This is a genomic window from Pseudomonas sp. B3G-3 (assembly GCF_028640915.1).
Lineage (GTDB): Bacteria > Pseudomonadota > Gammaproteobacteria > Pseudomonadales > Pseudomonadaceae > Aquipseudomonas > Aquipseudomonas chlororaphis_I.
In genome coordinates this window covers 1-53,409 of record NZ_JAQZAB010000100.1, presented here as the reverse complement: position 1 = coordinate 53,409, position 53,409 = coordinate 1, and the positions used below count along the sequence as shown (strand labels likewise).

Genomic DNA, 53,409 nt, shown 5'->3' with positions numbered 1-53,409 from the left:
GCTGCTGACGTTGCCGCTGTCCTGGTTCGTGCAGCGCGGCCTGGACGCGGATGCCCGGCTGGCCTGAGCCGGCTCAGGCTTCGCGTCCGTGGGCTGTTGCGGCCAGTTGCTCGGTATCGACCCGCACAAAGATCGAGTCGCCAACCGCCGTCAGCACATCGCCAGCGTAGACCTCGCAGATCACCCGGCTCTTGCGGCCGAGTTCGCCTTCGACCTTGGCGCGCAAGGTCAGGGGTACACCCATCGGCGTCGGCTTGATGAATTTGATGCCGAGGTTGCCGGTCACGCAGTTGATCCGCGGCAGGCTGTCCAGGGCGCGTTTTTCGGCGCGGTAGTGGTAGGCCATGGCGGTCCAGTTCGAGTGGCAGTCCACCAGCATGGCGATCAGGCCGCCGTACACCAGCTCGGGCCAGCCGCAGTATTGGCTGTCCGGCAGGTGCTCGGCCATCACATGCACCCCATCCTCATGCCAGTGGCTCTTGATGTGCAGGCCATGGGGGTTGCTGCTGCCGCAACCAAAACAAACGCCGTCCGGCGCGGTGCTGTCTTGCAGGGAGAGTGGGTGCATGTGTCTTTACCTTTTTTATTGTTGGAGAGGGCCCTGGCGAAGCTCTCAGGCCGCCGCTTGTGCCTGTATCTGCAGGTCGCCGTCGACCTCCTTGACCAGCCCGCTGGCCAGCAGCAGCGGCAGCAGGCGCTTGTGCAGTTGCGGCTCGACGAACTCCTTGACGGTGTCCAGCGCCAGGTTGCCGCTGGCTTCCAGCTCGGCTTTGGTGTAGGACAGCCAGGCCTTCTTCAGCACCAGCAGCACGTCGCTGCCGGCGGTGGTGGCGAAGCGGCGGTGGGTCACCCGGCCGTCGAAGTCGAAGCTGTGCTGGTAGGCATAACCGCTCTCGTCACCCGCGCTGGCGACACAACGACCGCAGGTGCATGCGCCGTCGCCGAAGGCTGTGCGCAGATAGGTGTTGAAGTCCACCACGGGCTTGAGCCCCAGGCGCTTGTCGACTTCGAACAGATCCCCGGTCATTTTTGCTTCACTGCTCAAGGTCATTTTCCTCATGTTCAGGCGGTGTATTACGTCAGGGGCGCACCTTAACAGCCAGATCGGCGGACGGGTACTTTTCTGCCGCCATCGGGGCCGGATTGCCATCTGCTAGGATTCTCAGCGCGCTGCCCCGGGCGCGCTGCCTGCACCTTGTCCACCGCTGATTCCTGCGAGGAGAAAGTATGTCGATCTATGCCATGACCGTCCCCTGTTTCGCCCAGATGCTGCGGGCGTTGAACAGCTTCTTGAACAAGGGCGAGGAACATGCTCGCGAACGGTGCTTCGACCCGCAGGTCCTGCTGCAGGCGCGCCTGGCGCCGGACATGTATGACCTGGCGGCGCAGGTACGCTTTACCTGCACCCAGGCCCGGGAAGCGGTCCAGCGTCTCAGCGGCCTGCCGGTGACCGGGTTGCCGGCGCCGGCCAGCATGGCCGAGGCCAAGGCACTGATCGAGCAGACCCTGGCGTTCCTCGCCGAGGCGGATCGAGCACTGATCGAGAGCAGCGGCCAGCGCGCCGTGGCCATCGAGCTGCCCAACGCCATCGCCTTCGACATGACCGGCGAAGAATACGCCCGCAACTGGGCGACGCCGCAGTTCTATTTCCACCTGGTCACGGCCTACGACATCCTGCGGCATAACGGTGTGCCGCTGGGCAAGGCCGAGTATGCGCAGCATATGTTTGCCTATCTGCGCCAGCCGCAGGGCTAGCGTCGGCTATCGGCCTAGATATCCCTGCCGAGAAAACTGTCGACCGAATATCGCGGCGCTGCGCCAGTGGTTGCTGCCCGAGGCCGGCCGCGGCGTGAGCCGTGAACAAGTGGCCATTAAAAGAGCGGCACATTGCCTTCTCCGACACGGCGTCGTGCTGGCCCCGCAAGCGCCGAATCACCGCCAAAATCACTTTAATTTCAGGTGGTTAGGTAGATCGAAAAATGCGCAATGTGTGGATGACGCTGACCTCGTTCGCCTTGGTCAGCATGGCTGTCGCGGCCGAGGGCAAGGAGTTGCCGGCCAATGACCGGTATGTGTGCAGTTGGGGCGCGGGGACGGCGGCGCGGGCGCAGGAGCTGAAACTGTCGGGGGTTTCGCTGTATGCCGCGCGGCAGAAGCTGCAGACCTACAAGTTCAGCAAGGGCTGGATGCGCATGCTGGCCCTGGGCATTACCGAACAGACCTACGACAGCCCCTCGCGGGCCAAGCCGGCGACGGTGCGGCAGAGCTTTTACGACGACTGCGTGCGCTACAAGCTGGCGCGCAAATAACCCGAGGGGAAGGCGTGCGGGGTGGCCGGTTGCCCGGGCTGCCATGCTGGTACGGGCGCCGGCGATCCTGGGGCGAGGCACGTCGGCCTTGTCTCATGCCCCCGGAGCTTTGGCCCATGGGCCGACAGAACCCGTCGCCATCTGATCCGTATTTTTCTTCGTCACCTGCATCTGTATCGGGATCAGATCTGGCCTGACAATAACGCACCCCTCAGGCGCACCGGCCTGCCGGCTGGAGCCTGAGGCGGCGTTCTGCTTTTCGCATTGGCGAAAACCTATTGTTCAGGAGGCCTTTATGGCGAAGATGGCGATTTTCTTGTTTGGATTCTTGGCGCTGACCATCGCGATTGGTCTGCTGGCGACCATCTCTCCGGTCTGAGGGGACACCTCAGGCCAGCCCAGTCTCGCCGAGGCGGGCCGAACCGCTATTTCGAAAACTTCCTCGCCCCGGCCACACACAAAATCACTGCCACGGTCACTCCCAGCATGCCCAGGCTGACCTGTTCATGCAGCAGGGTGGCGGCCAGGGCCAGGCCAAAGAACGGTTGCAGCAATTGCAACTGGCCGACGGCGGCGATCCCTCCCTGGGCCAGCCCGCGGTACCAGAAGACAAAGCCGATCAGCATGCTGAACAGCGCGACGTACGCCAGGCTCATCCAGGCGGGCAGGGTGATGCCGCTAAACGAAGATGGGGCACGCAACAGCGTCAGCACCGCCATCACCGGCAGCGCCAGCACCAAAGCCCAGGAGATCACCTGCCAGCCGCCCAGGGTGCGGGAGAGCTTGGCGCCTTCCGCGTAACCCAGGCCGCAGACCAGAATCGCCAGCAGCATGAGGATGTCTCCGGCCGGCGCGGCGCTCAGCCCCTGGGACAGGGCAAACCCCACCACCAGCAGGCTGCCCAGCCCCGAGAACAGCCAGAACACCGGCCGCGGCCGCTCGCCGCCGCGCAGCACGCCGAACACCGCGGTGGCCAGGGGCAGCAGGCCGAGGAAGACGATGGAGTGGGCCGAGGTCACGTACTGCAAGGCCAGCGCGGTCAGCAGCGGAAAGCCCAGCACCACGCCGAGGGCGACTATTGCCAGGGGCCACAGCTGGTTTCTGCTCGGGCGTTGTTCCTTGAACAGCAGCAACAGGCACAAGGCCAGGACGCCGGCGATGCTGGCGCGAGCCACGGTCAGGAACAGCGGGTCGAACTCCAGCACGGCCACCCGGGTGGCCGGCAGCGAGCCGCTGAAAATCAGCACGCCGATAAAGCCGTTGAGCCAGCCGCTCGCGGCTTTTTGTGTGCTGGGGTGTGGCAGGGGCGATGTCCGTTCCATTCAGGGGCTCAGCTCTGTTCAAGGGTAGGCGCCGCGCTTCAGGGCGAGATTGCGCCTGGGCTGTTCAGGCCCCATCCTAGGAGTGCCAAGCAATACAATCAAAATATTGTCATGGATACATTGCCCTATGGCCCGTGCCCGCTACAAACAACTGGTCGATGGTTTTGCCGCCGATATTCGTGGCGGTGCATTGCCGCCGGGCACCCGCCTGCCGACCCACCGCGAACTGGCCGCCAGGGAAGGGCTGGCCCTGGTGACCGCCTCACGGGTGTATGCCGAGCTGGAGGCCATGGGCCTGATCAGTGGCGAAACCGGGCGCGGCACTTTTGTCCGCGAGACCGCGTTGCCGCCGGGGCAGGGCGTCGACCAGCAGGCGACCGCGGCGGGCACCCTGGATCTCAATTTCAACTATCCGGCGTTGCCCGGGCAGGCCGAAGTGCTGCGCGGTGGCCTGCGCCAGTTGGCGGCTGCCGGTGACCTGGAGGCGCTGCTGCGCTACCAGCCCCACAGTGGCCGCAGCCACGAGCGGGCCACCGTGGCCCGGCATCTGGCGTGTCGCGGGTTGCAGGTGGAAGCGGACCGGATGTCGATCGTCAGCGGCGCCCAGCACGGCCTGGCGACCACGGTGATGGCGCTGCTCAAGCCCGGCGATGTGGTGGCCACCGATGCCTTGACCTACCCGGGGTTCAAGGTGGTGGCCGACGCTCACGGCGTGGAACTGGTGTCGATTGCCCTGACCGAGCACGGCCCCGACCTGCAGGCTTTCGAGCGGTTGTGCCGCAGCCGGCGGGTGCGGGCGGTGTATGCCATGCCGACCCTGCACAACCCCATGGGTTGGGTGCTGGACCTGGCGTGGCGCGAGCGCTTGGTGCGGATCGCCCGGCAGCACCGGTTGCTGATTATCGAGGACGCCGCCTATGCCTTCCTCGCCGAGGATCCGCCCGCGCCCCTGGCGGCCCTGGCGCCGGAACTGACGGTGTATGTGTCGGGGTTTTCCAAGAATGTCGCCACCGGGCTGCGGGTCGGTTTTGTGGTCGCGCCGCCGGTCTGGGTGCCGCTGATCGAGCGGGTGATCCGCGCGACTACCTGGAACACTCCCGGGGTGATGACGGCGCTGGTCTGCAACTGGATCGACGACGGCACGGTGCAGCGCCTGGAAGCCGAGAAACGCCAGGACGCGACCGCCCGCCAGGCCCTGGCCAGGGAGGTGCTGGCCGGCCTGGCGTACATCGGACATCCGGCGTCCTATTTCCTCTGGTTGCCGCTGCCCGAGGAAGTGCGCGCCGATCAGGTGGCGATGGCCTTGCTGCGGGAAAACGTCTCGGTGTCCACCGCCGAGCCTTTTGTCAGCGCCGCGCCGGTGCCCCACGCCATCCGCCTGGCCCTGGGCTCGGTCGAGCTGGATCAGTTGCGGGTGGCATTGGAAAGGGTGCGGCAGGTGATTGGCCAATACGCCTATTGAAGGCTCCCGCGCGGCAAGGCGCGGGAGCCTGCGGCCGTCAGACCTTGAACTGAGTCACCAGGCCGTTGAGTTCCACCGCCAGGCGTGACAGGTCCTGGCTGGCGGCGTTGCTCTGGTTGGCCCCGGCCGAGGTCTGGGTCGCCAGGTCGCGGATGTTCACCAGGTTGCGGTCGACCTCGCGGGCGACCTGGGCCTGCTCTTCGCTGGCGCTGGCGATCACCAGGTTGCGTTCGTTGATCGAGGTGATGGCCTGGGTGATCTGGTCCAGGGCCAGGCCCGAGGCGCGGGCGGCTTCCAGGGTCAGGTGGGCGCGTTCGTTGCTGTGGCGCATGGCGCTCACCGCACCTTCGGTGCCTTCTTCGATGGTGTTGATCATGCTTTCGATTTCCTGGGTCGACTGCTGGGTGCGATGGGCCAGGGCCCGCACCTCGTCGGCGACCACGGCGAAACCGCGTCCGGCATCGCCGGCCCGGGCCGCCTCGATGGCCGCGTTGAGGGCCAGCAGGTTGGTCTGCTCGGCGATCGAGCGGATCACCTCCAGGACCTGGCCGATATTGCGCACATCCACCGCCAGGTGTTCGACCTGCTCGCAGGTGCGGGTCACCTCGTCGGCCAGGTCGCCGATGGAGTCGACGGTGTGCTGCACCTGCTGCCGACCGTGGTGGGCGGTGGCGTCGGTTTCCCGGGACGCCTCGGAGGTGCTGACGGCGTTGCGCGCCACTTCTTCCACGGCCGCGGTCATCTCGTTGACCGCGGTGGCGGCCTGTTCCAGTTCGTTGCTCTGCTGGTGCAGGGTCTTGCTGGAGTCTTCGGTCACCGCATGCAGCTCCTCGGCGGCCGAAGCCAGCTGGCTGGAGGAATCGGCGATCTTCTGCAGGGTGCCGCGCAGGCTGTTCTGCATGCGTTGCAGGGCGTGCAGCAGGCGCGCCGGCTCGTCGTTGCCGGTCACGCTGATGGCATGGCACAGGTCGCCGCTGGCGATGGTCTCGGCGACTTCCACGGCCTGGCCCAGCGGCCGCACGATGCTGCGGGTCAGTACGATGGCCAGGCCGACAGTCAGCACCAGCACGATGGCCAGGATCGCCAGCACCAGGCCGACGGCGCTGTGGAACACCTCGTTGCTGCGCGCGGCCGCCGCTTCACCGCCGTGGGTATTCACCTCGACCACGGTCAGCAATTCCTTGAGCATGGCGTCGGCATTGGCCAGGAAAGGGCCGCCGTCGACGATCGCGATCGCTTCGTCCTTGCGGCCCTGGCGCGCCAGGTCGAGGACGCGCTGCTGGTCCTTGAGGTACAGCGCCTTGACGCCCAGGTAGCGCGCGTACGCGGCCTTTTCCTCGGGGGCGATACTGAGTTTTTCGTAGACCAGCTGCTGGGCCGACAACTGCTCCTCGAGCTGATTGATCCGGTCCAGCAGGGCCTCGACGTCGCTTCTGTCGCGTACCACCAGCTGGCGCAGGGTCAGGGTACGGATCTGGGTGCTGGTCAGGGCCATGGCGTTGGCTGCGACGATCGAGGGCAGCCAGTTCCTGTCGACCTCGAGCGACTGCTCGTTCATGCGGCGCATTTCCAGCAGGGAGAAGGTTCCGAGCGCAACCGCCAGCAGCGCGATCAGGGCAAAACTGAGGCCTGCACGGCGGGAAATGTTCATCGATCGTAAAAGCATGACTGTGTTCCTTGTGGCGGCAAAAGGCACAACCTGCGCGGCATCCGGCAGGTTCGCAGCAAAGCGGCGCGCGCTCGGAAAGGCTCCGGGGCGTCGTCGGTTCTTGCAGGCAAGGCAGGCGGGAGGCGCATCGTGGCGCCTTCTTTATGGGGGCTTCCGGTATGGACGGGGTTGCACGGGCCCTGGCCGGAAAGGTGGCGATGATATCACAATGATGTCGCTGTTTTGACCGGAGCCCCCCGTGCTCGGCCGATGAAAAAAGGCGAGCTGCGGCTCGCCTTCTGTTTTTCAGGTATTTGCGGGGGCCGTCGGCTGTCGTCAGTCGTCCTCGGCTTCATCCAGGAGCGAGACGTAGCTCTTGATGTCGAAGCGGCTGTCTCTGTTGAAGGAAAGCCAATTGGAGAGGCTGCACAGAAACGCGAAAACCGCGCTGTCCCCGGATGCCTCGAAGTTTCCAGAGGGTTCAAAGCTGAAAAAGTAAGCGGGTTCCAGGCAGAGGATTCCTGTGGGGTAATGCTGATTTTTCTCTCTGCATTCTTCAAACAGCCACTTGGCAATGGTGTCTTTGTCCGGTCCTTTGAAAGCAATGATGTAGGACGGGACCAGGTATTCATTTCTGAAAATGAACTTCTCTTTCGACTTTTTCCGTTGTAGCTGTTGGACCGCATGGCTTTGTGCGAATGCCTCGACCTTCTGCTTCCGCAGGTCGGACTTCACTTCGATGGCGGCCGCCACGGTATCGGCAAAGTACAGCCGTTGCTTGCCGGAGGTGATGGGCAGGCTGAAGCTTTGCTCGCACTCGAGGACGATATCGATCTGGCCCGTGGTTTTTCCGTAGCCGTCCATGATGACGCCGGAGCCATAGCGGATGTTGTGCGGCAGAACCCGAGCCAGCAGGCTTTCGATGATGAGTTCCCTTTCGTTGCCGATGACTGTCGAAGGGTACTTTTGCGATTGCTTGTGCCCAAGCATCAAGTTTTCTTTCAGTGTCTCGATGCTGTTGAGCAACAGGTCTTTCCCTGACATGACTCACTCCGTCTATGCAATGTATGGGGCAAACAGCCCCGCTTGAGGCCGAGGCTGCCCGACAGTAAGGAAACGGGGCGGGGGTGTAAAGGCGTTTGTGGAGCGCCGCAAGGCCCCTGCAGGCGGCTCCGTAGGCCCGATTTCAGCCGTGCTGGATGCCCGCGCGTTTGAGCAACTGCTTGCAGCGCTCGGACAGGTGCGTCACCCGCAGGTGCTTGCCGGCCTTGCCGTAGCGTTCGCGCAGGGTTTTCAGGGCGGCGATGGCCGAGTAGTCGACGAAGCTCAGGTGGCGGCAGTCGAGGGTCGCCTGGGCCGGGTCGCCCGCCGGGTCGAAGTGGCTGAGAAAGGAGGTGGTCGAGGCGAAGAACAGGGTGCCGTGGACCCGGTACAGCTTGCTGCCGTCGGCTTCCTCGTGGCTGTCGGCGTAGAGCTCGCGCGAGTGCTGCCAGGCGAAGTTGAGGGCGGCGATGACGATGCCGCACAGCACCGCGATGGCGAGGTCGGTGAACACGGTGATGATGGTCACCGCAACTATCACCAGCATGTCGTTCAGCGGCACTTTGTGCAGCACCCGCAGCGAGCCCCAGGCGAAGGTCTGCTGGGCCACCACGAACATCACCCCGACCAGCGCCGCCAGCGGAATGCGCTCGATCAAGGGCGAGAGGAACAGCACGAACAGCAGGATCATCGTCCCGGCGACCACCCCGGACAGCCGGCCACGGCCGCCGGAGCTGAGGTTGATCACGGTCTGGCCGATCATCGCGCAACCGCCCATGCCGCCGAACAGGCCGGAGGCGATGTTGGCCGCGCCCAGGGCCACGCATTCGCGGTCCGGGAAGCTGCGGCTCTCGGTGATTTCGTCGGTGAGATTGAGGGTCAGCAGGGTTTCCAGCAGGCCGACCATGGCCATCAGGAAGGCGTAGGGGGCAATGATGCCCAAGGTCTCCAGGTTCCACTGGATATCCGGCAACGCCAGGCGCGGCAGGCCGCCGGCGATATGGGCCATGTCGCCCAGGGTGCGGGTCGGCAGGCCCAGCAGGTAGACCAGCAGGCCGACCCCGAGGATCGCCACCAGCGCCGGCGGCACCGCGCGGCTCAGGCGCGGCAGCCAGTGGACGATCGCCATGGTCAGCGCCACCAGCCCGAGCATCAGCCACAGGGGCGTACCGCTGAGCCAGCGCTCGTCGGCCTTGAAGTGTTCCAGCTGGGCCAGGGCGATGATGATCGCCAGGCCGTTGACGAAGCCGAGCATCACCGGATACGGCACGATCCGCACCAGCTTGCCCAGGCGCAGCAGGCCGAAGGCGATCATGACCAGGCCGCCCAGCAGCACCGTGGCCAGCAGGTACTGCACGCCGTGTTGCACCACCAGCGCGACGATCACCACCGCCATCGACCCGGCGGCGCCGGAAATCATCCCTGGGCGGCCGCCGAACAGCGCGGTCAGGGTGCAGATGATAAAGGCGCCATACAGGCCCATCAGCGGATTGAGGTGGGCGACCAGGGCGAAGGCGATGCACTCGGGCACCAGCGCGAAAGAGGTGGTGAGTCCGGCCAGGACGTCGGCGCGAAGGCGAGCGGGTTTCATGGTTTACCTGAGAGGGCGGCCAGGAGAGCGGCCGGGGTTGCGAGGGAATGTCGAAAGGCGGCGAATGTTACGGAATAACCGCTGCGCCGGCCACCCGGGGCTTGTATTGCCGGGCGCTGGCGGCAAGACTGCGCAGCCGCACAGCCCCGGCGATCGATGCCGGGCCGCCAAGGAGCCTCCATGCCATCAAGCAAACGCGAGCAGGCGCGTCTCGAACGCCGCCTGGTCGCCAGCCTCACCGACGCCTGCGAAACCGCCAAGGCGGAAATCGCCGGGTTTTCCTGGCTGACCCATGTGGCCGATCACGCGGCGTTTCCCGCCAGCCTGAGGGTGGTCTGGGTCTTCGACACCCAGGCCAGCAAGACCCGGGCCCTGGCCTGCGGGCAGGGCGAACGCATGCTCGAACTGACAGCCATGGCCCTGCATGACGCCGGCCTGGAGTTGCAGGCGCTGGCGGCCCACGTGCGGTACGACAGCGAAGAACAATGCCAGCGCATCAACGGCGGCAACTGGCAAAAGCGCCTGGCACGGCTCGGCTGAGAGCCGCTGGAAAGCGCGGCTAAACGCCGCACCCGACCATGGTCGCACACAACCTGTCATCCATTTGGCAGGAAGCGGGGCGTCGCGTTTTGCTACCATGCGTGGCTTTTACGGATGAGCCGCCCGGCGGGTCGTCTGGATTTTCGGCTCCTCAAAGGGCGGTAACGAATGAGTGTTTTGTTGAGTCGCCGCGAGGTGATTGCAGGTATGGGGCTGCTCGGCCTCGGTATGTTGGCCGGCTGCGATACCCGGGGCCAGCTGTCGTACAAATATGGCAAGGATCTGAGCGACAAGATCATGGGCCGTACCTTCAAGCTCAAGGACACCGAGGGCAACGTCAGGACGCTCTCAAGCTATAGCGGCCTGATGCCGATGGTGTTCTTCGGTTTCACCCAGTGCCCGGCCATCTGCCCCACGACGCTGGCGCGCGCGGCCCAGGCCAAGAAACTGATGGGCCGCGACGGCGACCGCCTGCAGGTGATCTTCATCACCCTGGACCCCGAGCGGGATACCCCGGAAGTCCTCGACGCCTACGTCAAGGCCTTCGACCCGTCGTTCGTCGCTCTGTACGGCACGCTGGAGCAGACCGCGGCCACGGCCAAGGAATTCGACGTGTTCTACGAGAAGATCCCCAGCGGTTCGACCTACACCCTGTCCCACACCGCCACCAGTTTTGTCTACGACTCCCGGGGCACGTTGCGCCTTGGCTTGTCCCAATCGCTTACCGCGCAAGAGTGCGCGGAAGATCTACTGACCGTCATGGAGGTCTGCTGATGTACCCGGCCCTGAATAAAACCGCTATCGCCCAACGCGCCAAGCGCATGCTGATCGGCCTGTCCCTGCTGGGCCTGGCTGGCCAGGCCGCGGCCCAGACCCAGGTCGACGACGCCTGGGTACGCGCCACCGTCGCCGGGCAGCAGGCGACCGGGGCCTTCATGACCCTGACCGCCAGCGACGACAGCAAGCTGCTCAGCGTCGAGTCGCCGGTGGCCAAGATCGTGCAGATCCACCAGTCGAGCATGCACAACGATGTGATGAGCATGCGCCCGGCGGACTTCGTCGCCTTGCCGGCCGGCAAGGCCGTGGCCCTGGATCCCCATGGTTATCACGTGATGCTGATCGACCTGGTGGCCCAGGTGAAGGAAGGCGACAAGGTGCCGCTGACCCTGGTGGTGGAAAACGCCAAGGGCGAGAAACAGTCGATCAAGGTCGAGGCCCAGGCCCGCGCGCTGAACATGGCCGACCACAGCAAGATGCAGCATTGATGGTTCGCGGCACCTGCGACGACCGGCAGCCAGGCTGAAGCATGGCCAAGGAAATCGACAACCCCTGCATCGCCGTTTGCCAGTTGAGCGGCGACCTGTGCCTGAGTTGCGGGCGCAGCAAGGACGACATCCGCCAATGGAAGCGCATGAAGCGCCCGGAAAAGATGGCGGCGGTGCAGCGGGCGAGCCAGCGCTTGAAGGCGCTGCGCAAGAAAGGCGGCGGTGCCAGCCGCTGATTTTCCCCAGCCGGCCATTGCGTGCCGGCGTTCAGATTCCCGGCGTTTGCGCCGCACACTCCTGCAACCAGGCGATACAGGCCGAGCCCCGTCGCGGCAGGGACTCCAGGGTCGGATGGACGATGTAGTAGTCGTATTCGCCGCTGCGGGTAAACCCGGTGAACGGCAGCACCAGCCGGCCTTGCCCGATGGCCTCGCTGACCAGATGCTCGCGCCCGATCGCCACGCCGGCATGGTGGATGGCGGCGGTGACACACAGGTCCGAGCGATCGAAGGTTACCCCGCGTTTCGGCATGGACACACCACCGCCGTGCTGGCGAATCCACAGCGCCCATTCGGAGTCGAAGGTGGCGTGGTCCCAGGCCAGCGAATCATGCAGCAGGGTGCACTGCTGCAATTGTTCGACTGCCCCGGTCAATCCATGGCGTTCGGCGTATTGCGGGCTGCACACCGGCGCGACCCGTTCCTGCATCAGCTTGTGCGCCACCAGCCCATGGAACTCGCCATTGCCGTAATACAGCGCCAGGTCGATCTGCCGGGTGCGGAAGTCGATGCGGTCGTTGCCTACGCGCAGGTCAAGCCGGACCCCGGGAAAGCGCAGGCCGAACTCGGCCAGGCGCGGCACCAGCCAGGAATGGGCGATGGACGGATGGGCGTAGAGGGTCAGCGGCCCGGCCAGGTCGGCGTCGACCGGCTGGGCCAGGACTTCGGACAGGTCGCCCAGGGTCTGCTGGAGAATCGCAAAAATACGCTCGCCAGCCTCGGTCAGTTCAACCCGCCGGGTCAGCCGGCGGAACAGCTGGATCGACAGCTCCGCCTCCAGCCGGGCGATGCGATGGCTGACCGCGCTGGCGGTCAGGCACAACTCATCGGCGGCCTTGCTGAAGCTCAGGTGGCGGGCCGCGACCTGGAAGGTGAACAGGTTCGAGAACTGGCTGCTGTTGAGCTTGGCGTCCAGTCGGGGCGGTAGGTTGTACAAGCCGGCGCTTCTCCTGTCGGTCTGTTATGAGCCTTGCAGCACCCGGGCACCTTGCGCCAGATAAGCCTGCATCTCGGTGTCCGGGACCATGCTGCCGCCCGTGGCCCAGACCAGGTGAGTGGCCCGGGTGTACGCCTCGGCGCTCATGCCGCTGCGCCGCAGGTACTGCTCGCGCTGCGCCTGCACGCGGGCGATGCCCGGGACACCGGCCACCGCCGAGGGCTCCAGGTGCAGCTGTTGGTGCTTGGCCATCAGCCAGACCAGGGCATGCAGTTCGTCGTCGCTGACCGTGTAGTAACCCTCGATCAGCCGCTGCATGGCGCGGCCGACAAACCCCGAGGCGCGGCCGACGGCCAGGCCGTCGGCGGCGGTGAGGTTGTCGATGCCGAAGTCCTGCACCGACACCTCGTCATGCAGCCCGGTGTGCACCCCGAGCAGCATGCACGGCGAATGGGTGGGCTCGGCAAATATACAGTGAACGGCGTCGCCGAACGCCAGCTTCAAGCCGAACGCCACGCCGCCAGGGCCACCACCGACACCGCAGGGCAGGTAGACGAACAGCGGATGCTGGGCATCGACCCGGACCCCGGCCTGTTGCAGTTGCCGGCTCAGGCGCTCGGCGGCCACGGCGTAGCCGAGGAACAGGTCGGTGGAGTTCTCGTCATCGACGAAATGGCAGGCCGGATCGGCGCTGGCCTGCTGGCGCCCCTGGGCCACGGCGATGCTGTAGTCGCTTTCGTACTCCATGACATTCACCCCGTGGGCGCGCAGCTTGTCCTTCTTCCATTGGCGGGCGTCGGCGGACATGTGCACCGTGACCTGGAACCCCAGCCGGGCGCCCATCAGGCCGATGGACAAGCCCAGGTTGCCGGTGGAACCCACGGCGATCCGGTAGCGGCTGAAGAGCGCCCGGGCCTCGGGCGAGTCGAGCACGCTGTAGTCCTGGTCCAGGCGCAGCAGGCCGGCCTCCAGGGCCAGGTGTTCGGCGTGCTTGAGTACTTCATAGATACCGCCGCGCGCCTTGATCGACCCGGAGATCGGCAGGTGGCTGTCCTGCTTGATCCACAGCGCGCCGGGCAGGGCTTGGCCGTAACGAGCAGCCAGTACCGTCTGCAAGGCCGGCAGCGGCTGGATCGGCGATTCGAGAATGCCGTTGTTGGCCAGGGTCTCGGGAAAGGCCACGCGAAAATACGCGGCGAAACGCTCGAGGCGCTCGCTGGCATCGGCCACGTCGGCGGTGCTCAGCGCCAGGTCGCTCAGGCCATCGGCCAGGGGCGCGCGGGTGGGGGTGAACCAGGTGGTTTCGCGCAACGCCATCAGCTCTTCGAGCAGCGGGTAGCGGCGGGTCCAGGTAGCGAGTGGCTGGCCTGCGATCATGGGGATGACTCCTGTGACAAAGGTTTTAAATGAAATGAGCGAGGCTCAGGGTCAGCAGCAGGGCCACCACTGAGGCCAGGACCGTGGCGCTGGTGAAGGTCTTGAGCGCGTCGGCCAGCGACACTCCGAGGTACTCCTTGACCACCCAGAAGGCCGAGTCGGTGACGTGGGTCCAGCCGATGGCCCCGGCGCCGATGGCGACCACGATGATCTCCTTGCTGTAGCCGGAGTCGACGCCCAGGGTCGGCAGCACGATGGCGGCGGCGCTCATCATGGCCACGGTCGCCGAACCCACCGCGAAGTGCATCAGCCCCGCCACCAGCCAGGCCAGCACCACCGGGTTGATCTCCAGCCGGGTCAGAGAATCGGCCAGCACCTTGCCCACGCCGCTGTCGATCAGGATGCCGTTGAAGGCGCCGCCGGCACCGATGATCAGCAGGATGCTGGCCAGCGGCGGCAGGCTTTTCTGGGTGTGCCCCAGCAGGTCCAACATCGACAGGCCACGACGCAGGCCCAGGGACCAGTAGGCGAAGACCACGGCGATCACCAGCGCCACCAGCGGGTTGCCGAAGAACGACAGCAGCACGGACAGGGTCGAGCCGGCGGGCAGGGCGCTGGCGAAGGTCTTGCCGATCATCAGCAGCAGCGGTAGCAAAATGGTCAGCAGGGTCAGCCAGAAGCCCGGCAGCACGCGTTCGCCACGGGCCTCGCAACGCTCCTCGAGGAAGGCTGCTTGCCAGGGTTCGGCCTGGCGGCGCGCCACCAGGCGGATCCACAGCGGCCCGGCGATCATGGCGGTGGGCAGGCCGACGATCAGGCCGTAGAGGATCACCTTGCCGACGTCGGCCCCCAGCAAGTGGGTAATGGCCATGGCCGCGGGGTGGGGCGGCAGCATGCAGTGCACGCACATCAGCGACACCGCCAGCGGCACGCCGAGGTACAGCAGGTTGAGCCGGGTTTCCTTGGCCACCACGTACACCAGCGGAATCAGCAGGATATAGCCGACCTCGAAGAACACCGGGATACCGGCGATGAACCCCACCAGCATCATCACCCAGGGCGCGCGCTGCTCGCCCAGGGTGTTGAGCAGGGTCTGGGCGATGCGTTCGGCACCCCCCGATTCCTCGAGCATCTTGCCCAGGATGCTGCCCAGCCCGATGATCGCGGCGAGAAACCCCAGGGTATCGCCCAGGCCCTTCTGGAAGGATTCGAGCATGGCATTCAAGGGCATCCCCGAGCCCACTCCGACCAGGCCGCAGGCGGCGATCAGCGCCAGAAAGGCATGCACCCTGAACCTGACAATCAACACCACGATCATCACGATCGCGGCCAACAACACCCACAGCAACGCGCCACTGCTTTGCATCGGCCAACCCTCTTATTGATTTTGTGACGGGGTCCGTCAAAGGACTTCGCGGGGCGAGAGTTAACTATCGGGCGCGCGGGGCTGACAAAAGATCATTGGTCAGCAGATGGGTGATGCTGGGTCAGGCGTGGGCACGGGTGTGGGAATGGGAGGGGCATGGCCGATCTGTCCGGCCGTGGAAGCCCGGGTCACGGACGCGACCCGGTCGAGGGTTGTGAATCAGCCGGCGGTGCTTTCCGGCAATTTGGCGATGACCTTGATCTCGAAGTCGAAGCCATACAGCCAGGTCACGCCCACGGCGGTCAGCGTCGGGTGCGGTGCTTTCCCCCAGAACTCCGGCACCACCTTCCAGATGGTTTCGAAGCGGGTTTCGGGATCGACGATAAACACGGTGACGTCGACCACATCGTCGAAGGAGCTGCCGGCGGCCGCCAGGATCGCGTTGAGGTTGGTGAACGCGAGGCGCACCTGGGCCTCGAGGTCCGGTTCGGGCGAGCCATCGGCGGTGCTGCCGACCTGGCCCGAAACGAACAGGAAGCCATTGGCGCGGATCGCCGGCGAGTAGCGGTTGCGCTGGTAAAGCGCCTGGCGTCCGGGCGGAAAAACCACGTCGCGCTGAGTCATGTGTTGCCTCCATCGATAAGGGTCGAAGCCGACCTGGAATGAACGATGAAGCTGACTCTAGGCACTTGCGCCTGGCCGATAAACGAGCAACCGTAGCCATCACTGTTTGTGGAATCCAAACAATCCAATGGTTAGCCGGGGTGGAAATGGACCGTTTTGATGCGATGCAGGCCTTTGCCCGGGTGGTGGAGGCGGGCAGCTTCACCAAGGCCGCCGACACGCTGCACATGAGCAAGACCAGCGTGACGCAACTGGTGCAGCAGTTGGAGGCACGCTTGCGGGTCAAGTTGCTCAACCGCACCACGCGCCGGGTCCACCTGACGGCCGACGGCGCGGTGTATTACGAGCGCGTGGTGCGCCTGCTGGCCGACCTCGACGATGCCGAAACCAGCCTGTCCAGCGCCTCGGCGCTGCCCAGGGGGCGTTTGCGGGTGGATGTGCCCAGCCGAGCATGATCCTGGTGCCGGCGCTGCCCGGGTTCCACGCCCGCTACCCGGACATCCAGATTGACCTGGGTGTCAGCGACCGCATCGTCGATGTGCTTGGCGAGAATGTGGATTGCGTGGTGCGCGGCGGCGAGTTGACGGACCAGTCGCTGATGGCGCGGCGGATCGGCGATCTCCAGTTGGGCGTGTATGCGGCGCCCAGCTACCTGGAGCGTCTCGGCATACCCGCGCATCCGCGCGAGCTGGAGGATTCCTTGCATCGCATCGTCGGTTTTCTCTGGGCGCGCACCGGCAAGGCCTTGCCCTATGCCATGCGCAACCACAACGAAAGTCTGCAGATCAAGGGCCGCTACGTGCTGGCGGTCGACGATGGCAATGCCTACCTCGCCGCCGGCCTGGCGGGCCTGGGCGTGCTATGGCTGCCGGACTACATGGCCAGGGCGCACCAGGAACGAGGCGAACTGGTGCGTCTGTTCGAGGACTGGCAGCTCGATCCGATGCCGATCTACGTGGCGTTCCCGCCCAACCGGCATATCAGCATCAAGCTGCGGGTGTTTATCGACTGGGTCGCCGAGCTGATGGCCCGGCACGCGCCGGTCGCCAGCCGAGTGGGGGTGTGAGGCGGTCGGCTCTATAAATTTCTGCCGGCCCCCCGAAACCCGCCGGAGCAGCTTTACTTGTCCAGGCAAGTCGCGCCTGTAGATGGCCGTTCGGCCGCCGCATTCTGCCCGGGACCGGCATTGCGAGAAGGACACGGAGTGTCGTTCAACCCCGTACACAACCCTTGTCGCCCCCCTGACATGAACGCCTGCTGGAGCAGTCGTTTGCTGGCCAGTACCTCACCGCAGTCTGGTCGCGCCCGCGCCATCGCCGCCCGGGCGCCGCCTCTTTAAAGGAGTAAAGAAATGACTCAGTACGACAAACAGCTCAACAACCCCAAACAGCCTTCGCGGCAGGCGCGCCTGGAAAGCACCGGCGCCGAGCGCCTCACGCTGGCCAACGCCGGACCGATCCAGATGGGCTTCTGGGTGCCCAACCGGGTATGGGCCACGGCCAGGTTCCTGGTGCCGCTGCGCAACCTGATCGCCGAGAAGAAAAAGGCCGGCACCCTGACCCCGATGCGCAAGGAAATCATCGAGTTCAAGACCTGGGTTACCCACAACAGCGTGTACCGCATGTGGATCAACTCGATGATCGAACAGTCGAACGACTACGTGGCGACCCTGGACGAGGCGACCAAGGAGCAGATCAAGGACTCGGACGGCGATGCGCTGTGGATCGCCGGCTATGACAGCTTCTTCGAGATCCTCAACGAGATCATCAGCACCTCATCGTCGTTCAACGCCACGGCCCAGGTCGGCACGCCGATGAACGCCTTCCTGGCGGTGTCGATGGGCACCGAGGCGGGCGTCGCGCTGTTCCATGACACGACCTTCAACCAGCAGTTCAAGAAGGTGCTCAACGCCTGGAACAGCTTCCTCAAGAGCAGCGCGTCCCTCGACAAGCTGGATATCAACGACCCGGAAAAAGAAGGCTCGTGGATCTCCAAGGCGGCCCACGAGGCCGGGGTCTGGACGCAGATGGAGCATGATCCGAACCTGCCCGGCTACGGCTTCGATTCCTGGAATGCGTTCTTCATCCGCAAGTTCGTGCCCGGTGCGCGGCCGTTTCAGGGCAACGCGCTCACCCAGGTCAATATCGGCTGCGAGACCACGCCCTGGCAGTACGAAAACAACGTGGCGTTCGAGACCGAATTCTGGATCAAGGACGTCAATTATTCGCTGCTCGACCTGTTCGGCGGCCAGGAGCAGTGGGCCGCTCCGTTCCAGGGTGGGCAGGCGTACCAGGGCTTCCTCTCGGCGACCCACTATCACCGCTGGAACGCGCCGCTCGACGGCAAGCTGGTGCGCTCCTGGGTACAGCCGGGCACCTATTTCGCCCAGCGTCCGGCCCAGGGCGAAGGCGAGGGCACCTGGGAGGGCACCGAGTCGCAGCCGTACCTGGGGCATGTCGCCGCCCGGGCGATCTTTGTCTTTGAGCACCCGACCTGCGGGTATGTCGCGCTGATCTGCATCGGCATGGTCGAGGTCTCGACCTGCGTGATCGAACCCCAGTTCATCGTCGACCAAGGCGCCGCCCCGGTGAACATCACCCGCGGCACTGAGATCGGGCATTTCGAGTTCGGCGGTTCGACCCACATGATGATCTTCCAGAAGGACCGGGTGCAGCTGGAAGCCTGGGCGCTGAATGCGGTGCAGCACCAGAACGATCCGCAACCGACGCCCCTGGGCACGGTGATCGCCACGGCGTTGCTGAAGGAGTGAGCCGCTGAGTACCAACGACGGCGCGCTCGCGCCGTCGTCTTTAAATGCTGTCAGCCGTTGGCCTAAACCAGGTATTTGCGAAACCACGCCAGCGTCCGGTCCCAGGCCAGGGTGGCGGCTGCCTCGTCGTAGCGCGGGGTCGAGTCGTTGTGAAAACCGTGGTTCACCCCGGGATAGATATAAGCCTCGTAAGTCTTGCCCGCGGCTTTCAGCGCCTGCTCGTAGGCCGGCCAGCCTTCGTTGATGCGCGTGTCCAGTTCGGCGTAGTGCAGCAGCAGTGGCGCCTGGATTCGTTTGACGTCCGCGCTGTCCGGCTGGCGCCCATAGAAGGGCACGGCCGCCGCCAGTTCGGGATAGGCCACGGCCGCGGCATTGGCCACCCCGCCGCCATAGCAGAAGCCGGTGATGCCGACCTTGCCGGTGCTGGCGTCGTGCTCGAGCAGCCATTCGATGGCGGCGAAAAAGTCGTTCATCAGCTTTTCCGGATTGACCTTCTGTTGCAGTTCGCGGCCCTTGTCGTCGTTGCCCGGGTAGCCGCCGACCGACGTCAGGCCGTCGGGGGCCAGGGCGATGAAACCGGCCTTGGCCAGGCGCCGCGCGACGTCCTCGATATAGGGGTTGAGCCCGCGGTTTTCATGGGCCACCACCACCGCCGGCAACTTGCCTTCGGCATTTGCCGGGCGCACCAGGTAACCCCGGACCTGTTCGTGGCCCTTGGGCGAGGGGTAGGTGATGTATTCGGCGACGATCTGCGGGTCGGTGAACGACACCTGTTCGGCCAGGGCGTAGTTCGGCGTCAGGGCGGCGAGGGTGGCGCTGGCGGTCAGCCCGACCAGGGTGAAGGCCGCCGCCCGGTCGAGGAACTCGCGGCGGCTGATCTTGCCGTGGGCGTAGTAGTCGTAGAGTTCGAGCAACTCGGGGGCGAAGTCTTTGGCACTGAGACGTTCCATCGCGCGCTACCTCTTCAATCATGGGGGACGTCCTGGTGCCGCACGGCCTGTGGGGCGGGACAGGTTCGACCTGGGATTGAATCAGTAAAGCAAGCCTGGGCCCCGGCAGCCAATGCGCAGGGTGAGCGTTGTGTTTGGGCAGGGTCTTGGCTAATCTCGCATAAACACGCAAAAACAGGCATAACCATGCAAAACCAGCATTCAGTCGCCGAGCTGCCCCATGTGCGCCGGCAGAAGATCCTGTTGCTGCTCGAGCGCGACGGCAAGGTCATGGCCTCCGAGCTTGGCCAGCATTTCGCGGTCTCGGAGGACACCATCCGCCGCGACCTGGCGGAACTGGCCGATGCCGGGCTGCTGCAGCGGGTGCATGGCGGCGCGCTGCCACGACCCAAGGACACCGGCAAGGATGTGTTCACCCGCCTGGGCGAAAGCAGCGAGGTCAAGCGCCACCTGGCCAGGCTCGGCGCGCAGCGGGTGCAGGAAGGGCAGATCGTGATGTTCGACTCGGGCTCGACCACGCTGCTGATCGCCCAGTCCCTGCCTGCCGATATCGGCATCACCGCGGTCACCGCTTCGCCGCTGATCGCCATCGCCCTGGCCGAATACCCGCGCAGCCAGGTGATCCTCGCCGGCGGCCGGCTCAACCCGGCGACCCTGTCCGCCGGCGGCCATGAGGCGGTACGCCTGATCCAGGGCATCCGCGCCGATCTGCTGTTCACCGGAGTGTGCGCGATTCATCCGGAAGTCGGCATCACCTCGCTGCACTTCGACGAGGTGCCGGTGAAACAGGCCCTGCTCGACAGCGCATCCCAGGTGGTCGCGGTGACCACCGCCGACAAGCTCGGCGCGGTGGAACCCTTTGCCGTGGCGCCGTGCAATCGCCTGCATACGCTGATCACCGAGCAGCACCTGGCCTCGGGCAGCATCGAGGACTACCGGCGCCTGGGCATCGAGGTGGTGCAGGCGCCGGTGTGACGGCGGCGTGAGGTGCCGGGCTTTACGGCCTGGCATCCGCGCATTCATCACGACGCGGCCCAGGCCTGGGGCGGTGGATTGCGAGTGCGGACTTACGGCAAGTCAGACCTGAGATGCTGCGCGCTTATTCGGCCCGGCGGAACACCAGGGCCTTCAGGCCGCTTTCGATATCGGTATCGGGAAACTCCGGCGGGTTGTCCAGCCGTTGCTCGAAGCGCAGTCCCGGGGCTTCGCGGGTAACGCCGTCGATCAGGAAGTCCGAGGCGACGGCCGGGTCGTTCATACAGGCCAGCACGCAGCCGTCGGCGGTGAGCAATTCCGGCAGGCGCCGCAGTACCCGGGCGTAGTCCTTGGTCAGCAGGAAACTGCCTTTCTGGAACGAAGGCGGGTCGATGATCACCAGGTCGTAGGGGCCGGCGTTCTTCACCTTGCTCCAGGACTTGAACAGGTCGTGGCCGAGAAAGGTCACCTGGCTCAGGTCGTGGCTATTGAGCCGGTGATTGTCGCGGCCGCGGCTCAGGGCCGGGCGCGACATGTCGAGGTTGACCACATGGGTCGCGCCGCCTTCGATGGCCGCCACCGAGAAGCCGCAGGTGTAGGCGAACAGGTTCAGCACGCGCTTGCCCCGGGCATTGGCGCGCACCCAGTTGCGACCGTAGCGCATGTCGAGAAACAGGCCGTTGTTCTGCTTCTTGCCCAGGTCCACCCGATACCGCAGGCCTTCCTCGACCAGGGTCCATTCCTCGATAGGTTCGCCCACCAGCCAGTCCACCGGGCTTTGCAGCTGATAGCGGTGTTGCAGCAGCAGGGTATGGGCGCCACAGGCCTGCCACTGCGGCGAGGTGCTGATCGCCAGCAGCGACTGCTTGAGCGCCTCCAGCTGTTCCGGCTCCGGCTCCTTGAACAGCGCCACCAGCACCACGCCCTGCAGCCAGTCGACGGTCAATTGCTCCAGCCCCGGCCAGCAACGACCGCGGCCATGGAACAGGCGCCGGGTTTCCGCGGGAGCGGACGCCAGGGCTGTCAGCAGGTGATGGTGCAGGATGGAGAGGGCTTCGGAGTTCATCGAAGGAGGGCCGACAATAAAAGGGTGGGCATTTTAAACACAACTGACCGTGATGACTTACAAAACCAATGTCTACCCGATTTTAAAGAGATGTTTAACGACGAATCTTCAGAATTGTCCTAACTACCAACTGCCGCCCTTCAGGGTAACGTCCAGCCGCCAACTGCAACTATTCGCCTCCTCCCGGAGGCTTTTTTATGGGTAATGCGGAAGCGGACACGGATGAGCGGCTATGTACCCAACGCCCCGAAGGGCTATCGCGATAGAGGCGTGGAGCCTGTCGATCTCGGTGAACAACGCTGGGCCGAATACAAGGACCTGCCAGCCAAGCCAGAGGCAAAGCCTGGTCCTGTTGGCTGTGTCTTCGCCAAGTCCTGCACCTTGCCCAATGGGGTGATAAACCATAGCAACCCCAGTGGTTTTGTGCCCGTCGAGTTGCTGAAGCAATACGGTACTTATGCGGTGCTGGGCACCGGCCCAGTGATATCCGCAGGCGGTACTCCACTGCAATGGGTGGGTGGTTCGGGGAGTGCTTGGGGGCTGGTAGCTCGTCTTGGTGGCACCTTGGCCTTGGCGGGTTCCGCCGCTGTGGGTTTCGCGGCATTACTGCTGCCTGACGATACGTCGGCTGACAGTGCGTTCTATACCTCCGAGCAATACGCGCAGTTGAACCAAGGGAACACCCGTGTACGGGTCAACGTAAAACACCTGCCGGATGGTTCTGTGAGTGTTTACGGGTTCTATACCGGGACCAAGTCAGAGTGGCAGAAGGTGCCTGTCATCGAAGCGAAGAGCCTTGGCGATCAACTGGTAGCGGATTTGGGGAACGGAACTGAGCTCATATGGACTCCGGCAGCCGATCCAAACGCCGTGCTAGGCATCCCCACGCTGGAAGGCGCCTCGTTGAAGCCCGGGGCCTGGGTTTTTCCACCCACTGAGCAGGCCGATAAGATATTGGTCAATCCAGTGCATCCGCCCGACTACCAAGATGCAATCATCTGGTTTCCGAACACCGGTATCCAGCCGATTTACATCTCGCTAATCCTGCCAGGAGATCACAGCTACTACCCCAAACCTAAAAGCTTCCCTGCATTCCCTGGCCTCAAGCTGGCGAGACCTAAGACTCGGAAAAAGGGTGGCGGCTTACGTGACCGCTGGAAAGATAAAGACGGCACACTCTATGAGTGGGACTCTCAGCATGGGGCATTGGAGAAATACAACAAGCGCGGGAAACATCTAGGTGAGTTCGACCCGATAACGGGGCGGCAAACCAAGCCGGCAGACAGATCCAGGGAAATTGAACCATGAAGTACGAACTGAAATTCGAGATATACGGCATACCTCCAGATGGCGATGAAGCGGTATTCGAGATGGAGTTACCAACGCTCACCACAGAATGCCTGATGCCTGTGATGGGCTGGCAGAGCGAGGCGGAGGCCGTGAGCAGCTATTTTCTAACCCCCGAACAAACTGATGCAATAGAGCATCTCGCGGCGATCACTCTGCCAAAAGACCTGGACTTGTTCCTTAGCTGTCATGGCTGAGCCACGAAGAAGCTTGGCGGCACCCTGCAGCATTTAACTTTGGGAGTTCCCGAGGGTGAGGACAGGTTCTTGATGTTCAACAAATGCCACGTGGGGAACGCGGCAAGTCAGTGGCCTGCACCCGTGCCGATGGCCGGGTGCCATGTCGAGCGGGGCTACCGATCAGGTGTGGAACAGGGCGATGGCAAAGGAAACCACGATCATGCAGGCGACTGCAAAATTGATATTCATGACGTACTTGTCCGACGGTATTGAAGGTGGCGCCATTCTGAAGGCATCGGCGGAAAATAAAAAATCCGCTTTCATGATTTGAATGATCGACGGCAGTGATGATTGGCGGCGTCGTGCCCGACAGGCCGTAAAACGGGGAGCGAGTGGATATCTGCGCGAAGCTGATTATTCAGGCTTCGCGCAATCCAATGAGATCGTCGAGGGCCTGCCTCCAGTTCGCCATGCCATGGCTGTTCAGTTCTGCTGGACGATCTGGATAAGGTTGCCGCAGGTGTCGTCGAAGACCGCCAGGGTCACCGGGCCGGCGACCGTCGGTGGCCGGGTGAACTGCACACCCAGGGCACTCAACCGGGCATATTCGGCATGCACATCCTCGACCCCGAAGAAGGTGAAGGGAATGCCATCGCGTTTCAGCGCCGAGGTGAACGGCTTGGCGGCCGGGTGGGCGTCGGGCTCCAGCAGCAACTCGACGCCGTCGGGGTCGCCGGGTGAGGTCAGCGTCAGCCAGCGATGCTCGCCCATGGCGATGTCGTGCTTGAGCTGAAAACCCAGCACATCCCGGTAGAAGGCCAGGGCCTTGGCCTGGTCGTCGACGACCACGCTGGTGATCACGATCTTCATGGGTTGGTTCTTCGTATTGATGCGCGAATGGCCAGCAGGATATCGAGGGCCTGTCGGCGATAAATGCCTGGCAGGGATAATAGTCGGGCGGCAGCGTCGCCCGCGCCCTGGAGTGTTACAGGCTGCCACCGGGCGAGGAGGGAAGGCCGGGTTTTCCAGCCGATTCCCGCACGACCCGGCGCCGGGGCTGTAAACTGGCGCGCCAAAGCCGTTGCCCAGCAAGGCGCCGGCCATCCTTTATGACCCCCGAACAAGAGAGCCCCATGGCCAACCACGATATCGACTTCATTCCCGATCCCGACGCGGACTCCATCTCCTCCGACGTTGCCGGTTTCGCTGGCATCCTGGTTTCCACCCAGATTCCCACCCGCGCCGACGGCAGCCTGGAACTGGGCGGCATCACCGCGCAGAGCGAGTGCACCCTGCAGGCACTCAAGGTGGCGCTGGAAAAGGCCGGCAGTTCCATGGACCGGGTTATGCACCTGACCATCTACCTCACCGACATGGCCGACCGCGCCGCGTTCAACGAGGTCTACCAGCGCTTCTTCGCCAAGCCCTGGCCGGTGCGCGCCGCCGTTGGCGTGGCGTCCCTGGCGGTCGAAGGCATGCGCGTGGAAGTCACCGCGATGGCGGCCAAGGCCTGAGTTCCAGCCTTTGGCCGGTGGCGCCGCTCGGCGAGTGCGCGCCATCGGGCAGTACACGGGTGCCGGTCAGGCGTTTCACCGCTACAATGCGCGCCTCGACCGTGACAAGCCTGACTAAAAAAATATGTCCTTGCCCAAGCATCACCTGGAATTGCTCAGCCCTGCCCGCGATGTAGCCATCGCCCGCGAGGCCATCCTGCATGGCGCCGACGCCGTGTACATCGGCGGCCCGAGCTTCGGCGCGCGCCACAACGCCTGCAACGAGGTGAGTGAAATCGCCGAGCTGGTGGAGTTCGCCCGGCGCTACCATGCGCGGATTTTCACCACCCTCAACACCATCCTCCACGACAACGAGCTGGAGCCGGCGCGCAAGCTGATCCACCAGCTGTACGACGCCGGCGTCGATGCGTTGATCGTCCAGGACCTGGGCGTGATGGAGCTGGACATTCCGCCGATCGAGCTGCACGCCAGCACCCAGACCGACATCCGCACCCTGGCGCGGGCCAAGTTCCTCGACCAGGCCGGTTTCTCGCAACTGGTCCTGGCCCGCGAGCTGAACTTGCAGGAAATCCGCGCCATCGCCGACGAAACCGACGCGGCGATCGAGTTCTTCATCCACGGCGCGCTGTGCGTGGCCTTCTCTGGCCAGTGCAACATTTCCCACGCGCAGACCGGCCGCAGCGCCAACCGTGGCGACTGCTCCCAGGCCTGCCGCCTGCCGTACACCCTCAAGGATGAAAAGGGCGGCGTGATCGCCTACGAGAAGCACCTGCTGTCGATGAAGGACAACAACCAGAGCGCCAACATCCGCGCCCTGGTGGAAGCCGGCGTGCGCTCGTTCAAGATCGAAGGGCGCTACAAGGACATGGGCTATGTGAAGAACATCACCGCCTACTACCGCCAGCGCCTGGACGACGTGCTCGAAGACCGTATCGACCTGGCCCGCGCCTCCAGCGGCCGCACCGCGCATTTCTTCCTGCCCGATCCGGAAAAGACCTTCCACCGCGGCAGCACCGATTATTTCGTCACCGATCGCAAGATCGACATCGGCGCCTTCGACTCGCCGACCTTCACCGGCCTGCCGGTGGGCGTGGTGGAGAAAGTCGCCAAGCGCGACCTGCAAGTGGTGACCCATGAGCCGCTGTCCAACGGTGACGGCCTCAACGTGCTGGTCAAGCGCGAAGTGGTGGGGTTCCGCGCCAACATCGCCGAACCCAAGGGCGAATTCGAAGAGGACGGCGAGAAACGCTATCGCTATCGCGTCGAGCCCAACGAGATGCCGGAAGGCCTTTACAAGCTGCGGCCGAACCACCCGCTGAACCGCAACCTCGATCACAACTGGCAACAGGCCCTGCAGAAGACTTCCGCCGAACGTCGCGTGGCCCTGAGCTGGGTCGCGCGCCTGTGTGAAGAACAGCTGGAAGTGACCGCGACCAGTGAAGAGGGGATCAGCGCCAGCGTGACCCTGAACGGCCCGTTCGGCGTCGCCAACAAGCCGGAACAGGCGCTGGAGCAACTGCAGGACCTGCTCGGCCAGCTCGGTACCACGCAGTACCACGCCATCGACATCAAGCTCGATGCGCCGCAGGCTTACTTCATCCCCAACTCGCAGCTCAAGGCGCTGCGCCGGGAAGTGATCGAAGCCTTGACCGCCGCGCGGATCGCCGCCCACCCGCGTGGCAGCCGCAAGGCCGAGACCACGCCGCCACCGGTGTACCCGGAATCGCACCTGTCGTTCCTGGCCAACGTCTACAACCAGAAGGCCCGCGACTTCTATCACCGCCATGGCGTGAAGCTGATCGATGCGGCCTACGAGGCCCACGAAGAGGCCGGCGAAGTGCCGGTGATGATCACCAAGCACTGCCTGCGTTTCTCCTTCAACCTGTGCCCGAAACAGGCCAAGGGTGTGACCGGCGTGCGTACCAAGGTGGCGCCGATGCAGCTGATTCACGGTGACGAAGTGCTGACCCTGAAGTTCGACTGCAAGCCGTGCGAGATGCACATCATCGGCAAGATGAAAGGCCACATCCTCAACATGCCGCAACCGGGCAGCGTGGTCGGCCATATCAGCCCCGAAGACCTGCTCAAGACCATCCCCCGCGCTCCGCACTGAGTGAGTGGGCGGGCGCGTCGCTCGCTCACTCGGTCAAACGCTGGCTGTCGCGCATCAACGCCATTGTCGACCTGGGTCGGCAATGGCGTTGTTGTCTCAGCGACCTGCCTCAACGCGCCGGGTTTTCTTCTGCGCGCAGTTGCACGCTCATGTCATCGCAGCTTTGCGACCAGTCTTTCAGCCACTGTGGCAACTCGGGCGACAGCTCCAGGCCCAGTTCATGGACGAACTCACCGGGGGCGATCGTGCCTTTGGCCGAGCGGAACAGCCCGCGCATCACCACCACGCCGGTGACCCGGCCCTTGCTGACGAAGCGGTGTTCCATAAAGCTCCATTTCTCGTCCCAGCCGAGGATCCGGCTGTGGACCTCGAAGGCTTCGAACAGCTTCAGTTCACGGCGGAACTTGCCCCACACATCACCGACGATCGGCACCGCCCTGTGGCGCAGGGCCACGCGGTAGGCACCGCTGCGCAGGACGAAATCCATGCGCCCGAGGTCGGCCAGGGTGAAGTAGCGGCCGTTGGTGACGTGCAGGTTGAGGTCGAGGTCGAGCGGCCAGACGCGCATGCGCACGACCGTGGTGGCCAGGCCTTCGACCGGCTTGCGCCACGGACGACGAAACAGCATGAGCAGCATGCGGAACCAGAGATTCATGAATACACCGATGATTGAAAGGATGGCCGCACTTTAGGCAAGGGGGATCGGCTAAGCTAGGTGCGCAAATGACTTTTTTCATGCGAAAAGCGCAACGGAATCCACAATGCACGTCACCTTGCTCCTGGCCGATCACTGTTCCGCCGCCAGCGCCACCCTGGCCCTGGAAGTGCTGAGCGCCGCCAACCTGTTCGCCGACACCGCCAACGCGCCGTTCGAGGTGGTGGTCGCCTCGCTGGATGGCGCCGATATCAGCGCCTGGGGCGGGCAAGCGCTGCGGGTGCAGCAGTCCGTGGCCGAGATCGCCCACACCGACCTGGTGCTGATCCCCGGTTTTCTCTTCACCTTGAAGGAGGCCTTGCCGGCATTTGCCGGCTATGGGCCCTGGCTGCGACAACAGCACGCCCGGGGCGCGGTGCTGGCCTCGATGTGCACGGCCACCTTCCTGCTGGCCGAAGCCGGCCTGCTGAAGGGCGCCCGCGTCACCACCCACTGGGCTTTCGCCGAGCTGTTCCGGCGGCGTTATGCCGGGGTCGAGCTGGACGAGGGGCAGCTTCTCTGCGAGGACCGGGGCCTGATCACCAGCGGCGGCGCGAGCGCCGCCATGGACTTGCTGCTGCACCTGGTGCGGCGCTTCGCTTCCCTGGAGCTGGCGCAGAAATGCGGCAAGTACCTGCTGATCGACAAGGTGCGCAGCGAGCAGTCGGTGTATGTCATGTGGTCATTGCCCAAGAGCCATGGGGATGGCGAGATCCTGCGGGTGCAGGACTGGCTGGAGGAACACTTCGACCAGCCGCTGCTGATCGACGACACGGCCCGGCGCTTCGGCTTCGGCGTGAGGAACTTCAAGCGGCGCTTCAAGGAGGCCACCGGCTACACGCCGCTGGCCTATCTGCAGACCCTGCGCCTGGAAAAGGCCAAGGAGCTGCTGGAGTCCACGCGCATGACCCTGGACAGCATCACCTACAAGGTGGGCTACGAAGACAGCAACTCGTTTCGCCGGCTGTTCCAGCAACGGGTCGGCCTGCTGCCGGCGGCTTACCGCAAGAAGTTCCAGGCCGCCGGCTGAGTGCCGGCGCTGCTTGGCGAAATGCCCCGCGGCCAGCACAATTCCCTGCGTCAGCGATTCGCGCCGGTCAGTGGCTCGAGTCTCATCCTCCACGGGTTTCGCCATGCCGGTACTGCACGACCAATATCAACCCCAGGACCCGGACCGGATCGACCGGCCGCTGTATGCGCTGCGGATCTCCATGCAGGCCACGCGCTGGGAGCGGCCCTGGCACAGCCATCGCAAGGCGCAGCTGCTGTTCCCGCTGGCCGGGGTGATTACCTGCGAGACCGATGAAGGCCTGTGGATGGCACCGCCGCACTGCGCGGTGTGGATTCCCGGGGATATGCGGCACAACGTGCGGGGCCTGGAGCGGACCGAGAGTTACTGCCTGTTCGTCGAACCGGAACAGGTCCGCGGCCTGCCCGGGGCCTGTTGCACCCTGGCGGTTTCGCCGTTGTTGCAGGCGTTGCTCAAGCGGTGCGTGGAGGTGCCCGAGCTCTATGACCTCGACGGCCCGCAGGGGCGCTTGATGGCGGTGGCCCTGGATGAACTGGCCGCCGCGCCCCAGGAACAGATCCACCTGCCCATGCCCCGACACCCACAGCTGCGCGCCATGGCCGCGTCGATCATCGAGCAGCCGGCCGAGCGTCGCAGCCTGGGTGGCTGGGGCGAGCAGATCGGCATGAGCGAACGCAACCTGAGCCGGCTGATCCTGGCCGAGACCGGCCGGAGTTTCGGCCAGTGGCAACGCCAGTTGCACATCCTGCTGGGGATCAAGCGCTTGGCCCGGGGCGAGTCGGTGGAGAGCGTGGCGCTGGGCCTGGGGTATGAAAGCGCCAGTGCCTTTATCCGCATGTTCAAGAAGGCCGTGGGCCAGCCGCCGGCGCGTTTCCTCGCCGAGCGCAGAATGCTGCTGGGCGACCATTCGGCGGTCCGGGACGTGGAATCTTCATTTGGCTGAATCGGTCAATCGCTTGTCCAGATTGACTGATGCAGACAAGGTTTCCTTTGCAGATGATAGGTATTCTTGTTTGTCTCTTGTCGAGGAAGCCTTATGAACATCGACCATCGTCAGTTTCCCCTGGTCTGGATGCACTACCGCGGCGCGGCCGGCCAGACCGATCCTTTCAGCCAGCTCGACCAGTTGCTGCAACGCCAGAAGCCCTTTGTGCTGGTGACCGCCGACGCGCCTGGGGAACAACCGCAGCCGGGCGAAGACGCACAGGCCAGCCTCAAGCAGGCCTCCTTGTGGATGAAGCGCAACAAGGAGGCGATCCGCCGCTGGATCCGGGCCAGTATCGTCATCGCCCCCGACGGCGCGACCCAGGCCCGGGTGGAAGCCTTCGCCGACACCTACCGCAAGTTCTGGGGTTACCCCCTGCTGCACTGCGCTTCGAAGGAGGCTGCCGTGACCATGGTCGACCAGTTGCTGGGGCAAAAGCGGATCAATGGCCATAACTGGTGAGCCAACCCCTTCCTCTGTAGGAGCGAGCTTGCTCGCGATGAACGATAACGCAGTGGATCAGGTACTCCGCGGCACGGCCATCGCGAGCAAGCTCGCTCCTACAAGGCCTTGCTCATAAAGACCCGGCTGCTGCCTTCGGGGTCGCAGGGGATTTCGCCGAAGCGTTGCCAGCCGTGTTTTTCGTAGAAGGACGGCGCCTGGAAGCTCAGGGTGTAGAGCACGGCCGAGCGGCAGCCGCGGCGCCGGCCTTCGTCTTCGCACGCCTGCAGCAGTCGGGCGCCGAGGCCCGCGCCGCGCAGGCTGTCGGGCAGGTAGAACAGGTCGATGAACAACAGGCCCAGGGAGGTGCGGCCGCTGATGCCGCCCAGGACCTGGCCGGTCTCCGGATCCTTGAGTTCCACGGCCAGGGGCTGCCGGTCGTGGTAGCCGGTCATCTGCTCATTGAAGGTGGCGAGGCCGTTGCCGAGCAGGGTTTCGAAGCTGCTGTCGAGGGTGTCGCTGATGACGATCGAGGGGCTGGCCGTGACGGCGGGTTTCATAGGGGGCATTCCAGTTCAGGCGTCGCGCAACAGGTCGTGGGCGTCGAGCAGGCGGTAGGCGATTTCCGGGTTCTTCTCCAGGCCACGGCGGATGGCGGCGGGGATCGATTGGCGGGTCTTGCGGCACAGGCCCGGCAGCTCGTCGAGCTGGATGGCGATGCCGCGCATGCTGCGCACTTCGTTGAAGCTGGGGGCAATCTGCACGCGGATGCCCAGCAATTCGTACATCCGCCGCTGCATGTGTTCGAGGTCGCTCAGGCTTTGCAGGTTCTCCAGCCGGTCGAGCAGGCGCTTTTCCTCCTGGCGGGTCAGGCCGAGGATGCGCAGGTCGGTGCCAGGGGTTTGCAGCAGGCGTTCGCGGTCGCAGTCACAGGCGCCGGGTGGGCAAGGCTGGCGGATCTGGAAATCGGGCATCTATGGACTCCACTCGAAGCGATCGCGGATCGCCGTTGCCCACGGGGTTGCCTGGAAATATACACAGACGGGGCAGGCTGTGGCGCGGGAATCGCCAGCCATGCCGTCGGTTTTTTCAAGGTTGCCGGCGCCGCCACCACAGCCGGCCGTAGACCAGGGCGTTGATCAGCAGCACCAGCGCGCCCAGGACCAGCTGGATCTGTGGCGTCAGCCCGGCCGGGTAGATCAGCGGGATCAGGTAGTGCTCGATGAAACCGTCGCCATAACCCTGCTGGCCGGCGCCGTGGCGCAGGCGGTTTTCCCAGTCGGTCAGCGGGCAGGGCAGGTGGAAGACTTCGACCGCCACGCCCCAGGTCGCGGCGGGCAGGTGCAGCCAGGCCAGGCGCGGCCACTTGAGCACCAGCAGGCCACCGAAGAGCACGAACAGGATGAAGGTCAGGTGCAGCGAAACCAGGGTGTCGGCGGCGAAGCGGTAGAGCATGTCGAGTCTCGTTGCGGTCAGGGGTACAGCAGGGGTTCAGGTTCGCGCGCGGTCGAACCAGCCCAGCGCGGTGCGCCAGATGCAGATGCCGAGGAAGTACGCCGACATCGCCAGCCACAAGCCCATCACCCAGGGACCATTGTAGGGATGGTTGATCACCAATGACAGGCTGCACAGCAGCCAGATGGCGGTCACCGCGATGTTCACCGGCATGAAGCGGCGCACGCGGAAGGGGTGGAGGAATTTCATCCGGGTCAGGGTCAGCAGCGCCAGGACCACGATGCTCGAAAGGCTCAGCCAGGGTGTCGGGGCAAGGATGTACAGCGCCAGCGCCACCACGTTCCAGGCCGCGGGAAAACCGACGAAATAGTTGTCCTTGCTCTTCATGTTGACGTTGCAGAAACAGAACAGCGACGACACCAGGATCACCGAGGTCGCCAGCAGCGCGCTGTAGTCCGGCAGCGGGATGTAGCGATAGATGAACAGCGCCGGGATGAACACATAGGTCAGGTAGTCGATCACCAGGTCCAGCACCGAGCCGTCGAAGTGCGGCAACACCGACTGCACATTGACCTTGCGCGCCAGCGAGCCGTCGACCCCATCGACGATCAGCGCCACGCCCAGCCACAGCAGGCAGGCCTTGGGCTGGTTGTCGAACAGCGCCAGGGTGGCGAGGAAGGCCGTGACCACGCCGGTCGCGGTGAAACCATGGGCGCCCCAGGCTTTGAGACTGGCGATGTGTCGGGTCGTTATCACGGGTGTTCTCCAGGAAATGAAACCAGCCGTACGACGCCCCATTGGAAGAAACGGGGGCTTATCGCCAAACCTGGCCAGACTGCATCTATCGACCGGGCAGGCGGCGATAAGGTTCACCGCTGCCCGCGTCTTTGTCAGGCCACTCATGGACTTGTCGGCGTGCAGCATGGCGCCCAAGCCCGTGGCGGCTCCTAAGACTGTAGCCACAGTTTGGCGGGGACGGGCCCTGGCGAACGCGAATTTCTTCACGGCGCTGGGGGAGGCAGGGCGCCCACCGTGGCATTCACTTCCGGTGTCGCGGTGCTACATCCCGTTGGCGAAGGGCACGGCCCGGATATCGATGCGCGAGCGCAGGTGCTTCATCGCACCGGCGTACTCGGCCAGGACCTCCAGGGTCCAGTCGGCACGAGCGCGCAGGTGGCGTTCTTCGGGCGTGGGCTCGGCATGCGCATTGAATGCGCCTTCCACCTGGCGAACGATCAGCTGCTCCGGCAAGTAGCAGATCCGGCAGTTCTTGTAGCTGGAGACGCGCAGCTCGGCGAGCGGATAGGCACCACCGAGGCCGGCCGAGACCCCGACCAGCAACGCCGGCTTGTGCCCCAGCTCGGTGTGGCCGGCATACACGAAGAAGTTCTTGATGGCCGGGCAGGCCATGCCGTTCCACTCCGGTGTCACCACCACCAGCGCGTCGGCCTGGCGCAAGGTGGCCGAGTATTGGCTCCAGGCATCGTTCGAGTCCGGGCTTGGCCAGAGCGGCAAGGGCGAGCGCCCGAGGTCGAGCAGCGTGACCTGCTCGCAGAGTTTCAGCTGTTGCAGGCGTTGGCCCAGGTAATGGGCGACCTTGGCCGACTGGCTGTCGGGCTGGCTGGAGCCGGCGAGCAGCGCGATATGCAGGCTCATTGCACCACCTCCTGCTTGGCTTCGGGACGCGCCGCCGGTTTGGGTGAACGCACCAGCGGCCAGAACAGTTCCTGCTGCCAACTGATGGGGCGCAGATCCTCGATGCCATAGGCGCTGGGCCGGCGGCGGGTGATTTTCGCGGTGCCGAACAGCACGTCCCAGAAGAACAGCAGATTGCCGAAATTGCCCTTGTAGTGGGTCACCCCGTCATGGGCGTTCAGGCCGTGGTGGGCGGAATGGGTGGAAGGGGTCGAGATGGTCCGCTCCAACAGCCACATCAGCGGGCGCAGGGCCGGGATGCGATAGAGCCTGTCGTCCCAGGCGACGCTGCTGTGGGCGGCGAAGATCACCGTCATCTTGACGATCAGGTAGCCGTAGTAGACCGGCGCCAGGCCCATGTAGATCAGCAGGCCAGAGAGCCAGATGCCCGGCATCAGCAGGTAATAGAAACTGTTGTTGCGGTAGACGATGCGGATGCTCATGTACGGCGCCGAATGGTGCGCGCGGTGCAGCGCGTAGAGGAACGGCAGGCGGTGGGTCAGGCGATGCCACCAGTACTGGGTCATGTCATCGAGCAGCAGGAACAGCGCCGCGCCCGCCACCCAGTGCAGGTCGCCCAGGCTGTTCTTCAAGGACGGCGCGAAGGTGTCCAGCAGCAGGGTGCTGAGGAACATCACCAGGGGGAAGGTGAGGCCCAGCAACAGCGAGGAACCGATGATCTCGATCAGCACATCGCGGCGCTGACCCTTGGGCTGGCGAAAGCAGGTACAGGCGATTTCCAGGAGGATGAAACCGAGGAAAATCCCGGCCACGACCAGGATTGGATTGTTGGCGAGCATTGTTGTATTCATGGCAATCTCGAGTCAGGCCCGACATGGGCATTGCCCGAACAATAAGAAACCAAGAGCCGCCCGGACCCTATGCGCGAACTGGACAAAAACACTGGCGAAGAGGCCAATCAGCCGCTCCGCCGTTTTCACCGGGGCCAGCTCGGCCGGGTGCTGGAACGGGTGCTGCAACGCCAGACCCGCGGCGACCGCCAGGATTACAACCTGCTCGAGCTCGAACAACTGTGGCGCCTGGCGGCAGAGCGCGACCCGGCCATCGGCCTGCACTTGTTCGGCGAATTCACCCCCCAGGACCTGCACGTACTGGCCTACATCTGCCTGTACTGCCCGGACGTGCGCGGCGCTATGCAATGCTGGGCCGACTACGCCGCGCTGGCCTCGGACATGGACAGCCTGAGGCTGGTCAGCGACGGCGATCTGCTCGGCGTCGAACTGTGCATCGACGCGCCCGCCAGGCTGACCCGCTACGTGGTGGAGCATTACGGCGTCATGGCCCTGACCCAGATCCGCCACGGCACCGGGCAAGCTGTGCGCCCGGTGCGCGCCTGCTTCAGCCATTCGCGACCGGCTTACCACGAGGAATATCGCCAGTGGTTCGGCGATAACCTCCAATTCGATTGCCCGCGCAACTGCCTGTACTACGACCAGGCCACCCTGCGCCTGCCGCTGTTGACGCGCCACGCCGGCATGCAGGCGTTGCTGCGCAGCGAACTGGACCGGCGCCTGGCCCAGCGCCTGCAACTGGCTGGCTGGACCGGCAAGGTCGCGACCAGCATGCGCGACAGCCTGGCCCGTGGCGTGGTGCCGAGCCTGGAGAACCAGGCCGAGGCGCTGTACCAGAGCCCGCGGACCCTGCGCCGGCGCCTGGAAGAGCAGGGCATGACCTTTCGCCAGTTGCTCGATCAGGTCCGCGCCGAGCTGGAGCAGCAGCTGGAGTTTCTCGGCGAGAGCCGCGCCCAGATGGCGGCCCAGCTGGGTTACAGCGACCTCGCGGCGTACCTGCATGCCCGCAAACGCTGGAAGCGTGACTGAATCCAGCACGCGCGCGACATCACAGCAGGCGTTGTGCGGATTCCTGAAAGGAATCCACTCTATAAAAAACATGAATTTTATTTATCGAATTCGAGCCTGTAGCGTGGCCCCGTCCCTGACCGATGGAGCGCCCTCATGTCCACCCCGCAGCCGCCGTCTCCCGCCGAACGCTACTGGCAGCGCAACCTCGCGGTATGCGCCCTGGGGGCGTTCACCACCATTGTCGCGATGACCCTGCTGTTGCCGTTCCTGCCGTTGTACGTCGAGCAACTGGGCGTCAGCGATCCGGCGGCCATCGTCCAGTGGTCCGGCGTGGCCTTTGGCGCGACCTTCCTGTCGGCGGCGATCACCGCGCCCTTGTGGGGCCGTCTGGGCGATCGCTACGGGCGCAAGCTGATGCTGATCCGCGCCAGCCTCGGCATGGCGCTGGCCATGTCGCTGATCGGCCTGGCGGAGAACGTCTGGCAACTGGTGTTGCTGCGCCTGCTGGCGGGCTTGCTCGGCGGTTATGCCTCGGGGGCGACCATCCTGGTCGCCACGCAGACCCCCAAGGCGCGCTCCGGCTGGGCGTTGGGCGTGCTGTCTTCGGGGATCATGGCCGGCAGCCTGGCCGGGCCCCTGATAGGTGGCCTGCTGCCGCCGCTGATCGGCATCCGCAACACCTTCTTCATCGCCGGCGCGGTGATCTTCGTGACCTTCCTGGCCACCACTTTTTTGTTGAAAGAGGCGCCGCGCGAGCCGCGCACGGCCACGCAAAAGGGCCAGGCGCCGGAGCATTCCTGGGTGTCGGTGACGGACAAGAAACCGCTGCTGAGCATGTTCGCGGTGGCCTGCCTGCTGATGTTCGCGACCATGTCCATCGAACCGATCATCACCGTGTATCTGCAGGAGCTGCGGGCGGAAAACGTCACCCTGATGGCGGGGCTGGTGATGTCCGCGGCGGCCCTGGGCAGCATCATTTCCGCGTCGCAGCTGGGCAAGCTGGCCGACCGTATCGGCCATTGGCGGGTGCTCACTGTGTGCCTGGCCGCGGCGGCGCTGTTGTTGATTCCCCAGGCGCTGGTCAGCGCGCCCTGGCAACTGGTGCTGCTGCGTTTTCTCATGGGCCTGGCCCTGGGCGGGCTGTTGCCTTGCATCTCCAGCATCATTCGCCATTCGGTACCGGAAAACATCGCCGGGCGGATGCTCGGCTACTCGACCTCCAGCCAGTACGTCGGACAGGTGCTCGGCCCCCTGGCCGGGGGCTTTCTCGGCGGGCACTTCGGCATGCGCACGGTGTTTGTCGGCACCTGCGGCGTCATGGCCTTGTGCGCTCTTGTCACCTGGTGGTTCGGCTCGATGAAACCTGCCGTGCCGGTGGCAGGCGAAGCCGGTTAGACCGGGCCGGCACCACGCCGCACGCTGCGTTCGACCATGGCGACAATGGTCTCGAACAGCTCGTCGCGGGCTTGCTCGCGGCTGATTTCTCCGGTGGCCGCGGCATGGGACAGGGCCTCGGCGGCCCCGAGCATCGCCCGCAGGCCAGCCGTGGCTATGGTCCCGGGTGCCGCGAAGGGGGCGAGGGCGGCGCGGCATTTTTCCAGGAAGATCAGCTCGTACTCCTCCTTGATCCGCGCCAGTTCCGGCGTACTGGCCAGGGCGGCGATCACCCCGGGGATCTCCCGTCCCTGGGTCAGCACGCAGTCGACATAAGCGCCGGCGATGACCGTCGCGCGGCTGGCCAGGGTCGCTTCGCTGCGCTCCAGGGCAGCGTCCATCAGCAGCGTCTGGCGTGCATCGAAGTCCTGGTACAGCGCCGCCAGCAGCCCGGCGCGGGTGACGAAATGGTCATAGACCACCGGCTTGGTCACCCCGGCCTGTTCGGCGAGGCGGCCCAGGGTCAGGGCCTCGGTGCCTTCGGCGCCGATCAATTGCCAGGCCACTTCCAGCAGCTGTTGCAGGCGCTCTTCCCGGGACAGGCGGCGACGAGGGGGTGAAGCCTCGGAGGGGGTGCTTGACATGCTTATATACCAAAAGTAACTTACTGTTCGTAACTTACCAAAAGTATATAGGGCCTGGTTGCCGCCCTCAATTCATTTGCAGGAGCCTTTGCCATGCATGCGCTTATCGTTGTCGCCCACCATGATCCCCGCTCGCTCAGCCACAGCCTGGCTGCCCAAGTTGCCGAGGGCCTTGGGCCGGCCCACTCGTTCGAGATCGCCGACCTGTTCGCCGAGGCATTCGACCCACGCTTCAACGTCGCCGACCACGCGGTCCACCGCCGGCAGGAACAGCCTCCGGCCGACGTGCTGGCCGAGCAGGCGCGCATCGACCGTGCCGATGCGCTGGTGCTGGTCTATCCGGTGTACTGGTGGTCGATGCCGGCGCTGCTCAAGGGCTGGATCGACCGGGTGTTCGCCAACGGTTGGGCGTTCGATTTCAACCTCGAAGCCAATCGCTTTGAGAAGAAACTCGGACACCTGCGGGTGCACCTGCTCGGCATCGGTGGGGCCGATGCCGGCACATACGGGCGCCACGGCTACGAGGTGGCGATGAAGACCCAGATCGATCACGGGATCTTCGATTACTGCGGCGCGCGGGTGCTGACCTCGCAGCTGCTGCTGGAATCGGAAAGCCAGGACCCGGCGCTGCATTTGCGCACGGCCCGGGCCATCGGTCGTGGTCTGTTCACCCGCGCCGAAACCGCCGCGGCGGTCCAGGTGGGGTGAGGGGAGGATGTACCGTGCGGCTCCGCGACGTCCCGGTCGCGGAGCGCAGGACGGCACAGGCCGTTAGTGCCCGGCGGGCTGCGCCTGTTGAGTGAGGATGGCCCTGGCCAGTTCTTCATCGCTGGCGTTGAGGCCTGGGTTTTCCTGGCGGATTTTCTGCAGCACCGACTCCAGGTAGACACCACGGATGGCACCACCGCTGGCGACGAAACTGGAGGCGTCGTCACGGGCGGGAATCACCATTTTGTCGTCCTTGAAGGTCGAGTACAGCGAGGCGGAAACCCCTGCCGAGGTGGCGACATCACCCGCATCGACACGGGCCATGGCTGAACCTGCGGGCAGACAGAGCAACAACGAAGAAACGAGTAATAGGCGGCGCATGAGGGCGTCCTCCGACAGCGTGAAGCAAAAAGGAAGTACTACACCATCTAGGATGCGCGGTACTGCCCGGGAGTTCCCTGGGCGCCGGCTGTACCCGCTGGCCGGGCGTTTTGCGTGGGGCAGGAAACGGCCCCCGGCATTGCACCGGGGGCCGTCGTCAACGGGCTGTCAGCTGACGACCCGGTAGCACGGCACATAGGCCGCGCCGCCCGGCAGTTTCATCCGGTGCTGCTGGACGAAGGATTTGAGCAGGTGATCCAGCGGTTGCATGATCGCGGTGTCGCCGTGGATTTCGTACGGGCCGTGCTTCTCGATCAGGCGGATGCCCTTGTCCTTGACGTTGCCGGCGACGATGCCGGAGAACGCGCGGCGCAGGTTGGCCGCCAGTTCGTGGGACGGCAGTGCGTGGTCCAGCTGCAGGCCGGCCATGTTGGCGTGGGTCGGGTCGAACGGGCGCTGGAAGCCTTCGTCGATTTTCAGCAGCCAGTTGAAGTGGAAGGCGTCGTTGCGTTCGCGGCGGAACTGCTTGACCTCCTTGAGCCCCTCGGTCATCTGCCGGGCGACCTCGGCCGGGTCGTCGATGATGATCTGGTACAGGCTGTGGGCCGCATCGCCCAGGGTCGCGCCGACGAAGGCATGCAACTGCTCCAGGTACGGCGCGGCGCTTTTCGGCCCGGTGAGGATCACCGGGAACGGCAGGTCGCGGTTGTCCGGGTGCATGAGGATGCCCAGCAGGTACAGGAACTCCTCGGCGGTGCCGGCGCCGCCCGGGAAAATGATGATGCCGTGGCCGACGCGGACGAAGGCTTCCAGGCGCTTCTCGATGTCCGGCAGGATCACCAGCTCGTTGACGATCGGGTTCGGCGCCTCGGCGGCGATGATGCCCGGCTCGGTGAGGCCCAGGTAACGGCTGCCGCTCATGCGCTGCTTGGCATGGGCAATGGTCGCGCCCTTCATCGGGCCCTTCATCACGCCCGGGCCGCAACCGGTGCAGACGTCCAGTTTGCGCAGGCCCAGCTCATGGCCGACCTTCTTGGTGTACTGGTATTCCTCGGTGCTGATCGAGTGGCCGCCCCAGCACACCACCATCTTCGGCTCCACGCCCGGGCGCAGGGTGCGGGCGTTGCGCAGCAGGTGGAAGACGTAGTCGGTGATGCCCTGGGAGCTTTCCAGGTCGATGCGCTGGCTGGCCAGCTCGCTTTCGGTGTAGACGATGTCGCGCAGGGCGCTGAACAGCATTTCCCGGGTGCTGGCGATCATCTCGCCATCGACGAAGGCATCGGCCGGGGCGTTCAGCAGTTCCAGGCGCACGCCACGGTCCTGCTGGTGGATGCGGACTTCGAAATCCTTGTAGGCGTCGAGGATGGTCTTGGCGTTATCGACATGGGCGCCGGTGTTGAGGATGGCCAGGGCGCACTGGCGGAACAGGGCATAGATGCTGCCGGAACCGGCTTCGCTGAGTTGTTGCACTTCACGTTGGGACAAAGTCTCCAGGCTGCCTTTGGGGCTGACCGAAGCGTTGATGACGTGTCTTGGTTGCATTCTGGATTCCTTGAAAGCGAGACCACCGGCCCATGCGGGCCCATGGCTTAAGAATAGTGAGCGGCGGTCGGGACGCCGGGAAAAACATTCTCCCGGGCTTCACGACGCAAAGGCAAACGGGGCCACCGGAACGTGCGGCCCGTGCGCCTCGCTACTTTCTCACAGCTGGTGGTCCGAAGCGAAAGCGGCGTGCATTGCCCTTGGCTATGTTCAGCCCATTCACCCATAGGGCTGGGGAGCGCAACCGGGCGCCAGCAGTGCCAGCCTCGTCACGACATTGGGAGTGCGTGAACATGGCACCTGCATCCGAGCGGTCCGCGGTCAACAAGAGCTGCTGAAGTGATTGCCTGTCATGTCACCCATGGCGCTCCGTCGATCTTGTCCGAAGCCTGAATGAATTTATCGGCCCGGCACTGCTCATAACTCTAAGTGGCGTAATCGCGCCAGGATCGTGTACGCAGTCAGGGAGCGGCATCCTCATGAGTCCAGTGTCATCCGTCGATCCAGGCCAGCCTTGTCGCCTGCTGTTGGTGGTCGAGGACGAGCCGATGATCCTGGAGTTTCTCTGCGAGATCCTGCAGGACGAGGGTTTCGCCACCCAGGCCATGCCCAGCGCGGATGCGGCGCTGCGGTTCCTGGAAAGCCATCCGGAGCAGGTGCGCCTGCTGCTGACCGATATCAATATGCCGGGCACCCTGAACGGCGCGGGCCTGGCCAACCGGGTGCGCGAGCGCTGGCCGGGCATGCCGGTGCTGGTGATGTCCGGTTACGAGACGCCGCAAAGTTCCGGAATTCGCTATCCGGTGTCGTTCATCCGCAAACCCTGGACCATCGGGCAGATCCTCGACTGTGTCGATGAAGCGTTGAACGGGACGGGGGAATAAAGAGTGGGGCGGAAGGTGAGGCGCGAAGCGGCTTTCGACCACCCAGGACCTCGGGTCCTCGGTGATCGCAAGGGAGGGTGAGCTAGCGGCTCACTCTTTGACGCTCATGAACTCTTTGGCCCAGACGATGTAGTCCTCGGGCTGGGTGTAGGTGTGGGCCAGCTCGGTAGCGCTGAGGTCCGAGGCCTGGGTGAAGATCTGCCGCTGTTCGCGCAGGCAGTCGTAGGTGGCCTTGATCGCCGCGAAATACGCCGCGTGGCCGTCGACGATGATCTTCGCGCCCAGTTGCGCCAGGCGCGCATCGTCGCGCAGCGCCGGGTTGCCGTAGGTCACCAGCATCAGGGGCACCGACAGGTGCTCGGAGATCTGTTCCAGTTGCTCGAAATCCTTGACCCCGACCATGCAGATGCCGTCGGCGCCGGCGCGCTCGTATTGCTGGGTGCGGCTGATGATTTCCTGGATCGGCAGGATCGCCGCGTTGGTCCGGGCGATGATCGCCAGTTCCGGGTCGACCCGGGCTTCCAGCGCCGCGCGGATCTTGCCCACGCCTTCGGCGACCGAGATCAGGTCGGTGGACTTGCGTCCGAACTGGGCCGGCAGCAGGGTGTCTTCGATGGTCAGGGCGGCGACGCCGGCGCGCTCCAGCTCGACCACGGTGCGCATCACATTGAGGGCGTTGCCGTAGCCGTGGTCGGCGTCGGCGATCACCGGCAGTTGGGCGACGCGGCCGATGCGGGTGGCCTGCTCGGCGAATTCGCTCAGGGTGATCAGGGCGAAGTCAGGCGCGGCCAGCACCTGCAGCGAGGCGACGGAGCCGCCGAGAATGCCCACTTCGAACCCCAGGTCGGCGGCGATCCGCGCTGACATCGGGTCGAAGACGGAGGCAGTGTGGAAGCAGGAGTCTGAAGCGATCAACTCGCGAAAACTACGGCGTAAATCTTGATGAGACAGCCTGGACATACGAACTCCCGGAAGGAGGTAAAAGAGATGCCGACGATAGCGTCGAGTCAAAAATGCAATCGGTCGTCCAGCGAGCCTGTGTAGAAGGGTCGCTGCGAAAACCTGGGCAGATGAAGACGAAGCAAGCAGGTATGAAACGGCGGGTGACGCCGCACCGGATGGAAAAAGCCAGGCGGGCGCTCTTGTTATGGCCGGGGTGAAGGCTATCACGCCGCCGCGGCGAAAATGATGACGAATTCGTATGGGCCCATGCCAGAACGGCATAGGCCATGCCGGTTGTCATGGGCGCCAGGGCGGGTCGATCATGCCGATTGAGAGGGTTCGCTCATCACTGGTATTTATGGGAGCGTCGATCGCTCGCGACGAAAACGAGCACGCGCAGCGACGGTTCCCGCACCGCGGATCACGGGCATGGCTCAATAAAATGTCAGAATTTGAGTCCAGGTCTGGACCTTTTCCCCTGATGCGCAATCATTAGGACGTGGATACCCAAAGGAGAGACGCATGTTCATTCGGTCATTGACCCTCGCAACGCTGCTCGCTGTCGTCGGCCCCGCAATGGCGGCCGACAACGAAGGCCCTCTGGCCCAGGATCAGGGCAAGGCGCGCCCATTGATCGTGATTGCACCCAGCTCCGTGGACCCGACCCTGGTGGCGCTGAAGAAGTCCCTCGACGAGCCGGCCAACCGCCAGGCCTTCAGCGAACGCAACATGGTGCTCTACACGGTGATCAACACCATCGGCCAACGCGACGGCAAGGACCTGGACCCGCAATCGACCATGGCGCTGATCCGCAGCCTGAAGCTTGGCGCCGGGGCGCAGACCAAGGTGATCCTGGTGGGCAAGGACGGCGAGAAGAAGCTCGAACATTCCGGGGCCATCGAACTCAAGGAAGTCTTCAGCACCGTCGACCAGCTGCCGGCCGCGGAGAAGGAAGCCATTGCGCCGACGTTAGCGCCGGTCTCGGAAGTCAAGGCAGCCCACGCCGGCAAAGCCGCCAAATCGGGCAAGCCTGCGGCGCCACCGAAACCGCTGGACGACTGAGCCCGGCCCACACCGTTTGCTGATCCATCCCATCGCGAGCAAGCTCGCTCCTACAGAAACGCGCATGCCCCCTGTAGGAGCGAGCTTGCTCGCGAAGCGTTCTGATTAACCTCACCCGGCCATCAGGCATCGGTCACGACACCGCCAGCATTCCTGCCTCTTTTGTTGCATCGCCATCGACCTCGGCGCTTTGCAATGTCCGGCTGACCCCGCGCACGATCATCTCGACTTCCCGCTCGTCGATGATCAGCGCTGGCAGCAGGCGGATGGTGCTGCCCCGGGTCACGTTGATCAGCAGTCCGTGATCCTGGGCCGCCCGGAGCGCCAGCTCGCGTTGTGGGGCTTTCAGCTCGATGCCGATCATCAACCCCAGGCCACGCACCTGCAGGACCTGCGGGTGATCGGCCAGCTCCGCCCGCAAGCGTTGCAGCAGGTGCTCGCCCTGGCGCCTGGCGTTGGCCAGCAGGCCTTGTTGCTCGATGATCTCCAGCACGGTGTAGGCCACCCGGCAGGCCAGCGGGTTGCCGCCGAAGGTGCTGCCATGGCTGCCGGGGGTGAACAGTTGCGCAGCCTTGCCCCGGGCCAGGCAGGCACCGATGGGGATGCCGTTGCCCAGGCCCTTGGCCAGGGTCATCACGTCCGGGACTACGCCTTCATGCTGGCAGGCGAACCACTGGCCGGTGCGGCCGATGCCGGTCTGGATCTCGTCGAGCATCAGCAGCCAGTTGCGCCGGCTGCACAGTTCGCGCACGCCCTTGAGGTAGCCGGGCGGGGCCAGGCGGATACCGCTTTCGCCCTGGATCGGCTCCATCAGCACCGCGGCGATACGCGGGCCGTGGGCCTGCGCGGCTTGCTCCAGGGCGGCCAGATCACCGAAGGGCAGCTTGAGAAAATCCCCCGGCAGCGAGTTCAGGCCCAGACGTACCGCCGGCCCGTCGCTGGCCGCCAGGGTGCCCAGGGTACGGCCGTGGAAGGCGTTCTCCATGACGATGATCAGCGGCCGCTCGATGCCTTTGTGCCAGCCGTGCAGCCGCGCCAGCTTCAACGCGGTCTCGTTGGCTTCGGCGCCGGAGTTGTTGAAGAACGCCCGGTCCATCCCGGCCAGGCGGGTCAGCCGCTGCGCCAGTTGCTGTTGCCAGTCGATGCCGTAGAGGTTGGAGGTGTGCAGCAGCAGGCCGGCCTGTTCGCTGATGACGCTGACCAGTCTGGGATGGGAATGGCCGACGCCCGTCACCGCCACGCCGGCCACCGCGTCCAGGTATTCGCGGCCGGCCTGGTCCCAGAGGCGCGTGCCCAGGCCGCGGGTGAAGCTCAGCGGCAGCGGCTGATAGGTGTTCATCAGGCAGGTGGCGGTCATGACGGGTAGCTCCATCCAAGGGGTGTGCGGGCAGTATCGTTAGCCACCTGAGCTAGATAAACTCGTCAATTCTTTAATCATCTTCAAGTCAGGGTTGATAATGGATCTGTTCCAGGCGATGACGGTGTACGTGAAGGTGGTGGAGGCGGGGAACATGACTGCCGCTGCCCGCGAGTGCGGCCTGTCCACCACCATGGTCGGCAATCACCTGCGGGCCCTGGAGCAGCGCCTCGGGGTCAGCCTGCTCAGCCGCACCACCAGGCGCCAGCGCCTGACCGAGTTCGGCGCCGAGTATTACCAGCGTTGCCTGGCGGTGCTGGGGTTGGTGGCGGACTCCGAGCGCATGGCGGAACAGGTCCAGGGCGAGCCGTCGGGCACCCTGCGCATCACCGCGCCGCTGACCTTCGGCACCGAGCGCCTGGCGCCGGCCCTGAGCGAATTCCAGCTGCGCTGCCCGCAGGTCAAGGTGGAACTGACGCTGGCCAACCAGCGCTTCGACCTGATCGACGGTGCCTTCGACGTGGCTTTTCGCCTGGGCAACCTGGACACCTCGTCGCTGATCGCCCGGCCCCTGGAGGACTACACCCTGACCATCTGCGCGGCGCCGGACTATCTACAGCGCTGCGGCACGCCACGAGTCCCGGAGGACCTGCAGCACCACAACTGCCTGGCGTTCGCCTATCCGGCCGGTGACGAGTGGAGCTCCACCGCCACCCAATGGCCGTTGCGCGGGCCCGAGGGCGACGTGCTGATCCCGGTGTCCGGCTCGTTGTTGACCAACACCTCGTCCGGCCTGCACCGCGCGGCGCGGGGTGGCTTGGGGGTGGTGATGATGCCCGATGCCCTGGTGGAAGAAGACCTGCAACAGGGGCGGCTGGTGCCCGTGCTGCAGGACTATCAATTGCCCCGGCGGGCGATGCACCTGCTCTACGCCCAGGACCGTTACCGCCTGCCCAAGCTGCGCAGTTTCGTCGAGTTCGCCTTGGAGAAATGGGGGCGCTAAGCAAGCGCCATGTCATGAAACAAAGACCCCGTCGTGCCGACCTGGCAGCGACGGGGTCTGGAGTGAGGCTATTTACCAGTCAGCTCAACTCGACCGGTTTCAACTGCTCCCAGGATTCCACCGGCCCCGGGTTGGCCGGCTGGCTGCCACCGCCAAAACACACCGCCAGCTTGTTCAGCGCATTGATCGCGGTGGTGACCGCGCCTTCGGCCCAGCCGGCCGTCCAGGACACGTCATCGCCCGCCAGGATGAAGCGGTCGGGATTGCCCGTGTCGATGCCGCTCATGAACTGGGAAAAGATCCGCCGCTGATATTCGTACTGCCCTGGCAGGTTCATCTTGAAGGCGCCCAGGTACAGCGGCTGATCCTCCCAGTTGTGCTCCACGAACGTATTGACGGTGCTGTATTGCTCGTTGAGGTTGATCCCCGGGTAGATGTTGTCCAGCAGGTTAGTGCACAGCTCGACATGCTGCGGCAACGGCGCGGGGCGGTCGCCGAGGAACTTCAGAGCATCGTCGTTCCAGGTGTAGGACAGGAAGATCCCGCTGCCTTTGTAGTCGCCCTTGCTGGCCGAGTAGTCGACCAGGTAAGTGCCGCGAGTCAGGCGGTCGGAGAGGGTGATGCTCATCTTGCGTTGCTCGTCGCCCACCACAAGGTCGTTCCAGAACGGGCGCTGGGTGGCGGCGAAAATCTTCGCCGACTGCATGTAGTGGGTGTACATGATGGCTTCCCAGGTATCGATGGGCAGCAGGCTGTTCATGGCGGGAAGGCTTTGCGGGTTCCCCGAGTAGCGCAGTTTGTCGAGGATCCGCACATGCGGGGTGTAGATGACGCTGGGGAAGTGGCACTGCTGGGTCTTTCGGGTGCGGGTGTCGGTGATGGCGACGCGGAAGGAACCGTCCGGTTGGCGCTCGATGTGTCGCACCTCCTTGTGGAACGGGTCGTCGAACACCTCGCGCGACAGCGCTTCGACCGTGGTGTCCTCGCCCCAGTGCAGCATCACGTCCCCCAGTTCCTTCGGCGCCTTGGACCAGAGCCGTTGCGGCAGGCTCGAGGAGCCGTCGAACATCAGTTGGTGGTCGGCGTCCAGGCCGGTGTACAGCACGCGCAGCAACTCGAGGATGCTGTTGGGGTAGTCGGTGTTCCAGCCGCCGGTGCCGAAGCCGATCTGGCCGAACAGGTCGATATCGGCCTTGCTCCAGCCGGAATTTTCCAGGAGCGCGGCGTAGAAGCTGACGTCGTCGCCGCTGGTTCCCGACTGAGGTTTGACGATGGCATTCCAGAGCTGCTTGATCTTCTGTTGATCGATGGAGCCCTCGGTCATGGCCTTTTCCAGATCTTTGAAGTGGTAGTTTTCCAGGAAGTCATCGAAGAACTGGTTTTCCAGCTCGACGTATTCCTGTGGCTTTGGAAAGGCCGGGTTGCCGTCCACTTCGTAATAGACCTTCTCTCCACGGTAATCGACCACCGTACTGATCGCCGCGGCAGTCCCCGGGTTGGGAAAGTCCGCCGAGTTTTCGGTCATGCCGACTTTGCGGAAGTAGTGGAACAGCGCCTTGCCCGACACCGGGAAACGCATCGCGCCCAGTTCACAGAGCGCCTGGCTGCCCGGGTTTTCGGGGTCGCCCTGGACCTTGGAGTAGAGCCGTCCGCCGATGCGCTCGGAGGCCTCGACCACCACCGGGTGCAGGCCCATGCGCATGGCTTCATAGGCGGCGACCAGGCCGGCGACGCCAGCGCCGACGATCAACACTTTCTGCCCATAGTTCGCCGGGTCTACCTGGCAGGGGGGAAGCTTTCGATTAGCCGCGCTCTGCAAATAGTTGGCGTAGTGAAAGGGGAAGTCCGGAATCAGCGCAGTGACATCCTTGTTCATGCGCAGGGGAGAGCGGTTGGTTCTTGAAGGAATCGCAGACATGGGGTTTCTCCTTGAAAGTCATTTCCATGTGTTTCCACTTGCTCGATGGCTCTATATCCATAGTCGCCGAGGCTTCAGCCTAGAGCAGATTCCCGGGTTGTATAGGTTGGGCGGGGTTTGTGCCCGCACGAGCCGAAGGAACTAGGACTGCACCGCTGTGCACAACTCCACCAGCAGGCCGTCGGGGCAACGCACATAGGACACGGTCTGCCCCCAGGGTTTTTCGCCGGGCGCGCTGAGTTCGCTGGCGCCGGCATCCAGTGCCCGTTGGTGGGCGGCGTGCACGTCTGCGCAGACCAGGCCGATTTCCATGCCCAGCGGCCTGGCCGAGCTGTGGGCCTCGACGTGGCCGCCGTTGAAGTTCATTGCGCCCAGTTCATGGGCGGCGAAGGCGAGGGCGGTGGCGCCGGTTTCCAGTTCGCCGTAGGTGCCGGACTCATGGAGAAAACGGGTGGGCAGGCCGAAGGCGCGATTGAAGAAAGCCAGCGAGGCGCTGACATCCGGGACATAGAAAATGGTGTAGGCGAATTTCATGCTTGAGCGATCCTTGTTCATTGAAACTGGAGGGCCACGAAGGCCGGTTTATGTGTTGACTTGGCACCCGCTTGGGCGTGCGCTTGAGTAGGGGTGCCCGGTCGGTTTTGGCACTGAGCATTCAGGGTGCCGCGCAAGCGTACTACCCGATTCCAGGGACGATGATTTTCAATGGTTACAGATCGCTACCAGGCAGGTGTCGCGGCGAAAGGCTTGCTGGCGATGGCGGTCGTGAGGGCGCTATCGCGAGCAAGCTTCGCTCCTACAGAAGCGAGGAGTACGGGGCTCAACGTAACCGTTCAAGCATCTGGTAGTACCACATGCCCGCCGCCAGCATCGGGTTGCCCAGCTGGTCGCCGAAGGGTACGCGGATGTGCTGGCAGGCGGCGAAGGTGTCGTAGTCGCCCAAGTGCCCGGTGATGGCCTGGGCCATGATCTCGCCCATGATGTGGCTGGTGGCGATGCCGTGGCCGGAGTAGCCCTGGCAATACCAGACGTTGTCCGAGAGCTTGCCCAGTTGCGGGATGCGGTTGATCACGATGCCCATGGCGCAGCTCCACTGGAAGTCGATGGCCACGCCCTTGAGCGCCGGGAAGGTGCGTTCGATGCACGGGCGCAGTTCGCCGGCGATGTCCCGCGAGTCCTTGCCGCTGTAGTTGGCGCCGCCACCGAACAGCAGGCGGCCGTCGGCGGTCATGCGGTAATAGTCGAGCACGAAGCGGCAGTCGTAGACCGCCAGGTCCTGGGGGTTGAGGCGCTTGGCCAGGTCGCCCAGGGGCGCGGTGGTGACGATGCCGCCCATGGCCGGGAAGATCTTGCCCTTGAGTTGTTTCGGCTCCAGCTTGTGGTACACGTCGCCGGCCAGCAGCACCTGTCTGGCGTCGATGCGGCCCTGGGCGGTGATCACCGCCGGGCGCTCGCCGTGGACGATCTGCAGCACTTCGCTGTGCTCGAAGATCAGCGCGCCGAGGCTCTCGGCGGCGCGGGCTTCGCCGATGCACAGGTTCAGCGGATGCAGGTGCAGGTTGCGGGTGTTCTTGATCGCGCCGTGGTACAGCGGGCTGTCCAGCACCTCGCGCAGCTGTTGCTGGTCCAGCAGGCTGACCTCGTCGCCCATGCCGCGGCGCACCGCTTCTTCATAGTCGGCACGCAGGCCGGCGAGGTGGCTGGGCTTGTAGGCGGCATGCAGGTGGCCGTGCTTGAGGTCGCAGGCGATGGCGTATTTGTCCACGCGCTGGCGGATGATCCGGTGCCCGCGCCAGCGCAGTTGCCAGATGAAATCGTCGACCTCGTCGCCCAGGGTGCGGCGCATCTGCTTGCGCATGGCCTCGTCGCCGGACAGGCTGCCGGTGACCTGGCCGCCGTTGCGCCCGGTAGCGCCCCAGCCGATCTTGTGGCTTTCGACCAGGGCCACTTTCAGGCCTTTTTCCGCCAGTTCCACGGCGCTGGCGACGCCGGTGAAACCGCCGCCGATGATCACCACGTCGACGCTCACCTGGCCTTGCAGGGTCGGGTAGGCGGTTTCGTCATTCAGGGTGGCGCTGTAGTAGGAAGGGCAGCGTTCGGCTGCTGGTGTTACCGGGTTGAGTGCGGCTGTCATGGGTCGTTCTCGAATGCTGGGAGGGGGCCGGGCCGGCGCCGTGACGCCGGTCAGCGCGTCACGCCTGGGTCAGGTACCAGCGCCAGTCCTGTTCGCCGACTTCGGCCATGAACTGGCGGTATTCGGCGCGCTTGACCGCCAGGTAGACCCCGAGGAATTCGCTGCCCAGGGCATTGCGGGCCCAGCTGGAGTTCTCCAGGGCGGTCAGCGAGGTCAGCCAGTCGGTGGGCAGCAGTTCGCTGGCCTGGGCATAGCCGTTGCCTTGCACCGGGTCGCCCGGATCGAGTTGTTCGCGCAGGCCGCGATGGATCCCGGCGAGGATCGCCGCGGCCGCCAGGTAGGGGTTGGCGTCGGCGCCGCAGATGCGGTGCTCGATATGCCGGCTGTTGGCCGGGCCGCCCGGCACTCGCAGGCTCACCGTGCGGTTGTCGACGCCCCAGGTCGGTGCCAGCGGCGCGTAGCTGTTGGCCTGGAAGCGGCGATAGGAATTGGCGTTGGGGCAGAACAGCAGCAGCGAGTCGAGCAGCGACGCGAGCATGCCACCCACCGCCTGGCGCAGCAGCGGGGTGCCGGCCGGGTCTGCGGCGGCGAACAGGTTGTGGCCCTCGGCGTCGGCGAGGCTCACATGCATGTGCATGCCGGTGCCCGCCAGGTCATCGAAGGGCTTGGCCATGAAGGTCGCCTGCATCCCGTGCTGGTGGGCCACGGCCTTGACCAGGCGCTTGTAGCGCACCGCCTGGTCCATGGCCTCCAGGGCATCACCGTGCTCCAGGGTGATTTCCACCTGGCCCGGGGCGTATTCGGAAATCGCCGTACGCGCCGGAATGCCTTGCAGCTTGCAGGCGGCGTAGAGGTCGGCGAGGAAGGGTTCGATCTGCTCCAGCTCGCGCAGGCCATAGACCTGGGTGTGCCGTGGCCGGCCGCCGTCGGCGTCCAGCGCCGGTTGCGGGCGGTCGTTGCTGTCGCGCTTGGTATCCAGCAGGTAGAACTCCAGCTCGCAGGCCATCACCGGGTGATAACCCTCGGCCTTGAGCTGGTCGATGACCTTGATCAACAGGTGGCGCGGGTCGGCGATGCTGGCCGGCAGGCCTTCCTGCGGGTGCATGCTGACCTGCACCGCGGCGGTGGGGATCTGTCGCCACGGCAGGCGCACCAGGCTGCCGGCCAGCGGGTAGGCGCGGCAGTCGATATCGCCGACGTCCCAGACCAGACCGGAGTTTTCCACGTCGTCGCCCTGCAGGGTCAGGCCGAGGATGGTGCTGGGCAGCGGGCGGCCGCTTTCATAGACCGCCAGCAGTTCTTCGCGGTGCAGCAGCTTGCCGCGCGGCACGCCGTTGGCGTCGAGGATGAACAGCTCGATCATGTCGATATCGGGGTTGGCGGCCAGGAAGCTACGGGCCTCGTCAAGGGCTGCAAATTTCATGGTTCTCTCGCTTGCGCCATGACGGCGCGCAGGTTCGGTTCATGCAGCGGCGCCGGCATGGCCCGGTTGCAATGGCAGATAGCAAGGCGGCAGGGCTCGACGCGCAAAGGCGCGCGTTCAGAGCGAAAGCGAGAGATCCGGAGGGCGCGAGGAATGACGCAGGCGGGAGCGGCACAGGGCCATGGGCAGGTTGACCAGCAGTTTCATCGCAGGTCCCCGGGGTTGCCGTGGAGATCGCCGTGGGTGCATTGTGTTGTCGCCATGCCAATGCCGATACGGCTGCACGGGGCAGCAGCGCATGTCTGGCAGGGCGGGCGGCAACACAAGGCGTTCATCGGCCGGCGGATCTCGTCAAGAATTCACGGACATTTCGTGCAAGTGAGGCTCACCGTTTTACCGGGACTGGTCCTCGCTGCCAAGGGGCGCGTCACAAAATATTTAACACCGCCCCCCGGCAACGTAACGGAAAAAGTCCTCAGTAGATCCAGGGCACCAGGCGCCAGGTGTAGGCGCAGTAAGTGTCGTATTGCTTGCCGAACTCTTTGCGCAGCAAGGCTTCTTCGGCGTGGATGCGGGCGATCAGCGGGATCAGCATCAAGGCGGTCAGCAGCAGGCCGACCCCGGAGCGGAAGGCCAGGGCCCAGCCCACGCAATTAATCAGCAACCCCAGGTAACTCGGGTTGCGCAGGGTGCCGTAGATGCCGGTGGTCACCAGCTGATGGCCGGGCTGGATCGCCACCAGGCCGCTGAAGCGATTGCCCAGCACGAACACCGGCCACAGCCGCAAGATGCCGCCGGCGATAAAGAACACCACGCCGAACCAGCGCGTGTCGGTGCCGCCAAAGGTCCAGAAATCCAGGCGGTCGGTGTAGGCGGGAAGAAAGGCCAGCAACAGCCCGAGGATGCCGAAGGCGGCGAGGACCCAGCGGTTTTCCCGGTCTTCCTGTTTGCCGGGGCTCAGGTTGCCTTCGCTGAACTGGGCCACGCCGGCCATCGCCAGCAAGGACAGGGCGATGACCCACAACGCGGGGTGGGAGAAGAACGCCACCAGCCCGCCCATGCCGAGGATGGCCAGGCCAAGGTAGACGAGGCAGGCGACCAGGCTGAGCGCCGCGAGTCTGGGAGAGTTACGCATGATGGCCCCTCACGAATGCCGAGGTGTATGCATTCAGTGTAGGTCCATCGTCGAGACAGCCCAGGTCGCCCGCGGCACCGCGTCGCCTGCATCGCCGGCAAGCCTGGCTTCTACAGAAGAGGAGGTGTTCACGCATGTCTGTAGCCGCTGCCGAGTAGCGCGAGGCTGCGCTCGAGGACGAAGTCCTCGCAAAACCTGCGCATGCGGTTTGCCTGTAGGAACGTGGTGCCCGGTTTTGCGGCCCCTGCGGTGCCGATCGCAGCCTCGCGGGCTCGGCAGCGGCTACAGGGACGCCATGGTGTTCCCGGCTTCTGTAGGAGCGAGGCTTGCCCGCGAGGTGGTGTATCTGACACCCCATCTCGCCTGGATCACCTACGGATGCACAGGCGGTTTCTCCGCCAACTGGGCGACCAGGAATTCGATAAAGGCCCGGGTCTTTTGCGGCACGCGCCGGGCCGACGGGTACACCGCGTGGATGCTGATCGGCGGCGCCTGCCATTCGCACAGCACCGGCACCAGGCGGCCGGCGGCCAGGGCGTCGGCGACGATGAAGTCGGGCAGCAGGGCGATGCCCATGCCGGCCTCGGCGGCCTGGGCCAGCAGGTCGCCGTTGTTGGCGTGCAGCGGGCCGGTGACGTGGACGCGCTGGGTGTCTTTGCCGTTGCTCAATTGCAGGCTGACTCCGCTTTGCAGGTAGCCATAGTTCAGGCACTGGTGGGCGGTCAGGTCGCGGGGCGTCTGCGGAATGCCGGCGCGCTTCAGGTAGTCCGGCGAGGCCACCATGATCCGCGGCGCCGGGGCCAGCAGCTTGGCGACCATCGACGAGTCGGCCAGGCTGGCGATGCGGATGGTCACGTCGAAACCGCCGCGCACCGGGTCCACCTGCTGGTCGCTGAGCACCAGTTGCAATTCGATGTTCGGGTGCTGCTCATGGAACAGCGGCACCAGCGGCCCGAGGCGGCGCAGGCCAAAGGACATCGGCGCGTTGACCCGCAGCACCCCGCGCAATTCGCCGATGCCGTCCCGCGCCCGTTGTTCCGCTTCGTCCACGGCGGCCAGGACTTCCCGCGCCGACTCGTAGTACTCGGCGCCGGCTTCGGTCAGGTGCAGGCTGCGAGTAGTGCGGTGCAGCAGTTGCACGCCGATGGCTTCTTCCAGTGCCTGGATCTGTTTGCTGACTTTCGAGCGCGGCACGTCCATGGCCCGGGCCGCAGCGGCGAAGCCGTTGGCATCGACCGTGATGACAAACGCGCGCATGCATTCGATGCGATCCATGACTGTCCCTATTTTGGAATCAATGATTCTCGATTTTAGGGAATTGTCCCTTTTTAATCCAGCCCCTAAATTAGCCACCAAGCCGGCAGCAAAGCCTCCCCAGCGGAACCCGCGCCGAGCCCCCGAATTTTGCAACTCAACGCTTTTACCCACTTAGCTATCGACATCAAAAGGAACGCGCCATGTCTATCCGTGAACTGCTCAACCCAAGCAACTCCGCCCTGATCCTGATCGACCACCAGCCACAGATGTCCTTCGGCGTGCAGTCGATCGACCGCCAGACCCTGAAGAACAACACCGTGGGCCTGGCCAAGGCGGCGAAGATCTTCAACGTGCCGACCATCTTCACCTCGGTGGAAACCGAAAGCTTCAGCGGCTACATCTGGCCGGAACTGCTCAGCGTGTTCCCGGATCACCAGCCGATCGAGCGCACCTCGATGAACTCCTGGGAAGACAAGAAACTGGTGGAAGCGGTCAAGGCCACCGGACGCAAGAAACTGATCATGGCCGCGCTGTGGACCGAGGTCTGCCTGAACTTCCCGGCCCTGGAAGCCCTGGCCGAAGGTTATGAGGTGTACATCGTCACCGACGCTTCCGGTGGCACTACCCAGGAAGCCCATGACATGTCGGTGCAGCGCATGATCCAGGCCGGCGCGGTGCCGGTGACCTGGCAGCAAGTGCTGCTCGAATTCCAGCGCGACTGGGCGCACAAGGAAACCTACGACGCGGTGATGGACCTGGTGCGCGAGCATAGCGGCGCCTACGGCATGGGCGTGGACTATGCCTACACCATGGTGCACAAGGCGCCGCAGCGTCAGGTCAAGTAAGCC

56 protein-coding genes and 2 pseudogenes (1 of these 58 only partly in view) are annotated in these 53,409 nt (G+C 64.6%); 26 read left to right on the top strand and 32 right to left on the bottom strand.

Translation table 11 applies throughout. The features are described from left to right. Positions 1–67: the final stretch of an MFS transporter gene (locus PVZ80_RS13115; protein ID WP_038631513.1), read on the top strand. 1,157 nt of this gene lie to the left of the window's left edge; the window shows 67 of its 1,224 coding nt (coding positions 1,158–1,224); its start codon lies off the left edge, out of view; its stop codon occupies positions 65–67. Between the two features lie 6 nt (positions 68–73). On the opposite strand, the gene PVZ80_RS13110 is transcribed toward PVZ80_RS13115, so the two are convergent. After that, the gene (locus PVZ80_RS13110) at positions 74–568 is read right to left on the bottom strand and encodes a PaaI family thioesterase (RefSeq protein ID WP_009048310.1); all 495 of its coding nucleotides are present in this window, start codon (positions 566–568) and stop codon (positions 74–76) included. Between the two features lie 45 nt (positions 569–613). After that, positions 614–1,051: a hypothetical protein gene (locus tag PVZ80_RS13105; RefSeq protein ID WP_009048311.1), complete on the bottom strand. Its 438-nt coding sequence runs from the start codon at positions 1,049–1,051 to the stop codon at positions 614–616. 176 nt (positions 1,052–1,227) lie between these two features. On the opposite strand from PVZ80_RS13105, the gene PVZ80_RS13100 reads away from it, so the two are divergent. After that, a complete protein-coding gene (locus PVZ80_RS13100) occupies positions 1,228–1,755 on the top strand; it encodes a DUF1993 domain-containing protein (protein ID WP_198918620.1) in 528 nt (175 codons plus the stop codon). 224 nt (positions 1,756–1,979) lie between these two features. After that, complete coding sequence (locus PVZ80_RS13095; RefSeq protein WP_009048313.1) at positions 1,980–2,309, top strand: hypothetical protein; 330 nt, start codon at positions 1,980–1,982, stop codon at positions 2,307–2,309. A 425-nt stretch (positions 2,310–2,734) separates the two neighbouring features. Here the strand turns inward: PVZ80_RS13095 and PVZ80_RS13090 are convergent, their stop codons facing one another. Beyond that, positions 2,735–3,631, bottom strand: coding sequence for a DMT family transporter (locus tag PVZ80_RS13090; RefSeq protein ID WP_273864020.1), 897 nt, complete (start codon positions 3,629–3,631; stop codon positions 2,735–2,737). Between the two features lie 127 nt (positions 3,632–3,758). Between PVZ80_RS13090 and PVZ80_RS13085 the strand changes: the two genes are divergently transcribed. After that, positions 3,759–5,093, top strand: coding sequence for an aminotransferase-like domain-containing protein (locus PVZ80_RS13085; RefSeq protein WP_273864019.1), 1,335 nt, complete (start codon positions 3,759–3,761; stop codon positions 5,091–5,093). A gap of 37 nt (positions 5,094–5,130) precedes the next feature. On the opposite strand, the gene PVZ80_RS33965 is transcribed toward PVZ80_RS13085, so the two are convergent. The 4 genes and pseudogenes from PVZ80_RS33965 to PVZ80_RS13070 all read right to left on the bottom strand — a co-directional run bounded on the left by PVZ80_RS33965 (position 5,131) and on the right by PVZ80_RS13070 (position 9,373). Then, complete coding sequence (locus tag PVZ80_RS33965; protein ID WP_371356844.1) at positions 5,131–5,994, bottom strand: methyl-accepting chemotaxis protein; 864 nt, start codon at positions 5,992–5,994, stop codon at positions 5,131–5,133. Beyond that, positions 5,989–6,744: pseudogene (locus PVZ80_RS33960) on the bottom strand (MCP four helix bundle domain-containing protein); the annotation flags it as partial. The gene PVZ80_RS33965 and the pseudogene PVZ80_RS33960, both read right to left, overlap by 6 nt. A 333-nt stretch (positions 6,745–7,077) precedes the next feature. Continuing rightward, positions 7,078–7,785 (bottom strand): DUF6602 domain-containing protein, encoded by a 708-nt coding sequence (locus tag PVZ80_RS13075; RefSeq protein WP_009048317.1) that lies wholly within the window; start codon positions 7,783–7,785, stop codon positions 7,078–7,080. A gap of 142 nt (positions 7,786–7,927) precedes the next feature. Then, on the bottom strand, positions 7,928–9,373 hold the full coding sequence (locus tag PVZ80_RS13070) for a SulP family inorganic anion transporter (RefSeq protein ID WP_009048318.1): 1,446 nt from the start codon (positions 9,371–9,373) through the stop codon (positions 7,928–7,930). A 180-nt stretch (positions 9,374–9,553) separates the two neighbouring features. On the opposite strand from PVZ80_RS13070, the gene PVZ80_RS13065 reads away from it, so the two are divergent. The 4 genes from PVZ80_RS13065 (at position 9,554) to PVZ80_RS13050 (ending at position 11,414) form a co-directional block, all read left to right on the top strand. Continuing rightward, positions 9,554–9,913, top strand: a complete 360-nt coding sequence (locus PVZ80_RS13065; protein WP_009048319.1) for a hypothetical protein — start codon at positions 9,554–9,556, stop codon at positions 9,911–9,913. Between the two features lie 168 nt (positions 9,914–10,081). Next, complete coding sequence (locus PVZ80_RS13060) at positions 10,082–10,687, top strand: SCO family protein (RefSeq protein WP_009048320.1); 606 nt, start codon at positions 10,082–10,084, stop codon at positions 10,685–10,687. Beyond that, positions 10,687–11,178: a copper chaperone PCu(A)C gene (locus PVZ80_RS13055; RefSeq protein WP_009048321.1), complete on the top strand. Its 492-nt coding sequence runs from the start codon at positions 10,687–10,689 to the stop codon at positions 11,176–11,178. Before PVZ80_RS13060 ends, PVZ80_RS13055 begins: the two co-directional genes overlap by 1 nt. Before the next feature lie 41 nt (positions 11,179–11,219). Continuing rightward, the gene (locus tag PVZ80_RS13050) at positions 11,220–11,414 is read left to right on the top strand and encodes a DUF1289 domain-containing protein (RefSeq protein WP_007924891.1); all 195 of its coding nucleotides are present in this window, start codon (positions 11,220–11,222) and stop codon (positions 11,412–11,414) included. 31 nt (positions 11,415–11,445) lie between these two features. Here PVZ80_RS13050 and dsdC read toward each other — a convergent pair whose 3' ends face one another. The 4 genes from dsdC to PVZ80_RS13030 form a co-directional block, all read right to left on the bottom strand. Then, a complete protein-coding gene (gene dsdC / locus PVZ80_RS13045; protein WP_273864018.1) occupies positions 11,446–12,393 on the bottom strand; it encodes a DNA-binding transcriptional regulator DsdC in 948 nt (315 codons plus the stop codon). 24 nt (positions 12,394–12,417) lie between these two features. Then, positions 12,418–13,770: a D-serine ammonia-lyase gene (locus PVZ80_RS13040; protein ID WP_273864017.1), complete on the bottom strand. Its 1,353-nt coding sequence runs from the start codon at positions 13,768–13,770 to the stop codon at positions 12,418–12,420. 25 nt (positions 13,771–13,795) lie between these two features. After that, entirely contained in the window at positions 13,796–15,136 is a 1,341-nt protein-coding gene (locus PVZ80_RS13035; protein ID WP_273864016.1) for a GntT/GntP/DsdX family permease, read from the bottom strand. A gap of 219 nt (positions 15,137–15,355) precedes the next feature. Further along, entirely contained in the window at positions 15,356–15,760 is a 405-nt protein-coding gene (locus tag PVZ80_RS13030; protein ID WP_016702849.1) for a RidA family protein, read from the bottom strand. A 146-nt stretch (positions 15,761–15,906) separates the two neighbouring features. On the opposite strand from PVZ80_RS13030, the pseudogene PVZ80_RS13025 reads away from it, so the two are divergent. Beyond that, positions 15,907–16,826: pseudogene (locus PVZ80_RS13025) on the top strand (LysR substrate-binding domain-containing protein). A gap of 285 nt (positions 16,827–17,111) precedes the next feature. After that, a complete protein-coding gene (locus tag PVZ80_RS13020) occupies positions 17,112–18,530 on the top strand; it encodes a phosphatidylserine decarboxylase family protein (protein ID WP_053268714.1) in 1,419 nt (472 codons plus the stop codon). Between the two features lie 62 nt (positions 18,531–18,592). Here PVZ80_RS13020 and yghX read toward each other — a convergent pair whose 3' ends face one another. After that, a complete protein-coding gene (gene yghX / locus PVZ80_RS13015; RefSeq protein WP_257374240.1) occupies positions 18,593–19,480 on the bottom strand; it encodes a YghX family hydrolase in 888 nt (295 codons plus the stop codon). Between the two features lie 186 nt (positions 19,481–19,666). On the opposite strand from yghX, the gene PVZ80_RS13010 reads away from it, so the two are divergent. Then, entirely contained in the window at positions 19,667–20,455 is a 789-nt protein-coding gene (locus PVZ80_RS13010; protein WP_124354836.1) for a DeoR/GlpR family DNA-binding transcription regulator, read from the top strand. A 124-nt stretch (positions 20,456–20,579) separates the two neighbouring features. On the opposite strand, the gene PVZ80_RS13005 is transcribed toward PVZ80_RS13010, so the two are convergent. Then, positions 20,580–21,521 carry a class I SAM-dependent methyltransferase gene (locus PVZ80_RS13005; protein ID WP_273864015.1) on the bottom strand — a complete coding sequence of 314 codons (942 nt, stop codon included), beginning with the start codon at positions 21,519–21,521 and terminating at the stop codon, positions 20,580–20,582. A gap of 222 nt (positions 21,522–21,743) precedes the next feature. Here PVZ80_RS13005 and PVZ80_RS13000 point away from each other — a divergent pair, with 222 nt between their 5' ends. The 3 genes from PVZ80_RS13000 to PVZ80_RS12990 all read left to right on the top strand — a co-directional run bounded on the left by PVZ80_RS13000 (position 21,744) and on the right by PVZ80_RS12990 (position 23,378). After that, complete coding sequence (locus tag PVZ80_RS13000) at positions 21,744–22,829, top strand: colicin E3/pyocin S6 family cytotoxin (protein ID WP_273829122.1); 1,086 nt, start codon at positions 21,744–21,746, stop codon at positions 22,827–22,829. Then, on the top strand, positions 22,826–23,065 hold the full coding sequence (locus PVZ80_RS12995; RefSeq protein ID WP_051673129.1) for a pyocin S6 family toxin immunity protein: 240 nt from the start codon (positions 22,826–22,828) through the stop codon (positions 23,063–23,065). Before PVZ80_RS13000 ends, PVZ80_RS12995 begins: the two co-directional genes overlap by 4 nt. 181 nt (positions 23,066–23,246) lie before the next feature. After that, positions 23,247–23,378: a hypothetical protein gene (locus tag PVZ80_RS12990; RefSeq protein ID WP_016702842.1), complete on the top strand. Its 132-nt coding sequence runs from the start codon at positions 23,247–23,249 to the stop codon at positions 23,376–23,378. Between the two features lie 152 nt (positions 23,379–23,530). Here the strand turns inward: PVZ80_RS12990 and PVZ80_RS12985 are convergent, their stop codons facing one another. Continuing rightward, the gene (locus tag PVZ80_RS12985; RefSeq protein WP_038580070.1) at positions 23,531–23,917 is read right to left on the bottom strand and encodes a VOC family protein; all 387 of its coding nucleotides are present in this window, start codon (positions 23,915–23,917) and stop codon (positions 23,531–23,533) included. Positions 23,918–24,180: 263 nt separating this feature from the next. On the opposite strand from PVZ80_RS12985, the gene PVZ80_RS12980 reads away from it, so the two are divergent. Beyond that, positions 24,181–24,561: a RidA family protein gene (locus PVZ80_RS12980; RefSeq protein WP_101282178.1), complete on the top strand. Its 381-nt coding sequence runs from the start codon at positions 24,181–24,183 to the stop codon at positions 24,559–24,561. Positions 24,562–24,685: 124 nt separating this feature from the next. Continuing rightward, positions 24,686–26,674: a peptidase U32 family protein gene (locus PVZ80_RS12975; protein WP_273829123.1), complete on the top strand. Its 1,989-nt coding sequence runs from the start codon at positions 24,686–24,688 to the stop codon at positions 26,672–26,674. 109 nt (positions 26,675–26,783) lie between these two features. Here the strand turns inward: PVZ80_RS12975 and PVZ80_RS12970 are convergent, their stop codons facing one another. Next, a complete protein-coding gene (locus PVZ80_RS12970) occupies positions 26,784–27,329 on the bottom strand; it encodes a thioesterase family protein (RefSeq protein ID WP_038631562.1) in 546 nt (181 codons plus the stop codon). Positions 27,330–27,435: 106 nt separating this feature from the next. Here PVZ80_RS12970 and PVZ80_RS12965 point away from each other — a divergent pair, with 106 nt between their 5' ends. The 3 genes from PVZ80_RS12965 (at position 27,436) to PVZ80_RS12955 (ending at position 29,845) form a co-directional block, all read left to right on the top strand. Beyond that, positions 27,436–28,398, top strand: a complete 963-nt coding sequence (locus tag PVZ80_RS12965; RefSeq protein ID WP_016702837.1) for a GlxA family transcriptional regulator — start codon at positions 27,436–27,438, stop codon at positions 28,396–28,398. A 103-nt stretch (positions 28,399–28,501) separates the two neighbouring features. Further along, entirely contained in the window at positions 28,502–29,341 is an 840-nt protein-coding gene (locus PVZ80_RS12960; protein WP_273864014.1) for an AraC family transcriptional regulator, read from the top strand. A 93-nt stretch (positions 29,342–29,434) separates the two neighbouring features. Further along, positions 29,435–29,845 carry a hypothetical protein gene (locus PVZ80_RS12955; RefSeq protein WP_016702835.1) on the top strand — a complete coding sequence of 137 codons (411 nt, stop codon included), beginning with the start codon at positions 29,435–29,437 and terminating at the stop codon, positions 29,843–29,845. Positions 29,846–29,943: 98 nt separating this feature from the next. Here the strand turns inward: PVZ80_RS12955 and PVZ80_RS12950 are convergent, their stop codons facing one another. The 6 genes from PVZ80_RS12950 to PVZ80_RS12925 all read right to left on the bottom strand — a co-directional run bounded on the left by PVZ80_RS12950 (position 29,944) and on the right by PVZ80_RS12925 (position 33,786). Further along, positions 29,944–30,384: a GNAT family N-acetyltransferase gene (locus tag PVZ80_RS12950; protein WP_273864013.1), complete on the bottom strand. Its 441-nt coding sequence runs from the start codon at positions 30,382–30,384 to the stop codon at positions 29,944–29,946. Between the two features lie 15 nt (positions 30,385–30,399). Next, positions 30,400–30,798, bottom strand: coding sequence for a hypothetical protein (locus tag PVZ80_RS12945; protein ID WP_025809645.1), 399 nt, complete (start codon positions 30,796–30,798; stop codon positions 30,400–30,402). A gap of 115 nt (positions 30,799–30,913) precedes the next feature. Then, the gene (locus PVZ80_RS12940; protein ID WP_038631580.1) at positions 30,914–31,279 is read right to left on the bottom strand and encodes a DUF2784 domain-containing protein; all 366 of its coding nucleotides are present in this window, start codon (positions 31,277–31,279) and stop codon (positions 30,914–30,916) included. 36 nt (positions 31,280–31,315) lie between these two features. Further along, the gene (gene pcsA, locus PVZ80_RS12935; RefSeq protein WP_007924962.1) at positions 31,316–32,035 is read right to left on the bottom strand and encodes a phosphatidylcholine synthase; all 720 of its coding nucleotides are present in this window, start codon (positions 32,033–32,035) and stop codon (positions 31,316–31,318) included. A 303-nt stretch (positions 32,036–32,338) separates the two neighbouring features. Further along, a complete protein-coding gene (locus PVZ80_RS12930; protein ID WP_009048352.1) occupies positions 32,339–32,935 on the bottom strand; it encodes an NADPH-dependent FMN reductase in 597 nt (198 codons plus the stop codon). Beyond that, the gene (locus PVZ80_RS12925; RefSeq protein ID WP_124344950.1) at positions 32,932–33,786 is read right to left on the bottom strand and encodes a sterol desaturase family protein; all 855 of its coding nucleotides are present in this window, start codon (positions 33,784–33,786) and stop codon (positions 32,932–32,934) included. Before PVZ80_RS12925 ends, PVZ80_RS12930 begins: the two co-directional genes overlap by 4 nt. Before the next feature lie 69 nt (positions 33,787–33,855). On the opposite strand from PVZ80_RS12925, the gene PVZ80_RS12920 reads away from it, so the two are divergent. Both PVZ80_RS12920 and PVZ80_RS12915 read left to right on the top strand, forming a co-directional pair. Next, positions 33,856–34,815: an AraC family transcriptional regulator ligand-binding domain-containing protein gene (locus PVZ80_RS12920; RefSeq protein ID WP_273864012.1), complete on the top strand. Its 960-nt coding sequence runs from the start codon at positions 33,856–33,858 to the stop codon at positions 34,813–34,815. A 135-nt stretch (positions 34,816–34,950) separates the two neighbouring features. Continuing rightward, entirely contained in the window at positions 34,951–36,192 is a 1,242-nt protein-coding gene (locus tag PVZ80_RS12915) for an MFS transporter (RefSeq protein WP_273864011.1), read from the top strand. Here the strand turns inward: PVZ80_RS12915 and PVZ80_RS12910 are convergent. Next, entirely contained in the window at positions 36,189–36,815 is a 627-nt protein-coding gene (locus PVZ80_RS12910) for a TetR/AcrR family transcriptional regulator (protein ID WP_124310883.1), read from the bottom strand. The genes PVZ80_RS12915 and PVZ80_RS12910 overlap by 4 nt on opposite strands. Positions 36,816–36,908: 93 nt before the next feature. Here PVZ80_RS12910 and PVZ80_RS12905 point away from each other — a divergent pair, with 93 nt between their 5' ends. Beyond that, positions 36,909–37,523, top strand: coding sequence for an NAD(P)H-dependent oxidoreductase (locus PVZ80_RS12905; protein ID WP_053268728.1), 615 nt, complete (start codon positions 36,909–36,911; stop codon positions 37,521–37,523). A gap of 63 nt (positions 37,524–37,586) precedes the next feature. Here the strand turns inward: PVZ80_RS12905 and PVZ80_RS12900 are convergent, their stop codons facing one another. Beyond that, positions 37,587–37,904, bottom strand: coding sequence for a DUF2388 domain-containing protein (locus PVZ80_RS12900; protein WP_007924983.1), 318 nt, complete (start codon positions 37,902–37,904; stop codon positions 37,587–37,589). Positions 37,905–38,072: 168 nt separating this feature from the next. Next, on the bottom strand, positions 38,073–39,446 hold the full coding sequence (ppnN, locus tag PVZ80_RS12895) for a nucleotide 5'-monophosphate nucleosidase PpnN (RefSeq protein ID WP_009048358.1): 1,374 nt from the start codon (positions 39,444–39,446) through the stop codon (positions 38,073–38,075). Positions 39,447–39,925: 479 nt separating this feature from the next. On the opposite strand from ppnN, the gene PVZ80_RS12890 reads away from it, so the two are divergent. After that, positions 39,926–40,330 (top strand): response regulator, encoded by a 405-nt coding sequence (locus PVZ80_RS12890; protein ID WP_009048359.1) that lies wholly within the window; start codon positions 39,926–39,928, stop codon positions 40,328–40,330. 90 nt (positions 40,331–40,420) lie between these two features. Here the strand turns inward: PVZ80_RS12890 and PVZ80_RS12885 are convergent, their stop codons facing one another. Continuing rightward, positions 40,421–41,290 (bottom strand): isocitrate lyase/PEP mutase family protein, encoded by an 870-nt coding sequence (locus PVZ80_RS12885; RefSeq protein WP_009048360.1) that lies wholly within the window; start codon positions 41,288–41,290, stop codon positions 40,421–40,423. Between the two features lie 504 nt (positions 41,291–41,794). On the opposite strand from PVZ80_RS12885, the gene PVZ80_RS12880 reads away from it, so the two are divergent. Beyond that, positions 41,795–42,334, top strand: coding sequence for a DUF4174 domain-containing protein (locus PVZ80_RS12880; protein WP_041986822.1), 540 nt, complete (start codon positions 41,795–41,797; stop codon positions 42,332–42,334). A gap of 133 nt (positions 42,335–42,467) precedes the next feature. Here the strand turns inward: PVZ80_RS12880 and PVZ80_RS12875 are convergent, their stop codons facing one another. After that, positions 42,468–43,691 carry an aspartate aminotransferase family protein gene (locus tag PVZ80_RS12875; protein WP_273864010.1) on the bottom strand — a complete coding sequence of 408 codons (1,224 nt, stop codon included), beginning with the start codon at positions 43,689–43,691 and terminating at the stop codon, positions 42,468–42,470. 100 nt (positions 43,692–43,791) lie between these two features. Here PVZ80_RS12875 and PVZ80_RS12870 point away from each other — a divergent pair, with 100 nt between their 5' ends. Next, entirely contained in the window at positions 43,792–44,694 is a 903-nt protein-coding gene (locus tag PVZ80_RS12870; RefSeq protein ID WP_009048363.1) for a LysR family transcriptional regulator, read from the top strand. A 79-nt stretch (positions 44,695–44,773) separates the two neighbouring features. Here PVZ80_RS12870 and PVZ80_RS12865 read toward each other — a convergent pair whose 3' ends face one another. The 6 genes from PVZ80_RS12865 to PVZ80_RS12840 form a co-directional block, all read right to left on the bottom strand. Continuing rightward, positions 44,774–46,612: a flavin monoamine oxidase family protein gene (locus PVZ80_RS12865; protein WP_273864009.1), complete on the bottom strand. Its 1,839-nt coding sequence runs from the start codon at positions 46,610–46,612 to the stop codon at positions 44,774–44,776. Between the two features lie 141 nt (positions 46,613–46,753). Further along, entirely contained in the window at positions 46,754–47,146 is a 393-nt protein-coding gene (locus PVZ80_RS12860) for a VOC family protein (protein WP_028682644.1), read from the bottom strand. Between the two features lie 286 nt (positions 47,147–47,432). Next, on the bottom strand, positions 47,433–48,746 hold the full coding sequence (locus PVZ80_RS12855) for an NAD(P)/FAD-dependent oxidoreductase (RefSeq protein ID WP_053268733.1): 1,314 nt from the start codon (positions 48,744–48,746) through the stop codon (positions 47,433–47,435). A 58-nt stretch (positions 48,747–48,804) separates the two neighbouring features. Then, positions 48,805–50,169 (bottom strand): glutamine synthetase family protein, encoded by a 1,365-nt coding sequence (locus PVZ80_RS12850; RefSeq protein ID WP_053268734.1) that lies wholly within the window; start codon positions 50,167–50,169, stop codon positions 48,805–48,807. A gap of 475 nt (positions 50,170–50,644) precedes the next feature. Continuing rightward, on the bottom strand, positions 50,645–51,304 hold the full coding sequence (locus PVZ80_RS12845) for a methyltransferase family protein (protein ID WP_273864008.1): 660 nt from the start codon (positions 51,302–51,304) through the stop codon (positions 50,645–50,647). A gap of 372 nt (positions 51,305–51,676) precedes the next feature. Beyond that, on the bottom strand, positions 51,677–52,579 hold the full coding sequence (locus tag PVZ80_RS12840; RefSeq protein WP_009048369.1) for a LysR family transcriptional regulator: 903 nt from the start codon (positions 52,577–52,579) through the stop codon (positions 51,677–51,679). Positions 52,580–52,761: 182 nt separating this feature from the next. Between PVZ80_RS12840 and PVZ80_RS12835 the strand changes: the two genes are divergently transcribed. Next, positions 52,762–53,406: a hydrolase gene (locus PVZ80_RS12835; protein WP_016702824.1), complete on the top strand. Its 645-nt coding sequence runs from the start codon at positions 52,762–52,764 to the stop codon at positions 53,404–53,406. Positions 53,407–53,409: the final 3 nt, after the last annotated feature.

Bases quoted from the DNA above. Each gene is read 5' to 3' on its own strand.
- PVZ80_RS13110 (WP_009048310.1), bottom strand. From the start codon at position 568: ATGCACCCACTCTCCCTGCAAGACAGCACCGCGCCGGACGGCGTTTGT.
- PVZ80_RS13105 (WP_009048311.1), bottom strand. From the start codon at position 1,051: ATGACCTTGAGCAGTGAAGCAAAAATGACCGGGGATCTGTTCGAAGTC.
- PVZ80_RS13100 (WP_198918620.1), top strand. From the start codon at position 1,228: ATGTCGATCTATGCCATGACCGTCCCCTGTTTCGCCCAGATGCTGCGG.
- PVZ80_RS13095 (WP_009048313.1), top strand. From the start codon at position 1,980: ATGCGCAATGTGTGGATGACGCTGACCTCGTTCGCCTTGGTCAGCATG.
- PVZ80_RS13090 (WP_273864020.1), bottom strand. From the start codon at position 3,631: ATGGAACGGACATCGCCCCTGCCACACCCCAGCACACAAAAAGCCGCG.
- PVZ80_RS13085 (WP_273864019.1), top strand. From the start codon at position 3,759: ATGGCCCGTGCCCGCTACAAACAACTGGTCGATGGTTTTGCCGCCGAT.
- PVZ80_RS33965 (WP_371356844.1), bottom strand. From the start codon at position 5,994: ATGCAGAACAGCCTGCGCGGCACCCTGCAGAAGATCGCCGATTCCTCC.
- PVZ80_RS13075 (WP_009048317.1), bottom strand. From the start codon at position 7,785: ATGTCAGGGAAAGACCTGTTGCTCAACAGCATCGAGACACTGAAAGAA.
- PVZ80_RS13070 (WP_009048318.1), bottom strand. From the start codon at position 9,373: ATGAAACCCGCTCGCCTTCGCGCCGACGTCCTGGCCGGACTCACCACC.
- PVZ80_RS13065 (WP_009048319.1), top strand. From the start codon at position 9,554: ATGCCATCAAGCAAACGCGAGCAGGCGCGTCTCGAACGCCGCCTGGTC.
- PVZ80_RS13060 (WP_009048320.1), top strand. From the start codon at position 10,082: ATGAGTGTTTTGTTGAGTCGCCGCGAGGTGATTGCAGGTATGGGGCTG.
- PVZ80_RS13055 (WP_009048321.1), top strand. From the start codon at position 10,687: ATGTACCCGGCCCTGAATAAAACCGCTATCGCCCAACGCGCCAAGCGC.
- PVZ80_RS13050 (WP_007924891.1), top strand. From the start codon at position 11,220: ATGGCCAAGGAAATCGACAACCCCTGCATCGCCGTTTGCCAGTTGAGC.
- PVZ80_RS13040 (WP_273864017.1), bottom strand. From the start codon at position 13,770: ATGATCGCAGGCCAGCCACTCGCTACCTGGACCCGCCGCTACCCGCTG.
- PVZ80_RS13035 (WP_273864016.1), bottom strand. From the start codon at position 15,136: ATGCAAAGCAGTGGCGCGTTGCTGTGGGTGTTGTTGGCCGCGATCGTG.
- PVZ80_RS13030 (WP_016702849.1), bottom strand. From the start codon at position 15,760: ATGACTCAGCGCGACGTGGTTTTTCCGCCCGGACGCCAGGCGCTTTAC.
- PVZ80_RS13020 (WP_053268714.1), top strand. From the start codon at position 17,112: ATGACTCAGTACGACAAACAGCTCAACAACCCCAAACAGCCTTCGCGG.
- yghX (WP_257374240.1), bottom strand. From the start codon at position 19,480: ATGGAACGTCTCAGTGCCAAAGACTTCGCCCCCGAGTTGCTCGAACTC.
- PVZ80_RS13010 (WP_124354836.1), top strand. From the start codon at position 19,667: ATGCAAAACCAGCATTCAGTCGCCGAGCTGCCCCATGTGCGCCGGCAG.
- PVZ80_RS13005 (WP_273864015.1), bottom strand. From the start codon at position 21,521: ATGAACTCCGAAGCCCTCTCCATCCTGCACCATCACCTGCTGACAGCC.
- PVZ80_RS13000 (WP_273829122.1), top strand. From the start codon at position 21,744: ATGAGCGGCTATGTACCCAACGCCCCGAAGGGCTATCGCGATAGAGGC.
- PVZ80_RS12995 (WP_051673129.1), top strand. From the start codon at position 22,826: ATGAAGTACGAACTGAAATTCGAGATATACGGCATACCTCCAGATGGC.
- PVZ80_RS12990 (WP_016702842.1), top strand. From the start codon at position 23,247: ATGGCAAAGGAAACCACGATCATGCAGGCGACTGCAAAATTGATATTC.
- PVZ80_RS12985 (WP_038580070.1), bottom strand. From the start codon at position 23,917: ATGAAGATCGTGATCACCAGCGTGGTCGTCGACGACCAGGCCAAGGCC.
- PVZ80_RS12980 (WP_101282178.1), top strand. From the start codon at position 24,181: ATGGCCAACCACGATATCGACTTCATTCCCGATCCCGACGCGGACTCC.
- PVZ80_RS12975 (WP_273829123.1), top strand. From the start codon at position 24,686: ATGTCCTTGCCCAAGCATCACCTGGAATTGCTCAGCCCTGCCCGCGAT.
- PVZ80_RS12970 (WP_038631562.1), bottom strand. From the start codon at position 27,329: ATGAATCTCTGGTTCCGCATGCTGCTCATGCTGTTTCGTCGTCCGTGG.
- PVZ80_RS12965 (WP_016702837.1), top strand. From the start codon at position 27,436: ATGCACGTCACCTTGCTCCTGGCCGATCACTGTTCCGCCGCCAGCGCC.
- PVZ80_RS12960 (WP_273864014.1), top strand. From the start codon at position 28,502: ATGCCGGTACTGCACGACCAATATCAACCCCAGGACCCGGACCGGATC.
- PVZ80_RS12955 (WP_016702835.1), top strand. From the start codon at position 29,435: ATGAACATCGACCATCGTCAGTTTCCCCTGGTCTGGATGCACTACCGC.
- PVZ80_RS12950 (WP_273864013.1), bottom strand. From the start codon at position 30,384: ATGAAACCCGCCGTCACGGCCAGCCCCTCGATCGTCATCAGCGACACC.
- PVZ80_RS12945 (WP_025809645.1), bottom strand. From the start codon at position 30,798: ATGCCCGATTTCCAGATCCGCCAGCCTTGCCCACCCGGCGCCTGTGAC.
- PVZ80_RS12940 (WP_038631580.1), bottom strand. From the start codon at position 31,279: ATGCTCTACCGCTTCGCCGCCGACACCCTGGTTTCGCTGCACCTGACC.
- PVZ80_RS12930 (WP_009048352.1), bottom strand. From the start codon at position 32,935: ATGAGCCTGCATATCGCGCTGCTCGCCGGCTCCAGCCAGCCCGACAGC.
- PVZ80_RS12925 (WP_124344950.1), bottom strand. From the start codon at position 33,786: ATGAATACAACAATGCTCGCCAACAATCCAATCCTGGTCGTGGCCGGG.
- PVZ80_RS12920 (WP_273864012.1), top strand. From the start codon at position 33,856: ATGCGCGAACTGGACAAAAACACTGGCGAAGAGGCCAATCAGCCGCTC.
- PVZ80_RS12915 (WP_273864011.1), top strand. From the start codon at position 34,951: ATGTCCACCCCGCAGCCGCCGTCTCCCGCCGAACGCTACTGGCAGCGC.
- PVZ80_RS12910 (WP_124310883.1), bottom strand. From the start codon at position 36,815: ATGTCAAGCACCCCCTCCGAGGCTTCACCCCCTCGTCGCCGCCTGTCC.
- PVZ80_RS12905 (WP_053268728.1), top strand. From the start codon at position 36,909: ATGCATGCGCTTATCGTTGTCGCCCACCATGATCCCCGCTCGCTCAGC.
- PVZ80_RS12900 (WP_007924983.1), bottom strand. From the start codon at position 37,904: ATGCGCCGCCTATTACTCGTTTCTTCGTTGTTGCTCTGTCTGCCCGCA.
- ppnN (WP_009048358.1), bottom strand. From the start codon at position 39,446: ATGCAACCAAGACACGTCATCAACGCTTCGGTCAGCCCCAAAGGCAGC.
- PVZ80_RS12890 (WP_009048359.1), top strand. From the start codon at position 39,926: ATGAGTCCAGTGTCATCCGTCGATCCAGGCCAGCCTTGTCGCCTGCTG.
- PVZ80_RS12885 (WP_009048360.1), bottom strand. From the start codon at position 41,290: ATGTCCAGGCTGTCTCATCAAGATTTACGCCGTAGTTTTCGCGAGTTG.
- PVZ80_RS12880 (WP_041986822.1), top strand. From the start codon at position 41,795: ATGTTCATTCGGTCATTGACCCTCGCAACGCTGCTCGCTGTCGTCGGC.
- PVZ80_RS12875 (WP_273864010.1), bottom strand. From the start codon at position 43,691: ATGACCGCCACCTGCCTGATGAACACCTATCAGCCGCTGCCGCTGAGC.
- PVZ80_RS12870 (WP_009048363.1), top strand. From the start codon at position 43,792: ATGGATCTGTTCCAGGCGATGACGGTGTACGTGAAGGTGGTGGAGGCG.
- PVZ80_RS12865 (WP_273864009.1), bottom strand. From the start codon at position 46,612: ATGTCTGCGATTCCTTCAAGAACCAACCGCTCTCCCCTGCGCATGAAC.
- PVZ80_RS12860 (WP_028682644.1), bottom strand. From the start codon at position 47,146: ATGAAATTCGCCTACACCATTTTCTATGTCCCGGATGTCAGCGCCTCG.
- PVZ80_RS12855 (WP_053268733.1), bottom strand. From the start codon at position 48,746: ATGACAGCCGCACTCAACCCGGTAACACCAGCAGCCGAACGCTGCCCT.
- PVZ80_RS12850 (WP_053268734.1), bottom strand. From the start codon at position 50,169: ATGAAATTTGCAGCCCTTGACGAGGCCCGTAGCTTCCTGGCCGCCAAC.
- PVZ80_RS12845 (WP_273864008.1), bottom strand. From the start codon at position 51,304: ATGCGTAACTCTCCCAGACTCGCGGCGCTCAGCCTGGTCGCCTGCCTC.
- PVZ80_RS12840 (WP_009048369.1), bottom strand. From the start codon at position 52,579: ATGGATCGCATCGAATGCATGCGCGCGTTTGTCATCACGGTCGATGCC.
- PVZ80_RS12835 (WP_016702824.1), top strand. From the start codon at position 52,762: ATGTCTATCCGTGAACTGCTCAACCCAAGCAACTCCGCCCTGATCCTG.